Annotated in this window: 46 protein-coding genes and 1 pseudogene; 25 read left to right on the forward strand and 22 right to left on the reverse strand. The window is 39.1% G+C overall.

Features of this window, described 5'->3' with window-relative positions; translation table 11 throughout:
• Positions 1-103 precede the first annotated feature (103 nt).
• The 8 genes from sbnA (at position 104) to GJV03_RS14515 (ending at position 11,953) form a co-directional block, all read left to right on the forward strand.
• The gene (gene sbnA / locus GJV03_RS14480) at positions 104-1,108 is read left to right on the forward strand and encodes a 2,3-diaminopropionate biosynthesis protein SbnA (protein ID WP_056513005.1); all 1,005 of its coding nucleotides are present in this window, start codon (positions 104-106) and stop codon (positions 1,106-1,108) included.
• A gap of 22 nt (positions 1,109-1,130) precedes the next feature.
• Positions 1,131-2,144 (forward strand): 2,3-diaminopropionate biosynthesis protein SbnB, encoded by a 1,014-nt coding sequence (sbnB, locus tag GJV03_RS14485; RefSeq protein WP_004820581.1) that lies wholly within the window; start codon positions 1,131-1,133, stop codon positions 2,142-2,144.
• A 71-nt stretch (positions 2,145-2,215) separates the two neighbouring features.
• Positions 2,216-3,856, forward strand: a complete 1,641-nt coding sequence (locus tag GJV03_RS14490) for an IucA/IucC family protein (protein ID WP_154130396.1) — start codon at positions 2,216-2,218, stop codon at positions 3,854-3,856.
• A gap of 3 nt (positions 3,857-3,859) precedes the next feature.
• Complete coding sequence (locus GJV03_RS14495) at positions 3,860-5,065, forward strand: MFS transporter (protein ID WP_154130367.1); 1,206 nt, start codon at positions 3,860-3,862, stop codon at positions 5,063-5,065.
• The gene (locus GJV03_RS14500) at positions 5,062-8,589 is read left to right on the forward strand and encodes an IucA/IucC family protein (protein WP_154130368.1); all 3,528 of its coding nucleotides are present in this window, start codon (positions 5,062-5,064) and stop codon (positions 8,587-8,589) included. The genes GJV03_RS14495 and GJV03_RS14500 overlap by 4 nt, the downstream gene beginning before the upstream one ends.
• Positions 8,582-9,370, forward strand: coding sequence for an aldolase/citrate lyase family protein (locus GJV03_RS14505; RefSeq protein ID WP_154130369.1), 789 nt, complete (start codon positions 8,582-8,584; stop codon positions 9,368-9,370). Before GJV03_RS14500 ends, GJV03_RS14505 begins: the two co-directional genes overlap by 8 nt.
• A gap of 147 nt (positions 9,371-9,517) precedes the next feature.
• Positions 9,518-11,746, forward strand: coding sequence for a TonB-dependent receptor (locus tag GJV03_RS14510; RefSeq protein WP_154130370.1), 2,229 nt, complete (start codon positions 9,518-9,520; stop codon positions 11,744-11,746).
• A gap of 36 nt (positions 11,747-11,782) precedes the next feature.
• Positions 11,783-11,953: a hypothetical protein gene (locus GJV03_RS14515; RefSeq protein WP_154130371.1), complete on the forward strand. Its 171-nt coding sequence runs from the start codon at positions 11,783-11,785 to the stop codon at positions 11,951-11,953.
• Positions 11,954-12,184: 231 nt separating this feature from the next.
• Here GJV03_RS14515 and GJV03_RS14520 read toward each other — a convergent pair whose 3' ends face one another.
• The 4 genes from GJV03_RS14520 to GJV03_RS14535 form a co-directional block, all read right to left on the reverse strand.
• Positions 12,185-13,363, reverse strand: a complete 1,179-nt coding sequence (locus tag GJV03_RS14520) for a thiolase family protein (protein ID WP_154130372.1) — start codon at positions 13,361-13,363, stop codon at positions 12,185-12,187.
• A gap of 151 nt (positions 13,364-13,514) precedes the next feature.
• Positions 13,515-14,162, reverse strand: coding sequence for a 3-oxoacid CoA-transferase subunit B (locus GJV03_RS14525; protein WP_154130373.1), 648 nt, complete (start codon positions 14,160-14,162; stop codon positions 13,515-13,517).
• Positions 14,163-14,164: 2 nt separating this feature from the next.
• Entirely contained in the window at positions 14,165-14,866 is a 702-nt protein-coding gene (locus GJV03_RS14530) for a CoA transferase subunit A (protein ID WP_004721433.1), read from the reverse strand.
• 148 nt (positions 14,867-15,014) lie between these two features.
• Positions 15,015-15,896 (reverse strand): LysR family transcriptional regulator, encoded by an 882-nt coding sequence (locus GJV03_RS14535; RefSeq protein ID WP_004721435.1) that lies wholly within the window; start codon positions 15,894-15,896, stop codon positions 15,015-15,017.
• A 654-nt stretch (positions 15,897-16,550) separates the two neighbouring features.
• Here GJV03_RS14535 and GJV03_RS14540 point away from each other — a divergent pair.
• The 3 genes from GJV03_RS14540 to GJV03_RS14550 all read left to right on the forward strand — a co-directional run bounded on the left by GJV03_RS14540 (position 16,551) and on the right by GJV03_RS14550 (position 19,956).
• Positions 16,551-17,975 (forward strand): GntP family permease, encoded by a 1,425-nt coding sequence (locus GJV03_RS14540; RefSeq protein WP_004721436.1) that lies wholly within the window; start codon positions 16,551-16,553, stop codon positions 17,973-17,975.
• Between the two features lie 33 nt (positions 17,976-18,008).
• Complete coding sequence (locus GJV03_RS14545; RefSeq protein ID WP_154130374.1) at positions 18,009-18,794, forward strand: 3-hydroxybutyrate dehydrogenase; 786 nt, start codon at positions 18,009-18,011, stop codon at positions 18,792-18,794.
• Positions 18,795-18,999: 205 nt separating this feature from the next.
• Positions 19,000-19,956: a 3-hydroxyacyl-CoA dehydrogenase NAD-binding domain-containing protein gene (locus GJV03_RS14550; RefSeq protein WP_154130375.1), complete on the forward strand. Its 957-nt coding sequence runs from the start codon at positions 19,000-19,002 to the stop codon at positions 19,954-19,956.
• Positions 19,957-20,780: 824 nt separating this feature from the next.
• Here the strand turns inward: GJV03_RS14550 and paaG are convergent.
• On the reverse strand, positions 20,781-21,569 hold the full coding sequence (gene paaG, locus GJV03_RS14555) for a 2-(1,2-epoxy-1,2-dihydrophenyl)acetyl-CoA isomerase PaaG (RefSeq protein ID WP_154130376.1): 789 nt from the start codon (positions 21,567-21,569) through the stop codon (positions 20,781-20,783).
• A 40-nt stretch (positions 21,570-21,609) separates the two neighbouring features.
• A complete protein-coding gene (locus tag GJV03_RS14560; protein WP_154130377.1) occupies positions 21,610-23,412 on the reverse strand; it encodes an acyl-CoA dehydrogenase C-terminal domain-containing protein in 1,803 nt (600 codons plus the stop codon).
• 329 nt (positions 23,413-23,741) lie between these two features.
• On the opposite strand from GJV03_RS14560, the gene GJV03_RS14565 reads away from it, so the two are divergent.
• The gene (locus GJV03_RS14565; RefSeq protein WP_004721448.1) at positions 23,742-24,176 is read left to right on the forward strand and encodes a PaaI family thioesterase; all 435 of its coding nucleotides are present in this window, start codon (positions 23,742-23,744) and stop codon (positions 24,174-24,176) included.
• A 25-nt stretch (positions 24,177-24,201) separates the two neighbouring features.
• Here the strand turns inward: GJV03_RS14565 and GJV03_RS14570 are convergent, their stop codons facing one another.
• Genes GJV03_RS14570 through GJV03_RS14595 form a run of 6 tightly spaced genes read right to left on the reverse strand, consistent with a single transcriptional unit; the run spans position 24,202 to position 30,663 of the window.
• Entirely contained in the window at positions 24,202-25,410 is a 1,209-nt protein-coding gene (locus tag GJV03_RS14570) for an MFS transporter (protein ID WP_154130378.1), read from the reverse strand.
• An 18-nt stretch (positions 25,411-25,428) separates the two neighbouring features.
• Positions 25,429-26,745 carry an outer membrane trimeric porin-like protein DcaP gene (gene dcaP / locus GJV03_RS14575; RefSeq protein WP_004721452.1) on the reverse strand — a complete coding sequence of 439 codons (1,317 nt, stop codon included), beginning with the start codon at positions 26,743-26,745 and terminating at the stop codon, positions 25,429-25,431.
• A 41-nt stretch (positions 26,746-26,786) separates the two neighbouring features.
• A complete protein-coding gene (locus tag GJV03_RS14580) occupies positions 26,787-27,440 on the reverse strand; it encodes a 3-oxoacid CoA-transferase subunit B (protein WP_034614881.1) in 654 nt (217 codons plus the stop codon).
• Positions 27,440-28,108: a 3-oxoacid CoA-transferase subunit A gene (locus GJV03_RS14585; RefSeq protein WP_154130379.1), complete on the reverse strand. Its 669-nt coding sequence runs from the start codon at positions 28,106-28,108 to the stop codon at positions 27,440-27,442. The genes GJV03_RS14580 and GJV03_RS14585 overlap by 1 nt, the downstream gene beginning before the upstream one ends.
• Positions 28,109-28,155: 47 nt before the next feature.
• Positions 28,156-29,451: an MFS transporter gene (locus tag GJV03_RS14590; RefSeq protein WP_016539715.1), complete on the reverse strand. Its 1,296-nt coding sequence runs from the start codon at positions 29,449-29,451 to the stop codon at positions 28,156-28,158.
• Positions 29,452-29,508: 57 nt separating this feature from the next.
• Positions 29,509-30,663, reverse strand: a complete 1,155-nt coding sequence (locus GJV03_RS14595) for an acyl-CoA dehydrogenase family protein (RefSeq protein WP_154130380.1) — start codon at positions 30,661-30,663, stop codon at positions 29,509-29,511.
• A 312-nt stretch (positions 30,664-30,975) separates the two neighbouring features.
• Here GJV03_RS14595 and GJV03_RS14600 point away from each other — a divergent pair, with 312 nt between their 5' ends.
• The 6 genes from GJV03_RS14600 to GJV03_RS14625 all read left to right on the forward strand — a co-directional run bounded on the left by GJV03_RS14600 (position 30,976) and on the right by GJV03_RS14625 (position 37,617).
• Complete coding sequence (locus tag GJV03_RS14600) at positions 30,976-31,764, forward strand: enoyl-CoA hydratase (RefSeq protein WP_154130381.1); 789 nt, start codon at positions 30,976-30,978, stop codon at positions 31,762-31,764.
• 29 nt (positions 31,765-31,793) lie between these two features.
• Positions 31,794-32,555: an SDR family oxidoreductase gene (locus GJV03_RS14605; RefSeq protein WP_154130382.1), complete on the forward strand. Its 762-nt coding sequence runs from the start codon at positions 31,794-31,796 to the stop codon at positions 32,553-32,555.
• A gap of 89 nt (positions 32,556-32,644) precedes the next feature.
• Positions 32,645-34,168 (forward strand): 3-hydroxyacyl-CoA dehydrogenase, encoded by a 1,524-nt coding sequence (locus GJV03_RS14610; RefSeq protein WP_154130383.1) that lies wholly within the window; start codon positions 32,645-32,647, stop codon positions 34,166-34,168.
• Between the two features lie 14 nt (positions 34,169-34,182).
• Positions 34,183-35,388: a 3-oxoadipyl-CoA thiolase gene (locus GJV03_RS14615; protein WP_154130384.1), complete on the forward strand. Its 1,206-nt coding sequence runs from the start codon at positions 34,183-34,185 to the stop codon at positions 35,386-35,388.
• A gap of 121 nt (positions 35,389-35,509) precedes the next feature.
• Complete coding sequence (locus GJV03_RS14620) at positions 35,510-36,352, forward strand: IclR family transcriptional regulator (RefSeq protein WP_004721464.1); 843 nt, start codon at positions 35,510-35,512, stop codon at positions 36,350-36,352.
• 89 nt (positions 36,353-36,441) lie between these two features.
• Complete coding sequence (locus GJV03_RS14625) at positions 36,442-37,617, forward strand: MFS transporter (protein WP_151957089.1); 1,176 nt, start codon at positions 36,442-36,444, stop codon at positions 37,615-37,617.
• A gap of 63 nt (positions 37,618-37,680) precedes the next feature.
• Here the strand turns inward: GJV03_RS14625 and GJV03_RS14630 are convergent, their stop codons facing one another.
• Positions 37,681-38,652: a nitronate monooxygenase family protein gene (locus GJV03_RS14630; protein WP_004721466.1), complete on the reverse strand. Its 972-nt coding sequence runs from the start codon at positions 38,650-38,652 to the stop codon at positions 37,681-37,683.
• Positions 38,653-38,702: 50 nt separating this feature from the next.
• Here GJV03_RS14630 and GJV03_RS21775 point away from each other — a divergent pair.
• Positions 38,703-38,843: pseudogene (locus GJV03_RS21775) on the forward strand (enoyl-CoA hydratase); the annotation flags it as partial.
• 82 nt (positions 38,844-38,925) lie between these two features.
• Here the strand turns inward: GJV03_RS21775 and GJV03_RS14635 are convergent.
• Positions 38,926-39,771, reverse strand: a complete 846-nt coding sequence (locus tag GJV03_RS14635; protein ID WP_004721467.1) for an IclR family transcriptional regulator — start codon at positions 39,769-39,771, stop codon at positions 38,926-38,928.
• A gap of 190 nt (positions 39,772-39,961) precedes the next feature.
• Positions 39,962-41,179 carry a CaiB/BaiF CoA-transferase family protein gene (locus tag GJV03_RS14640; protein WP_154130385.1) on the reverse strand — a complete coding sequence of 406 codons (1,218 nt, stop codon included), beginning with the start codon at positions 41,177-41,179 and terminating at the stop codon, positions 39,962-39,964.
• Positions 41,180-41,508: 329 nt separating this feature from the next.
• Between GJV03_RS14640 and GJV03_RS14645 the strand changes: the two genes are divergently transcribed.
• From GJV03_RS14645 to GJV03_RS14660, 4 genes are all read left to right on the forward strand, one after another.
• The gene (locus tag GJV03_RS14645) at positions 41,509-42,660 is read left to right on the forward strand and encodes an acyl-CoA dehydrogenase family protein (RefSeq protein ID WP_004721470.1); all 1,152 of its coding nucleotides are present in this window, start codon (positions 41,509-41,511) and stop codon (positions 42,658-42,660) included.
• A 61-nt stretch (positions 42,661-42,721) separates the two neighbouring features.
• On the forward strand, positions 42,722-43,972 hold the full coding sequence (locus tag GJV03_RS14650; RefSeq protein ID WP_154130386.1) for an MFS transporter: 1,251 nt from the start codon (positions 42,722-42,724) through the stop codon (positions 43,970-43,972).
• A gap of 173 nt (positions 43,973-44,145) precedes the next feature.
• Positions 44,146-45,858 carry an electron transfer flavoprotein-ubiquinone oxidoreductase gene (locus GJV03_RS14655; protein ID WP_154130387.1) on the forward strand — a complete coding sequence of 571 codons (1,713 nt, stop codon included), beginning with the start codon at positions 44,146-44,148 and terminating at the stop codon, positions 45,856-45,858.
• A 264-nt stretch (positions 45,859-46,122) separates the two neighbouring features.
• Positions 46,123-46,713, forward strand: a complete 591-nt coding sequence (locus GJV03_RS14660; RefSeq protein WP_252720716.1) for a tetratricopeptide repeat protein — start codon at positions 46,123-46,125, stop codon at positions 46,711-46,713.
• 77 nt (positions 46,714-46,790) lie between these two features.
• Here GJV03_RS14660 and GJV03_RS14665 read toward each other — a convergent pair whose 3' ends face one another.
• The gene (locus GJV03_RS14665) at positions 46,791-47,120 is read right to left on the reverse strand and encodes a hypothetical protein (RefSeq protein WP_004721480.1); all 330 of its coding nucleotides are present in this window, start codon (positions 47,118-47,120) and stop codon (positions 46,791-46,793) included.
• A gap of 729 nt (positions 47,121-47,849) precedes the next feature.
• Here GJV03_RS14665 and GJV03_RS14670 point away from each other — a divergent pair.
• Together GJV03_RS14670 and GJV03_RS14675 are read left to right on the forward strand one after the other, a co-directional pair.
• On the forward strand, positions 47,850-49,529 hold the full coding sequence (locus GJV03_RS14670) for an arylsulfatase (RefSeq protein ID WP_004721482.1): 1,680 nt from the start codon (positions 47,850-47,852) through the stop codon (positions 49,527-49,529).
• Positions 49,526-50,530 (forward strand): SUMF1/EgtB/PvdO family nonheme iron enzyme, encoded by a 1,005-nt coding sequence (locus tag GJV03_RS14675; protein ID WP_056512937.1) that lies wholly within the window; start codon positions 49,526-49,528, stop codon positions 50,528-50,530. The genes GJV03_RS14670 and GJV03_RS14675 overlap by 4 nt, the downstream gene beginning before the upstream one ends.
• Positions 50,531-50,657: 127 nt before the next feature.
• On the opposite strand, the gene tatC is transcribed toward GJV03_RS14675, so the two are convergent.
• The 6 genes from tatC to GJV03_RS14705 all read right to left on the reverse strand — a co-directional run bounded on the left by tatC (position 50,658) and on the right by GJV03_RS14705 (position 56,521).
• Positions 50,658-51,431 (reverse strand): twin-arginine translocase subunit TatC, encoded by a 774-nt coding sequence (tatC, locus tag GJV03_RS14680; protein ID WP_154130389.1) that lies wholly within the window; start codon positions 51,429-51,431, stop codon positions 50,658-50,660.
• The gene (tatB, locus tag GJV03_RS14685) at positions 51,428-51,946 is read right to left on the reverse strand and encodes a Sec-independent protein translocase protein TatB (RefSeq protein ID WP_154130391.1); all 519 of its coding nucleotides are present in this window, start codon (positions 51,944-51,946) and stop codon (positions 51,428-51,430) included. Before tatB ends, tatC begins: the two co-directional genes overlap by 4 nt.
• A gap of 17 nt (positions 51,947-51,963) precedes the next feature.
• Positions 51,964-52,188, reverse strand: coding sequence for a Sec-independent protein translocase subunit TatA (tatA, locus tag GJV03_RS14690; protein ID WP_056512930.1), 225 nt, complete (start codon positions 52,186-52,188; stop codon positions 51,964-51,966).
• A 148-nt stretch (positions 52,189-52,336) separates the two neighbouring features.
• Positions 52,337-54,100, reverse strand: coding sequence for an alkaline phosphatase D family protein (locus GJV03_RS14695; RefSeq protein ID WP_154130392.1), 1,764 nt, complete (start codon positions 54,098-54,100; stop codon positions 52,337-52,339).
• A gap of 106 nt (positions 54,101-54,206) precedes the next feature.
• The gene (locus GJV03_RS14700) at positions 54,207-55,220 is read right to left on the reverse strand and encodes a lipase secretion chaperone (RefSeq protein WP_105714756.1); all 1,014 of its coding nucleotides are present in this window, start codon (positions 55,218-55,220) and stop codon (positions 54,207-54,209) included.
• 77 nt (positions 55,221-55,297) lie between these two features.
• On the reverse strand, positions 55,298-56,521 hold the full coding sequence (locus GJV03_RS14705; RefSeq protein WP_154130394.1) for an alpha/beta fold hydrolase: 1,224 nt from the start codon (positions 56,519-56,521) through the stop codon (positions 55,298-55,300).
• Positions 56,522-56,823: the final 302 nt, after the last annotated feature.

The raw sequence follows: 56,823 nt of genomic DNA on the forward strand, positions 1-56,823 counted from the left end.
TTCAATAAAATTACAAAACACAACAAATTTCACGTAAATTTTAATAATAACAAAACCAATAATGATTATCATTTGCAAAAGATAAAACCAGAGAATTCTAACGATGATCCATAACAATATTCTCGATTGCATAGGTAAAACTCCTTTAATCAGACTCTCAAGGATGTTTACCGATCAATCCATCACCGTTGTCGCAAAAATGGAGTTACTCAATCCTGGTGGAAGTATCAAAGATCGACCTGCATTGTATATGTTACAAGAGGGGCTTAAATCTGGCCTCATTCATAAAGATAGCCACATTGTTGAAAGTTCATCAGGAAATCTAGCAATTGCACTTGCAATGGCATGCAAAATTTACGGCCTGAAATTCACTGCCGTGATTGACCCCAAAATTGCTTCAGCCAATTTACAAATGTTGAAGCTCTATAAAGCCAATATCGAAATGGTCTCTGAAAAAGATCAAAACGGTGGTTATTTAAAAACAAGAATCGATACAGTACAACGACTTTGCCGCCAATTGCCCAATGCTGTTTGGATCAACCAATATGCAAATCCCAACAATTGGAAAAGCCACTATTATGGTGAAGCGGAAGAAATCATAAATCAAATCGATCGCAGTATTGATTACTTGGTTGTTGGTGCAAGTACTTCTGGAACAATCATGGGCGTATCTCGCCGCTTAAAAGAAAAATTCCCGCATTTAAAAGTTATTGCAGTCGATATCGTCGGTTCTGTTCTCTTTGGTGGTCACTCAGGCCCACGTGAAATTCCGGGTATCGGTGCAAGTACCGTTCCAGCCCTACTCTCCCCAGATGAAATAGATGATGTCATCTATGTTGATGATTATGAGTCAGCTTTAGGCTGCCGAGAACTCCTCGAACATGAAGGCATTTTTGCGGGTGGATCTAGCGGCTCATCTATTTCAGCAATAAAAAAACTTATCCCGACCATCCCGTCTGGGTCATGCGTTTTAACCCTTTTAGCAGATAGAGGCGATCGTTATTTAGATTTAGTTTATGACGAAGAATGGTTCGAAATGATCAAGAGAAGACATTTCAATAAAAATCATCTCAATCAAGAAAATTTTAATTTGCAATCCGTTGTTTAACTCCACTTTTTAGGAAATATTTATGAGTAATTTGGCTAGCCTTCGTTACCTTAGTCAATCAGATTTACTCCATCTTGGTGCAAATCACAGTAATTCATTTATCGAAGCAATTACTGAAGGCCTCACACTTCACGCAAATAAACAGTTTGTGCAACCCTTAAAACCCTATTTACGTTGGCAAGGTGCGGACCATATTGCAGACCGAATTATTGCCATGCCGTGTTATTTGGCTGGAAATGATCCTATTGCAGGGATCAAATGGATTGGCTCCCGCCAACATAATCCTAAGAAATTTAATATTCCTCGTGCCAGCGCCTTAATTGTTTTAAATGACGCTGAAACAAATTACCCCGTGGCAATCATGGAAGGCAGTTTAATTAGTGCGATGAGAACAGCGGCAATTACTGGTGTATCAATTCAATATCTCGCCAAAAAAGACTTCTCAGATATCAGCGTGATTGGTTGTGGTCCGATTGCCCAAATGCAAATCAAAACGGTCTTAGAACAATACCCTCAAGTTAAAAAAATACATTTATTTGATCTAAACCCAGAAGCTGCAGAAAAACTTAAAGCTTTATTTATTGGCGAATATCCAAATCTTCAAATCGAAATTCATGAAACTGCCAAGTCGGCGATCCAACAGGCAGATGTATTAATCACTTGCACAGTATCTGACAAACCCTATATCCCATTTGAATGGCTTAAAAAAGGTTGCTTCGTTTCAAATATCTCAATCATGGATATTGAACCAGAAGTTTTCCTCAAAGTTGACAAAGTGATTGTGGACGACTGGGATCAATCCAATAGAGAAAAGAAAGTCATCAATGTGCTGGTTGAAGAAGGTTTATTTAGCCGTGAAAAACTACATGCTGAACTAGGTGACATCATTATTGGGCATAAAAATGGCCGTGAAAATGATGATGAAATCATTTTACTCAACCCAATGGGTATGGCGATTGACGATATTGTTTGTGCGAAATGGTTTTTCAATGCTGCACAAAAACAAAATATTGGCACAGTTTTGCCACTTTTATAATTATAGGAACAATGCACATGTTAGATCGGATTTACACAACACAACTTCAGAAAACTATAGATGCGCTCTATATGGAAAATTATGGTGAGTTCAGAAACCATATTGTCTATAAAAAGCCTTATCTTGTAATACATCTGAGTAGTGAGTTGGAACTACATTTCAACTGCTTAAAAGTAAATAGTGTAAATCCTTTCTATATCACAAAAGCAGAAGTTTTACTTCATAACACGTTGAGTCAACAGACCACTGAGATCGCGATTGCTGACGTTTTTAATTATTTAACTCAATCCTCATGGTGGCCATCAATCAACCACCAAAAGGCCATTACGTATTGGCATGATAATTTAGTTACTGCTGAAAAAATTCCTCAAATCTTACAATCCGCACTTTCTTTTTCTTCGCCACTCATAATGAGTGAACAACTTTCGCTTGTCGCTGACCGTGCATTTCATCCATTTGCACATGCGAAAGGTGAACTCAGTCCACTCATTACTCAAAAAGAAATTGAAGTGTATTGGTGGGCATTTAAAAAAGCAGATGTCATAAATAATATGGAATCCATTCCACATGATGAACTGGCTCTCCCTGTTGAGGAAAAAAATCTTATTATTGAAAAAATGCAGGCTCTCTCAAATGAATACCTTGCAATACCTGTACTTAAAACACAGCATGACTATTTAAGATTTCAAGAAAATAAATATCTAGGGATTGACCTCGGCCTCGTCACTACAATTGGTTGCCCAACATCCTCGCTACGAACTTTAATCAATCACTTAAATTCAAATCAGCACTTAAAGCTCTCGACCAATGCCAAAACTTTGGGGGCTATTCGCTCTATGCCTGCTCGATATTTAGCCAACGGTCATGCGGCATATGATTTTCTCAATGATGTCATCGACAAAACACCATCATTAAAACATCAGCTCTTTTTAAGCAATGAAACCCATTGGTGGGTCTTAGGAAAACAAGAACCGCTGGTACAAAATTTAGGTGTTATCGGCTGTCAAGTGAGGCATTTACCTCATTTTTGCCAAGAAAAAAATATAGCACCAATTAGCATGTCTGCTTTAAGTTGTCCTTATATTGATCCATGGGAAGCTTTAGGTATAACAGGTGACAAATGGAACTTACTTAAAGATTTGAGTACCCATTTTATTCACACTTTTCTCACACTGTGGTCTTTTGGTGTTATGCCTGAGTGTCATGGTCAAAACACCCTTGTATGTTACCAAGACAATCAATTTAAATGCTTTATTCTGCGTGACCATGACACCTTAAGAATATGCACCCCTGCGATTCAGGACAGTGGTTTTGTTCCGCCAGTCTATAAAATTGATACCAGTACGCCAAACAATCTTATCTTTAATAAAAATGAGGATTTATTTAATTATTTTATAACCCTCGGGATACAAATCAACCTATACCCTATCGCATTAGCAACATTGAAATATACCGATCATACTGAAATTGACTTCTGGGAAATGATCCAAGCGATTATTGTCAACTTTATAGAAACTGCCGCGCTTTCTGAACAATCGAAAAACTGTATTCAAAAATATGTTTTTGAAAGTAGCCATTGGCCATTCAAACAATTACTCAACCCGTTATTAGCCCAACAAGGTGATTCAACAGGGATGCCAAGTAAAATTGGTATGACGTCAAATCCCTACCATGCTTTATTCCAATCTTGCTATGAGACCATGGATATCTAAATCATGCGTTCCTCTCGCCTAGATCATTTGATTATTTTACTGTGTCAATTTTTTTCGACTTTTGGCTTGATGGTCTTAATACCGATCATGCCGCTATATATGGAAAAATTGACGGCGCAAATGGCAACACCCGCCATTTGGGCAGGTATAGCGCTGTCTGCACCAGCTCTAGGGAGTCTATTTACAGCCCCCCTTATTGGTCATCTATCAGATACATTTGGGCATAAAAAAGCACTGTTACTTTCTTTGGCTGGTTTCTGCATTTCTATACTTTTAATGGCGGGAGCACAGCATCTATTTGTGTTTATTTTTGCCCGTATTTTATTAGGATTTTGCGGTCTATCCGTGATTCTTTATACCTATACCTCTTACTTGTCTAGCGAGCGACAAAGAGGTCTTGCTTTTGGACAGCTCCAAAGCAGTGTCGCACTGGCCTGTCTATGTGGTCCGGTACTCGGTGGCATATTTATGGACCATTGGAAAGTTGAAACCTTACTCAATGCCACAGCATATATTGTCATCGTTTTAATCTTAGTTGCTGCCATTTTATTGAGCAAACCTGTACAGACATCTGTCACTGAACCCGATAAAAAACCATCAACACTGCAATCATTTGATCGAACAATTTTTTCTTGGCTCAGTGCGGGAACCTTTGTCCAAGCTGGCGGGTTCGGTTTAGTGTCCTGTTTTATCTTATATATTAGTGAAATCAGTCGAAATATAACTACCCCCTTATCTATTGCGAGTTTAACAGGAACAATCCACGCTCTTTCATGGGGCGCTGCATTTTTTGCTGCAACCTATTGGGGGAAACGTAACGATGCGAGAGGTGATTCATTTCATAATTTTGTCAGTGCAACGCTGATCTGTGGAATCACGGTTCTGGCTTTGACATGGACCACTAATATTTGGTTAGTGCTGCTCTTAAGACTCATACAAGGTTTCTGTTTCGCTGCACTTATTCCCTCTATTTTTCATACGATTTCGTTAAAAACAGATGCAAGAAATCAAGGAAAAGTGATTGGTATTTCAAATAGCGCCTTTGTTCTCGGTCAACTGTTTGGGCCGATTGCGGTCACCCTCACATACTCATTTTTCAATATCACTGCCGCGTTAATTTGCACTGCATTATTTTTTATTGGTGCTGGATTAATCGTGACTTTAAACAAATTTTTAACCAATACAATTTTAGAAGAGGTACAAGAATGAACCCGATCATTACCACCGATGCATGGTCTTACAAGCTTTTTGAACAATACTTGAATACTTTTTTTCGTGAACTTCAAGTTCAACTCGAACAGCATATTCTCTCAGAACAGGATTCACCTTTAACAATACATGACGCAAATAATTCATCCTATTTTTCATACCCATTTACTGCATCTAACTCAATCATCTATGGTGCGATACAGCATTTCTCAAGCACTGGTTATCATCGTTACCAGCGCTCTTTTTGTGTCTTCAATACTGAGGATAAGACTGTCACAAGTCTGACTGATCCTAAAGTGTTGGTTAAAATGATAACCGATGAGTTAAAGTTAAATCAGCGATTTAAAGATAAAAAGCAAAATCAAAATCTCTATGCAGAAATCGCAAACAGTATCGAAAATACCAAATTCTTTTTAGAAAACAGCGTAGATCAAATAAAGCCTAAACTGGCCTCTAGTTTTCAATCTGCTGAACAAGGCATGTTATATGGACATCCATTTCATGTGACCTCAAAAGCCAATCTAGGCTTTTCTAAAGAGGATATGAAAAAGTATAGCCCAGAGCTAGGTGCGACGTTTCAGTTACACTACTTCGCAGTGCATTCATCCTTAATCCAAAAACTTGTCAGCGATAATAATATTGATCAACTGATTGAAGAAGACGTTTTGAAGCATGCACAACACCGCCTCAAAGATGACTTCGAAAATTATGAACTTTTGCCTACACATCCGTGGCAAGCAAACTTTTTACTCCTACACCCTTCCTTAAAACGCTATTTAGAAAATCATGAGGTTCGATATTTAGGTGCTTTAGGACAAACCGTTTGGCCTACATCTTCAGTACGAACCGTTTGGTTACCGCAATCTAATATTTTTTTAAAACTCTCCATTGATGTGCGTATTACTAGTTTTATTCGTAACAACCCTATGGATGAAATGGAAAGAGCGATTGATGCCAGTAAAATCATTCTTAAGCATCAGATCAACCAACACTATAAAAATATGCTCATTCTTCCAGAGCTTACAGCCAAAACTGTCAAAATCCCTGAGTTAGAAAGTTCTTTTGGCATTATATATCGCGCAGGATTAGCTACGGAAACGCTTGAAAATACTCGGATGCTAGGTGGTTTAGTCGAAGAAAATGAGCATCATCAGATCCCCTTAATGGCGTTTATTGATCAGGCCGCACAAGCCCAAGGACTTCCAAATAGTCACTCAAAAGCCTTTCTTGCTGATTGGTGGAAACAATATATTCAAGTTTCCTTGGTTCCACTGATTGAATTGTTTGCAAATAAAGGGATTAGTGTTGAAGCCCATATGCAAAACAGTTTGATGGAATTTAAACAAGGCTTCCCTGCTCGACTGATTATTCGTGATATGGAAGGGATTAGTGTGGTTTCTGAGATGCTCAATGATCATTCCTCAGTCTCTGAAGATAGCACTGTTTGGTTTTCTCAAAAGGATGCATGGATTTTTCTGCAATATTATTTAGTCATTAATCATATTGCGCATCTAATTAGTGCGATATCAAGAGTAAGCATTATTGAAGAAAGTGAACTTTGGCAAACCACCAGACAAACCCTGATCGATGAAAACTTCTCAGATAAAGCACAGCACTACTGCAACCTTTTGCTTAACTCTCTCACTTTACCTATTAAGGCAAATATGATGAACACCTTATATCACAGTGGTTGTAACCCGATTTGGATTGATATTGAAAATCCGATTTATAAATACAGAGGCGCTCAAACACTAACCCCACTTCAAGCTACGCAACAAGTTGATTATAAAGTCCAAGCGGAAAGACGTGTCATCGGGCAATTATTAGAAGCCTTAATCTTTGAAAATGCCTTTAATTACGAAAAATCAAATGGGCAAATTAAATTCTTTATTTCAGATGATCTTTTTTATAGCTGCGACGCTAAACAACATTTTAGTTTTAACCGAATTAAATTAAATCCATCGAGTTTAGTCCGTTATGATGCCGTTCAAAAGTCATCAAGCAGTCCAAATTTAAAAGCATTATTGGCTGATTTAAAACATATTATTGATGCTGATCCAATCAAATGGCAAAACTTTAATGATGAGCTCAATCTTACCTATGTCAAACATGCACAAACACTGGGTCTATCACCCAACCAACCATTAAGAACACTGTCATATATTGAGCAAGAAGCCCGTATAAACAATGCACATCTCTATCATCCAAGTTTTAAATCTAGAATAGGCTTTGATCTTAAGGAAAATCAAAAATACTCACCTGAATTATCCCAAGGATTCTCTGTTCAATGGGCTGCTACTCATAAAAGCTTATGCAAATTGGTTTTGAGTGAAACGATCAACTTAAATCAACTGTATAAACAGCATTTTTCAGACAAAGACCTTCACGCAATCCGTGAGGAATTGGCAGCGTATCAAGTTGATTTCAATGATTATATTCTTAGCCCCATTCATCCTTGGCAATGGGATAAAATTATTGAATTGTATTATCAAGATGCAATCAGCAACCAACTGATCATTCCATTGAAAATCGCTGGACCTACTTATTTACCGCAACAATCAATCCGAACATTATCAAACATCACGGATATTTCAGCATTATCACTGAAATTAGCAATGAATTTAGTTAACACGTCGACCTCTCGTGTTTTAGCACCACATACTGTGCAAAATGCTGCAAAAATGAGTGACTGGCTGTATAAAATCGTTGAGCAAGACCATATTTTAGAAAAACAACGTAAACCCGTTATTTTAAGAGAAATTGCTGGACTTTCTATCAATCAGCCGATCGCCTTAGCTGTTCAATATGGCGCACTGGCCTGTATTTGGCGTGAAAGTATTTATCATTATCTCAATGAAGGCGAATCAGCAACACCAGTTACAGGTCTAATGCAACTTGATACTGACCAAAAACCGCTGATAGACCACTGGATCAAACAATACGGGATCGAGTTTTGGTTAGAGAAGTTATTAAAAAATGCCTATCTGCCAATTATGCATATTTTATGGTGTCACGGCTTAGCATTGGAATCACATGCACAAAACATGGTGTTAATTCACAAAGATGGTCTACCTGTTAAAGCGGCTTTAAAAGATTTCCATGATGGTATTCGCTTTAGTCGTCATTTATTAAGAAATCCAGAGCTATTACCCGATTTACAAGACGCACCTAAAGAACATGCCAAAATTAACCCAAATTCTTTTTTAGAAACGCACGCAGCAAATGAGTTAAGAGATTTCACCCAAGACGCACTTTGGTTTGTCAATCTGGCGGAATTGGCCATATTTCTAAACACACATTATGATTTTGATGAAATCAAATTTTGGACAATGTTAAGATCAATCATCAATCAACATAAAGAAAAGCATCCAGAATTTGCACAAAGATATGAATTGTTTAACTTTACAGATGACACCATCGATATTGAACAACTTGCAAGTCGTCGCTTCCTACCAGAAATCCGATTAAGAGTACAAACCACCCCAAATCCGTTGAGTTTAATTAAGGAAATTGAATATGAATAAAACTTCAGTTACCTTTAAAAAACGCATGGAAAATGGTGAGTCACTTTATGGCATATTCTGTTCTATTGCCTCGCCAATTCATGTGGAGCAATTGGGGCTGGCTGGCTATGACTTTATTATTATTGACTTGGAACATACTTTATTTAGTACATCCCAAGTTGAAAGCATGATTTTAGCCGCTAGAACCATACAGCTTGATGTATTGGTTCGAGTCCCCTTAACCGCCAATCACTTGATCTTACCTTTACTCGATGCTGGCGTGACTGGAATTGTAATACCACGTATAGAAAATGCACAACAAGCCCAAGAAGCTGTGAATCATTGCCACTACATGCCCCTAGGACAAAGGGGCTTAAATTCAACTCGGTTAAATCGCTATGGCATGCAGAGCTTAACTGATTTTGTGCAACACGCACACAAAGAAACAGTTGTCGTCGCAATGATTGAAAGTTTAGCTGGTGTAGCAAATATCGATGAAATTTTAGCTATTGATGGGATCGATATTATTCTTGAAGGTGCGGCAGATCTTTCTCAGTCTATGGGCGTTCCTTGGGAAACGCGCCATCCGCAAGTTCAAGCAAAGATCCAAGAGATATATAGCAAAACTCAACTACAGGGTAAATATTTCTGCGCAATTCCGCGCCAGCCTGAAGATATTGCGTTGTGGAAACACCAGTCTGTAAAACTTTTTGTGCTCGGTGATGATCGCAGTATTACCCGTCGAGCACATCAGCTTCATATTGATTCATATAAAGAAATTGTATATACCTCTAAACCTTGAGTGGTGTATCAGCTATTCCATTCAATTAAATTTAAGCTGAATATAAATGTTTTATTGTTTGTTTATTTGTTACTGTGAATTACAATCATTCTCAATTATACTTTCGTCAATTTAAAGCAATCTCAGGGTGAGATAAAAGGAAGCAAGATGAAAAGCAACAAAATTTTTAATAAGAAGTCTGATGTAAAAAAAATCATTCCACTTATATCAATTGGTGGGTTCATCTTTTTATCACAATCCTCTTTTGCTATTTCACCCACAGAGGCTACAGATACAGAAAACAAAGCTGCGGTGCTTCCAACAATTACTGTCAGCGCATCACGCTCAGATGAATTCTCCTCTTCTGCAAAACAAGTGACCAAATTAGATGAAAAACAAATTGAATTTCTAAAAAATGCGTCTTCTGGAAATATTGCCACTGTTTTAGCCAAAGTTGTGCCTGGTTTATCAGACTCAAGTCGTACAATTACTGATTATGGGCAAACTTTACGCGGACGTAATGCCTTGATCTTGGTTGACGGCGTACCTATGAATTTGACACGTGATACATCAAGAGGTCTTTCATCAATCGACCCTCAAAGTATTACAGGGATAGAAGTCATTCGTGGCAGTAATGCGATTTATGGAAGTGGTGCTGCTGGCGGAACGATTTCAATCACCACCAAAGCTGCAGGCGGTGAACCGACTGCAAAAACTGTGATTGGGCTACAAAGCGCTTTGACCAACTTTCGTACAGATGCTCTAAGTGGAGATATTCATCAATATTTTTCTGGAAGCTTAAATAACTTTGACTATGCATTTGATTTTGGCTATCAACGTATTGGTAGTCCATACGATGCCAGAGGCGATCGTGTTGCACCAGAACCAAGTCAAGGGGATCTGTTTGATGCGGATGCATATAGCGTAGGCGGTAAACTTGGCTATCACATTGACGACAACCAATATCTTCAATTTGCAGCAAATTACTATAATGCTGAACAAGATTCTGACTATGCCTCTGACCCAAGTGTAGCAAAACTTCCTGCAGGTAGCGTACCTGCGAAAGCAATCAAAGGGCTTAAATTAAAAGACCAGAATAAAAATGAAAATCAAATCTACAATTTGACCTATAACAATAAAGATTTATTTGGCAGCAAAGTTGACGCGCAAATCTATTACCGAGACTTTTTTACTCGCTTCTCACCATTTGATGCGCGTAAAGTCAGTACACGTGGTGGGCAAGTTGATCAGGTTTATCAAAATAATAATGTACTTGGCAGTCGCCTAACCGTAAACACCCCACTAGAATTTTTAGGTGATACTTCAATTGTTTGGGGTGGCGATTTTAGCCGTGAAAAAAGTGAAATGCCTCTAGATACGTTTGATCCTACAATTTATGACCAATCTGGTGGTTTAGAATTTGTTAAAAATGGAAAACTAATCTATTTACCTGAATTAACCACCCAAAGTATCGGCGGTTTTGCGCAATTAAAACATAATTTTAATGAACAATGGTCTGCTGAAGTTGGTACGCGTTATGAAGACAGTTATGCAAAAATTGATAGCTTTGTTCCATTATCACAATTAGGTAAACCACAGCCTTATACCGTTAAGGGTGGTAAAGTGACGGCGGATGCATGGTTATATAATGCCAATATCACCTTTAAGCCAACAGATCAGCACTCAATTTACGCATCTTTTAATCAAGGTTTTCAATTGCCCGATGTAGGGGTTGTAATCCGTAATGCAACAGAAGGATTTAACTTAGCATCATCATTCCTTGAACCCGTTAAGGTGGATAATTACGAGCTCGGTTGGAATGGTCATTTTAATAATTTTAGCTCAAGCTTAGCGGTGTTTCAGTCAACGTCAGATCTGGGTGGTGTTCAATCCTTTAACAATGGCTTGATACTGACACGTACCAAAGAAAAAGTGACTGGTGTAGAAGCGACTCTTGATTATCTTGATGATGCAAAAGTATGGGGAACTGGAGGAAGTGTTACATGGATGAAAGGCCGTGAAACCCCACAGAACACCAATAAAGAACAAGACATGACGGGTTACCGTATTCCACCATTAAAAGTAACAGGATACATTTCTTATAGCCCAACAGACACATGGACAAATCGTTTACAAGCGACATATTTTGCTTCAGAAGATTATCGTTTAAACGGTGTCAACAGTTTTGGTCGTTATGATGTGAAGTCATATACCACTGCAGATTTAATCAGTAGTTTTGCCCTAAACAAAAAAGATACGGTTACGATTGGCTTAGAAAATATGTTTAACCGTAAATATTATCCATTATATAGCCAACTTCTCCGTACCAGTAATAACACCAGCCATCTGCTGGCGTCAGGTGCAACATTGAAAGTGACTTATAGTCATAAATGGTAAGATTTAATGATAAAGCCTTGTGCTTTTGAATCATAAATGGTTGTCCTACCGTGGGGTGACATGGATGTCGCCCCTTGTGTGTGGGAATACGGGGGTACAGGACGTCCCCCCGCCCAACATGAGCAAAAACAAAGCACTGCTATGTTTGCAGCGCAAGGTTTGGCATCCACTACGAAAAGTCAGGCATCGCCTACACAAAGGTATTGAAACTTTGAATGTAAGGTGGGGCATTTCAAACTTTTTATAATCAAACAATTTATCTCGTCATATAATTGATTTAATTAAAAATATTAATTTCTTGGGTTTGATTTTTTGACAAGTTGACTATACATAAACTCACATGACAAAGAACAGCAAAAAGCCGGCAGTATTGAAACGACCGGCTTTTTTAATTTTGAATCACAAACTATTTAACTATTTATCACGATAAACAATAAATTACGCGCTTAATTCAACTGCAAGTGCTGTTGCTTCACCACCACCAATACAAAGTGTTGCGATCCCTTTGGTTTTACCTAAGCGTTTTAAAGCATGGATCAAGGTCACAATGATTCGTGAACCTGATGAACCCAGTGGATGCCCGAGTGCGCAAGCACCGCCATTAATATTGACTTTTTCAGGATCAAGTTTAAATGCATCAATTGCAGCCATAGTGACCATGGCAAAAGCTTCGTTAATTTCCCAAAGATCAACATCGTCTACGGACCAACCAACATTTTTCAGTAGTTTTTCAATCGCTCCCACAGGTGCAATGGTAAACTCTTCAGGATGCTGGGAATTGGTTGTATAGCCTTTGATTTCAGCCAATACAGTTAAACCACGCTTTTGCGCTTCTGACGCCGACGTGATCAGTAGTGCAGATGCACCATCACTGATTGAACTAGAGTTTGCAGCAGTGATCGTACCGTCTTTAGCAAATGCAGGTTTTAAGCTTGGGATTTTATCAATCTTGGCATTTTCAGGATTTTCGTCCACATCTACAGTGATCTCACCCTGACGTAACGCCACTTTAACAGGCGTGATTTCGTCTTTAAAATAACCTTCTGCAATTGCTTTTTTTGCACGCGTCAGTGAGCGAATTGCAAACTCATCCATTTGCTCACGGCTATAGCCCTTTTTATCCGCCATTTCCTGTGCAAAACTTCCCATTGCACGCCCTGTACCCGCATCTTCCAAACCATCAAGAAACATATGATCAATCACTTGACCATGCCCCATCCGATAACCTGAACGTGCTTTAGGTAATAAATACGGTGCATTGGTCATAGACTCCATACCACCGACGACAATAATTTTGGCACTTCCTGCTTTAATGGCATCGCTGGCTTGCATTGCAGCTTTCATCCCAGAACCACAGACTTTATTGATTGTGGTTGCGCCAACATGATCTGGTAAACCCGCTTTTCGCATCGCTTGACGTGCTGGACCTTGTTTTAAACCCGCAGGTAATACACAGCCCATAATTACTTCATCAATATCAGCAACAGGCACATTGGCTTGTTCAACAACTTTTTCAATGACGACTGCACCCAAATCCGGTGCAGATAAGCTTGCAAAACTGCCTTGAAAACTTCCCATTGCAGTACGACGAGCAGCGACGATGACAATCTTTTCCATTCGAGTTCACCTTGTATTTTAAATGCGTATACTTTTGAAGCGGGTATTTTTGAAAATAGCATATCCATTGATAACATGTCTAAGCCGCCAAAGCGACTTAGCATTTAAACTTGGCTGGTTAAATTATAATTTTAAGCTTGCTTTGTCACAATCAAGCCACAGCGAGATTTGAGGTGATCAGCTCTACCCCTGTTGCCGCCTGAATTTGTTCTAGGCTCACATCTTTAGCCAATTCAATCAACTCAACACCTTGGGGAGTGATATCCATCACCCCTAGATCCGTAATTATACGGTTTACGACCAGTCTTCCAGTAAGCGGTAATGAGCATTCAGCGACAATTTTAGGACTACCATCTTTAGCACAGTGTTCCATCAACACCACGACTTTTTGAACACCTGCAACCAAATCCATTGCACCGCCCATGCCTTTTACTTTTTTCCCAGGGATCATCCAGTTGGCTAAATCTCCCTTTTCGGAAACCTCCATTGATCCTAAAATGGCAATATTGACCTTACCACCACGAATCATGGCAAAAGATTCAGCACTAGAGAAAAACGCAGCGCCCTTACGTGCAGTTACGGTTTGTTTACCCGCATTAATTAAATCTGCATCGACAGTATCTTGTGTTGGAAATTCATCAATTCCCAATAAGCCATTTTCAGATTGAAGCCAGACATTGATATTGTCAGGAATATAGTTTGCAACCAAGGTAGGTAAGCCAATGCCTAGATTGACATAAAAGCCATCTTCAAGCTCTTGCGCTGCACGTTCAGCCATTTCATTACGCGTCCAAGCCATGATTAAATCTCCGTCTTCAATGTCAATTGTTCAATTCGTTTTTCAGGCTGCGCATTTAAAACAATACGACTTACATAAATTCCCGGTAAATGAATTGAATCTGGATCTAACTCACCAATTTCAACAATTTCTTCAACTTCGACAATGGTCAATTTGCCAGCCATTGCACACTCAGGGTTAAAGTTTCGTGCAGTCTTACGAAAAATTAAGTTGCCGGCTTTATCTGCCTTATAGGCTTTTACCAAAGCAATATCTGCAACCAATGCTTGTTCGAGTATGTAATCTTTACCATCAAATTCGCGAACTTCTTTGCCTTCGGCAATCAATGTCCCTACACCTGTTTGGGTAAAGAACGCTGGAATGCCTGCACCACCTGCGCGCAATTTTTCAGCCAAGGTACCTTGAGGTGTCAACTCAACTTCAAGTTCACCATTTAAATATTGACGTTCAAATTCTTTGTTTTCACCGACATAGGATGAAATCATTTTTTTAATTTGTTTGGTTTGTAAAAGCTTGCCTAGACCAAAATCATCCACACCTGCATTGTTAGAAATACAAGTTAGACCCGTTACACCAATTTCTTTTAAGGCATCAATCAATGCTTCTGGAATACCACATAATCCAAAACCACCCACTGCAAAAGTCTGGTTGTTTGCAACCACATCAGCCAAAGCTTCATGTGCATTCGCGACAACTTTGTTCATCGTTTTAACTCTATGTCCTTTAGAATTATTATTATTAACATCGAGCAAATTATTTTAGAAATTGATTCTTTCAAATGTCTAATGAGTAAAACTCATTAATCTGATTTGATCCTGAAATAGTGGACTTTATGATGGGCTAACATTCTTTTTAAAACTGATGTGCCAATATCGTTTCAATAAATTGCGAAGAAATATTAGAAAGTTCAAAATCTTTTTTATAAATGATCCCAACCGAAAGATTGACATTGCCCTCTTCAATTTCAACCAAAACATTATTTTCTTTATCGATATAATTTTGAAAATGACGTGGAATCGCACTGACCCCCATACCAAAAGCCACAAAATGCGACAATGAACTAATCTGATGACACTCAAGTTTTAAATCTAAGATCATATTATTTTGTGAACATTTCTCTTCCACCACGTGTCGAATGATCGAAGGTTTCTGTAAAGTGATAAAAGGATAAGCATACAGCTCACGCCATGTCACACTTTTACGCTGCGCCAACTCATGATCCTTGGGAAGTAGTGCTAAAAAATCTTCATTGAAAAATGGCTTAAAAATTAATTGATCATTGTGTTGCGGTTCAAAACAAATCCCAATTTCAAAAATGCCCTCTTGGACTTTTTCAATAATTTTTTCATTGGGAATATCATGGATTGAAAAATTGATATTGGGGTGATTCTTATTAAATTCATGCAGTACAGCAGGTAAAACGGCATGTGTTGCGAAAGGCATCGAGGCAATATTCAATGTGCCACGATGTAATTTAAAACGCTGTTTGACATCTCTTTCCATGTCTTCCCAGTTTGCCAAAAGTTTTTTAGCAAATGGAATCAACGAATTTCCCTCAGCAGTAAGATCCACACGGCGGGTATTGCGCTTAAACAGCTTGCCACCCAACTCATCCTCTAAACTTTTGATACTTAAGCTTAAAGCAGATTGACTTAGGCAAAGTTCATTGGCGGCATTGGCATAATTCAATGTCCGAGCAAGAACTAAAAAAGCTTTTAACTGTTTGAGTGTCATACGGCAACCTAACTGATTTATAGCTCTATAATACGCTAAACCAAGCGAGTTTTGATCCTAAAATGAGTCATTTGAGCTATCGATTTGCTTATAGAATAAGATATTAATCCATGCTAGCTGATCTCACTTTTGCTCAGATTGATGCCTTAATGAAAGTTTTTAATTTGTGTGATCTGTAAAAAATATGTCTATGCATTTAAATCAAGGCAAAATCGATATACGACGTATTTCAAGCAACATACTTGTCAATAAAGCCACTGCTGTAAATAAAAATTAAAACGCTCAACACACACTCATTAATCAGCATTACCAATTTGGCTTTTTTCTTTTGCTTATCTATGACCTATTGCGCAAAAACCTCATGAAACTTGTTTCTATTCATTAGTTTTCCATATTGACTCATAAATATTTTCAAACAATGCCTCGAATAATTTGGATTATAGTTTTATCCATCATTTGGAAATGGATATTCCAATTTATAAGTCTGGACGATTTATAAAAGCTAAATTTATTGATCAATATTAATTTCTCTAGATATCCATTTTTATTGGTTTCACTCACTAATGCATTTTTATGATTGAGATAGCCTTGTCGTGATTTGAAATAAAAACAAGGTGGGTTTTGACATATATTCTTTAAGGACGGAGTAAAAATATGTGGGAACTGGGTATAATTTTACTTTCTCTTGGCTTGTTGATGTACACAGCCTACAGAGGATTTTCTGTAATTCTCATGGCACCGATTTGTGCCTTATTGGCCGTCTTGCTGATTAACCCTGCCAACGTTTTACCATTTTATTCTGGTGTGTTTATGCCAAAAATGGTGGGCTTTATTAAAGATTATTTCTTGGTGTTTTTGCTGGGTGCGATTTTTGGTAAAGTTGTTGAAATGTCTGGTATTGCTGAATCCATTGCCAAAACGATTGTTAAATTAATTGGCTCTAAAAATGCAATGCTTACCGTTGTTCTGCTAGGGGCAATTTTAACCTATAGCGGCGTCAGTTTATTTGTCGTGGTTTTTGCAGTCTATCCTTTTGCAAACCAATTATTTAGACAAGCAAATATCCCTAAACGTTTGATTCCTGGCACGATTGCACTGGGTGCTTTCTCCTTTACCATGGATGCCTTACCGGGTACGCCTCAGATTCAAAACGTTATTCCAACTACATTTTTTGGAACCAATATTTATGCAGCGCCATTTTTAGGGATTATCGGTGCAATCTTTGTTTTAGGTGTTGGTTTAACTTATCTGGAATGGCGTCGTCGTGTTGCTGCTCGCAATGGAGATGGCTTTGCATCTGGTATTACTTTAACAGAAGCTGAACTTCAACAATTCGAAAATCAATCTCAGCAACAAGATAATGGTTCTGGTCTACGTCAATTCATGGCATTTGTTCCCTTAATTTTAGTTGCAGTGATGAATAAATATTTATCTACAGCAATTAAAACATGGTATCCAAATGGCTTTGATTTTAATGCGCTTGGACTAGCAAATTACACTGTCGATGTCGCAAAAACGTCAGCGATTTGGGCAGTTGGTTTGGCCTTAATTGTTGGGATTATCACTGCGATTATGTTCGATTATCGTCGTGTTTCAACCAGCTTTAAAGAAGGTGTAAACGCAAGTATAGGTGGTTCTTTACTCGCTGTGATGAACACTGCATCTGAGTATGGTTTTGGTGCAATCATTGCCGCTTTACCGGGTTTTGCTGTAATCAGTCATGCTTTGGGGCATACATTTACCAATCCATTGGTCAATGGTGCAGTCACCACAACCGTTTTGGCAGGGATTACAGGTTCAGCATCTGGCGGTATGAGTATTGCCCTCAGTGCCATGGCTGACCAATACAATACAGCTATTGCTGCAATGGGCATTCCTGCTGAAGTCATGCATCGTATTGTTGCAATGGCATCTGGCGGTATGGATACCTTACCGCATAACGGTGCCGTAATTACCCTACTTGCTGTCACTGGACTTACACATAAACAATCTTATAAAGACATTTTTGCCATTACCATCATTAAAACAGTTGCAGTATTTGTCGCAATTGCAGCATTTACATGGTTTGGTATCGTCTAAGTTTATCTTCAAAATGAACACAGGGAGTCAATAATGAGTCAACTTCTCAAAGATAAAGTTGCATTTATCACAGGTTCAGCAAGTGGTATTGGTCTTGAAATTGCCAAAAAATTTGCCCTTGAAGGTGCAAAAGTGGTGATTTCGGATATGAATGCGGACAAATGTAATGAAGCAGTTTTAGCCTTAAAAACTGATGGATTTGAAGCCTTATCTGCACCTTGTGATGTTTCAGATGAAGAGGCTTATGCTGCTGCTATTGGTCTAGCACATAGCACCTTTGGTCGTTTGGATATTTTGATCAATAATGCTGGTTTTCAGCATGTTGCTGCCATCGAAGAGTTTCCAACTGCCATTTATGAAAAACTACTGAATGTCATGCTGGTCGGTTCTTTTATTGGAATTAAACATGCATTTCCAATCATGAAGGCACAAAACTATGGTCGTATTATCAATATGGCTTCGATCAATGGTTTAATCGGCTTTGCTGGAAAAGCGGGTTATAACAGTGCCAAACATGGGGTGATTGGTTTAACTAAAGTTGCAGCGTTAGAATCTACTCGTGATGGAATCACGGTCAATGCGTTATGTCCTGGTTATGTCGACACACCTTTGGTACGTGGTCAAATTAAAGATTTAGCCAAAACTCGCAATGTCAGCGAAACAAGTGCACTTGAAGATGTCATTTTAGCCATGGTGCCACAAAAGCGCTTACTCAATGTTGAAGAAATTGCAGATTATGCCGTTTTCTTGGCGAGTGAAAAAGCAGCGGGCGTGACGGGTCAAGCAGTGGTTATGGATGGTGGTTATACCGCTCAATAATACAGTTGATGATTGCAATGATCATGAATTTATCTCTATGTAAATCATCTAACCAGATGTAATACATATTCATTTGTAGGGGAAATTCTCCCCTACTGTTTTTAGTGTTTCTATCTTTGGTTTTTATCAAAGTGAAAGGCTCACTTTGTCATGTGTCATAACGAGACAATCCAACGTTCTCAGCTTATTCAAGGAAAATGAATATATGAAACCCATAAATAAAGTTGCCATTATCGGTACTGGTGTTATTGGTGCAAGTTGGGCAGCATTCTATTTAAGTAAAGGATTTCAGGTGAGTGCTTTTGATCCCGCAGCTGATGCAGAATTAAATTTAAAAAATAGAGTTCAAACCTATTTACTTGATTTGTTTGAATTGGTTGAAGAGCAAACCACCTCTTCTGATCATTATGTTTCAGACACTTTAAAAAATCTTACTTTTTATCAAAATCTAGCAGATGCGGTAAAAGATGCCGATTTTATTCAAGAAAATGGTCCTGAGCGGATTGATCTAAAAAAAGACTTATATGCACAGCTTACTCAAAATTGCCCCAAAGATAGCATTATCGCCTCAAGTTCATCTGGCTTAAAAATCTCAGATATTCAACATGATTGTCTATATCCTGAAAGAATCGTACTGGGTCATCCTTTTAATCCGCCACACTTATTACCCTTGGTTGAGATTATTGGTGGAGAAAAAACCCAAGCCAACTATATCCATGATGCTTTTGAATTTTATAGATTATTGGGGAAAAAACCGATTTTAATTCAGAAAGAAGTCAAAGGTCATGTCGCCAATCGTTTGCAGTCTGCAATTTGGAGAGAAGCGTTTTATCTGGTTTCTGAAGGTGTATGTAGCGCAGAAGATATTGATATCGCCATCACCAATGGCCCCGGATTACGTTGGGCAATATTTGGTCCTTATTTAAATATGCAGTTGGCCAATCAACATGGATTTAAAGCTGCTATGCATCATTTAGGTGAACCGATGTCTGAATGGTGGGCTGATATGCACCCTTATACCTTGTCTGAAGAAAAAATTGAGATGCTGAATGAAGAAACTCAGCAGTTTGTTAAAAAACTAGGCGATAAGAATCTTCAATTACTTCGTGATCAGGCATTACTTCGATCTTTAAAGATGCGTAAAGAATTAGATTTACCTTAAATGGGATTTTACAAAAGTGAGCTTCATTGATTCTCCAGAATTTTCATCTGGAGAATTTAGTCTTCAAAAATTTAGCCAAGGGAATCAGGATCATTGACCTTCCCGCTCCAAAATTGAATCAACATTTCAAAGCACCCCAAGCAACAATTTCAGACTGGACGTTGTTGCTCATTTTTGAACTATATCAAAAATGCCCATTAGCTTTTAGATTGTTCGAAAATTCGAATAGACATGCCAAGTTTCATATCATTATTGTTCTACTAAAAACAGTTATCCTTGTCTTATTCGCTACTTTAATCATTAAGTCGCCCAAATAAGGGAAGTATTATGCTCAACAATAAAATAAAGTTAAAACAAATGTGGTAAAGCAACTTCGATATGATGAATGAAAATATAAATAATCTCTAATTCAAATGGTGACCCAATATGCGAACTTTCTATACGATTCTCATCGGTATAATGCTACTCCTTGCAATTCTTTTTATAAGTCGAATATTACGTGGTCGCTTTAGTCCAACATTATTTTTTATTCTGTTCATCTTGATTTGGTTTGTAGCAATGAGCTGGAATATGTATATGGGCATACAAGCAGGATATGCGGTTAAAGAAGAATTCTTAATATTTTTACTTAATTTTGGTATTCCTTCTCTTCTCGCAACTTACTTCATATATAAAAAATAAAAGCTCTATTTAGCTTACTAAGGTTAAAAACCATCATGTAAACAACGATCAAAACTAGTGATTAATTATTGTAAAGCACTCTCTAAAGAGAGTGCTTTTTGAGTTAATTTTTACTGGTTAAACATGATTAGGCATAGATTTAATCAATTAAAATTAGCTTTCCTTTTTTCGATAAAAGCCGCAACACCCTCTTTATAATTGTCTGATTGTCCAGCAATACGCTGTAACTCTCGTTCCAACTGTAACTGTTCAGCCAAAGTATTTTGCGAGGCAGTATTTAAGGCCTTTTTAATTAGCGAAATCGAACTGCTTGGTTGCTCTGCCAAACGTTCTGCCAATTCAATCACGCCCTGATCAAAAGCATCATCTTCATAGACCTCCCAAATTAGCCCCCAACTCAAGGCTTTCTGAGCAGATAGCTTATCCCCGAACATGGTCAAACCTTTGGCTCGGGCAAGCCCCACCAGATGTGGCAAATTCCACGTCCCACCTGCATCTGGGATTAAACCGACTTTGCAAAAAGACTGTATAAAAGCAGCAGATTGTTTGGCCACAACAATATCGCAAGCCAAAGCCAAATTCGCACCAGCACCAGCCGCTACGCCATTGACCGCAGCCACAACAGGTTTAGCCATATTGGAAATTTTAACGACTAACGGATTATAAAATTTTTCTAAGGCAGCACCTGCATCATAATCAGCTGCGCTTATCACCTCTTTGTTTCTGGCTCTTAAATCCTGACCCGCACAGAAGCCCTTGCCTGAACCAGAGATTACAATGGCTTTAATCTCAGTAGAAACCGCCCACAGGTCTAAAATTGCAGCAATTTCACGATGCATTTGCTCATTAAAACTATTGAGCACCTCGGGACGGTTTAAGGTTAAATAGCCCACCCGATTTTCCTGCCGAATCAAAATATGTTGAAAATCCATTTATTTTTACTCATTTAAATAAAAAACAGCCTGACCCTGCTTAAAAAGCAAAGTCATCTTGTTCTAATTCCATTACCGCTTCAGCACCTGATGCAATAGCAGCCGCATGACTTTGGGTACGGTGTAATAATTTTTGAAAGAAAAATTTCGCTGTGGTTAATTTAGCCTGATAAAATTTTTCGTCCTGCGTTGCTTGGCTTAACTTTTCATCTGCTACTTGCGCCATACGTGCCCAAAGATAAGCAAACACGACATAGCTAGAGAAATACAGATAATCAACTGAAACAGCGCCAATTTCTTCTGGGTTTTGCTGTGCTTTTTTGGCAACACTGTCTGTGATTGATAACCACTGTTGCTTGAGTTCCGTCAGTTTTTCCAGATAAGCTGCCAATACGGTATTTGATTGATTGGCTGTAATAAACTGTTCTATTAAATCAGTCATATTTTTTAATAGTTTGCCATCCGACTTGAGCACCTTACGTGCCAGCAAATCTAAAGACTGAATCTCTGTGGTTCCCTCATACAAGGTTGAGATACGGGCATCACGAACAATTTGCTCCATGCCATGTTCAACAATAAATCCATGCCCACCAAAAATTTGTACGCCGTGTTTTGCAGCTTCATTGCCTGATTCAGTTAAAAAAGCTTTGGCAATCGGGGTTAAAAATGCCAACAATTCATCTGAGATTTTCTGTTGTTCAGGATCATTGGATGTTTCAACAATATCAACATGCTGAGCCAGAAAATACGCCAATGCGCGACCACCTTCAGAAAAGGCTTTTTGCGTCATTAACATCGAACGCACAGCTGGATGCACAATAATCGGATCAGCATTTTTATCTGGATATTTTGCGCCTGATAAAGCACGCATCGCCAAACGTTCTTTGGCATAACTCAATGCACCTTGAAATGAAATCTCCGAAGCCGCCAACCCTTGTACAGCTGTTCCAATACGTGCTGTGTTCATAAAGGTAAACATACAATTTAACCCACGGTTTTCAGGACCAATTAAATAGCCTTTGGCCCCATCAAAATTTAAAACACAGGTTGCATTGCCATGAATCCCCATCTTGTGTTCAATCGCACTACAGATAACCTTATTGCGATCTTGGCAATCACCTGCATCATCGAGGTTAAATTTAGGCACGATAAACAGTGAAATCCCTTTGGTCCCCGCTGGTGCTTGTGGTAATCGGGCTAAAACAATATGAATAATATTTTCTGACAGATCATGTTCACCAGCAGAAATGAAGATTTTTTCGCCAGTTATTGCATAACTTCCATCTGGGTTTGGTTCGGCCTTGGTGCGGATCAAACCTAAATCTGAACCGGCATGTGACTCAGTTAGACACATTGTCCCTGTCCACACGCCACTAATCAGTTTGCTTAAAAATTGTTGCTTCTGTTCTGCTGTGCCATGATGTTCAATGGTGCGCATTGCACCATGCGATAAGCCTGGATACATTGCCCAAGCCCAGTTAGAACCACACAGCATTTCTGAGATTGCAATACGCAATAATGTGGGTAGACCTTGACCGCCATATTCAGGATCCGCCGTCAGTGAGGTAAAACCCAATTCAGTATATTTATGATAAGCCTGTTTAAATCCCGCTGGGGTTGTAACAACACCCTGATTTAAATGACAACCTTCCTGATCACCATTTTGATTGATGGATGCAAGCTCATTTTCACAAAAGTCTGCTGCGGCATCTAAATATTGATTGATCAATTCACGACTGACCGTTTCCTGATATTTGGGTAGTTTTTGGTAGTTTTCTTCTGTTTGCAGCATTTCATGCAATACAAATTGCATATCACGCAGTGGTGCTTTGTATAAAGGCATAGTGTTTCCCTTTCAGTTCTTCTGCCGATGATGCAGATAGAGATGATTTCCCTTGGATGACAATTTTATTTTACGATTGCTTAAAAATATCAAATAAATTTCTTATTGCAAAATTTATTTTCATTTTCATTAGATAAATTTATTCAAAAATACCACCAAAAATATGACAAACCGACACAACAAGCTGTATTTGAACAATAATATTTAAATAAATAAAAATTCAAGTATAATATTTGATTAAAAAATAATTTTGTATAGCAAAATATTATTTCGTAAAATTAAATTTTATAGTATGGTAATTAGATCGCTTAACACTCCAAGGATGATTTATGGATAACCCTCAATACACAGGTCTTGAATTCTTAACTGCTTTAAAAAATGGTGAAATTTCAGCGTCGCCCATGGCGCAAACCATTCCTATGCAGTTAATCGAAGTTTCTAAAGGCAAAGCGACGTATAAGGTTACGCCAAGTCAAGCGCATCGAAATATACAAGGAACAATCCATGGCGGTTTTTGTGCGACTGCTTTAGATACTGCAACGGGAAGTGCAGCACATACCTTGCTGGAACATGGCATGGGTTATGGCACGATTGATCTCAATGTGAAAATGATTCGCCCAATGCAGATCGATACCGCCTACTACGCACAAGCTGAACTGATTAATGCTGGACGTAATATCATTACCACAGAAGGTAAAATTGTGGATGAAAATGGCAAAATTTATGCTTTTGCGACGGCAACACTGATGATCATACGAAAATAATAAAAAGACTAAGCCCTTTTACGGCTTAGTCTTTTATCACTGTTTTCTTCATGACATAAAAATCTATTCGGTCAATTATAAAACTTAGAATTGCCATGGCTAAACCCACAGCCACACAGACACTCCATCCCCAATGTTTCCACGTGTAGACCGCAACCAAAGAACCCAACGCAGCACCACCAAAATACAATGTCATATAAATAGAATTAATTCGAGAACGTGCTTGTGCTGAAATTCGATAGACCAGATTTTGGTTAAGTACATGAAAGGCCGATAAACCAAAATAAGCCAAAATCACACCTCCTGCATAAGCCAGCAAAGACTGTTGGGCAAAAAACAGTGGAATCCATGCCAGTACCAATAACCACATACAAATCAGTGCAACTTCATTTTCCAATCCTTTGGCAATTTGTTTTCCCGCCCAAGGGGTTGCAAACACACCCGCCAAACCAACTATGCCAAATAAGCCAATTTGGAAATCATTAAAATGATAAGGCGCATTGGCAAGAATAAAAGTCATGGTGGTAAAGATCAACGCCAATATACCGAAGCCGATCCCACCTGCCAGACCGCGGCGAATTAAATGTGGCTGATCAACGGCCAATGTAAACAATGAACGATAAATTTGCAGCACTGTTAATTGATGAGATTTTCGAGCAACGGGTAATTTAAGCCACATCACTACTGCAAAAGCTAAAATCACAATACCACTGAGTAAATACACCGCATGCCATGACCAAACGGTCGAAAGTAAGCCTGCGATTGATCTGGCCAAGAGAATGCCTAAAAACAAGCCACTCATCAGTGTTCCGACAATTTGCGGGCTTTTTTGAGGGCTCGCCAAACCAGCAGCAAATGGCACCAAGACTTGTGTCGTAATCGAAAAGAAGGTGGCTAAAAAGGTAAAACCATACAATACGGGCAAACTTTGACTTAAAGAAAGTCCGATCTGGGCGAAACCTGTGCAGCACATCAACAAACAAATATAGCTACGCTTTTCAAAAAAATCACCGAGCGGCACCAAGATAAACAGACCAACGGCATAAGAGAGTTGGCCGATCACAATTGTTAAAGCGACTTGCTCTGCATTGACCTGTAAGGCTTCTGCAATAGAATAAATCAAAGGCTGGTTATAATAGTTCGAACCTGCACAAATTCCACATGCCATTGCCATGATGAAAATAAAACTTTTTGACAAGATATGCGTTGTGTCAGGTTGAACTATTTTTTCCATTCCGCAGCTCACCTTATTTTAGAATTTGTACATCGACACAAAGTTAATGCGGGAAACATCTGCTGTTCTTCCATCAAACACTTCACGCTTACCTTGATGATATTCCATACCAATATCAATTTGCTCAGCAGGTGAATAAAACAGATTAGCTGCATAATCCGTTAAACGCTTATTTGCGTCAGGATTGAGTTTTGCATAGGCTGAATCATCATCAAAATCAAAAATCGATGCAGATAAATTTGCACGCCATTGCGGATTAAATTTATATGAATAGCCAATATTTAAGCTATTGAGTTTATTCATCTCTAAATCTGTTTTTTGCGCATTTAAAGAAAAATCACCTGCCGCATTTAAACTGGTTGCATTTGTCAGGCCAGTTTGTGTGGTATATGGCATGAATTTTTGATCACCCACGATATATTGATAATTCGCCTGTACAGATTGCGCTGGGCTTAGTTGGTATTTTAAACCAGCACCCGCGCCCCAACTGACTTTTTTAACCGTATCTTTCGCAACATCTACTGATTTTTCATTGACAAAACCTTGAGCCAAAGCCGTTAAGGCACCTTCTTTTACCGTATATCGACCTGTCAATGTCGGGAATGCTGAAACCCGAGATCCGGTGTATTCCAATGCGACTTTTAAATCACTCTTGCCATTTATCTTCCAGTCATAGCGCACTTGAGGTGTACGGGTATAAGAGGTTCCCATAAACTGAGTATAATCGACGGACTCTGTACGTGTTTCCATATTGGACATCAAAGACCATGTTTGACCGAAAGTCCAATCTTTATAAGTAAAGAAAGCATGACGAATACGGAATTTACCATCGCCTGTACCCATGTTGGCACTGTCAAAGAAATCGGCTTCAATATTTCCTGTTACAGCCTTATCTGGACTGTTGAAATACACCCCGATTCGACTGGCATTGATCATGGCATCTGAGCGGGCATGATCGGAACGCTTGTCACTTTCAAACGGAGTACGGTTTAAGCTATTGGTGGTTCTTCCTCCCGAATCTGGTGAGGACTTAAAATCAACTGCAGCATCAAGTCGAGCAATTCCATAGACTTTAACATTGTCGGTCCAAGTCACCCACGAAGGTGCTATTGGTTTCGCGGTTTCAAGTGCTTTATTTTTTTCTACATTTTCTTCAATTTTTGCTTGTTTGACCTGCAAATTATTTTGTGACAGCTTTTGAGCTTCGAGTTCTGCTTTGAGTTTTTGCAGCTCTGTCTCTAACAAATTAATCCGTTGTTCTGCTGTCACTGGTGAATTTGCAAAAATAGTCCCTGAAGCCACAGCGCAAGCTGTAGCTAAAATTAATTTTTTCATCTTTTAATCCTTAAAGAAGCTTTTTTTCCTACGCTTATAAACTAAGCGTCTCGTGCATCTATCAACGGACAGCCCGTTACTGCCTGTAATTCATCAAAACTCAGTCCCGAAACCATTTCAGTGACATAGGCTTTGTGATCTTTTAATTCAATAATGCATAAATCGGTATAAATACGATCTACACACTGTTCCCCTGTAATGGGATAACTCAATGCATCGACAATTTTAGCTTCGCCCTTTTTGGTGACATGCTCCATATAGACATAAATTGACTTGGCTCCCACCGCTAAATCCATTGCACCACCTACAGCGGGAACATCATCAGCTTTGCCAGTATGCCAATTGGCTAAATCGCCATTCACTGCAACCTGAAAAGCACCAATCACGCAGATATCCAGATGCCCACCACGCATAATGTCAAATGAATCTCCATGATGCATAAAGCAACCACCATCCAATAAAGTCACTAACTCCTTTCCAGCATTGACCAAGTCCTCATCTTCTTCACCTGCTTTGGGTGGTGGGCCAAAGGCCAAAACCCCATTTTCTGAGTGCAGAAAGATTTCTTTGTCTTGAGGTAAATACTTCGCAACGTTGGTGGGTAAACCAATACCTAAATTGACATAAGCTCCTTCGGGAATATCCTGAGCAATCAACTGAGCGATATCTTCACGAGAACGTTTTTGAACTGACATTAGATATCTCCTACTTTGACAACATGCTGTACAAAAATCCCAGGTGTGATAATGCACTCAGGATCAAGGCTTCCTAGATCTACCGTATGATTCACTTGAACAATGGTTGTTTTTGCCGCTTTTGCCATAATCGGGCCAAAGTTCCGTGCTGCCTTACGATAGGTCAAATTCCCCCAACGATCGGCTTGATCGGCATAAATCAACGCAAAGTCAGCTTCAAGCGGATACTCAAGTACATAGTTTCGACCATTAATGGTTCTGGTTTCTTTGCCTTCTGCGACTTTTGTGCCATAGCCTGTCGGTGTAAATATTGCACCTAGACCTGCACCTGCCGCTTGAATACGACAGGCTAAGTTGCCCTGTGGAACCAGTTCTAATTCAATCTTTCCTGCACGATATAAGTCTTGAAATACGCTCGAACCCGCTGACTTTGGAAATGAACTGATCATTTTTCTGACACAACCTGCAATGATCAGCTTGGTCAAACCTCGATCACCAGAGGCAGCATTGTTATTGACAATGGTCAGCTCTTTTTTACCTAAATCGATCAAGGCTTCAATCAGTTCCGCAGGCTGACCTGTCACACCAAAACCACTGGTCATGATGGTTGCACCATCAGGAATTGCCTTTAAAATCGGTTCAATGTCACTGGTGATTTTATTTATCATTTCGCTTGTCCCTTTTCATCCTTAAATTGACGTGACAGGTCAAATTGTCACTCTGCCTTTTGCGGGTTAAATAGTCGGTCTTTAATAAATAACAATGGAATTACACCGCATATAAAGTACGCCCCAGCCATCACCAACAGTCCTAAACCAATCGAACCATGTTGTGATAAATAACCGATGGTTAATGGAGAGAAAATTGAAAGCACTTTACCAATGTTATACGCACCGCCAACCGCCGAGCCTCGAATTGAGGTTGGAAAACTTTCAGTCATATATGTAGCATTGATTGCATACGGTATGCCGTATAGAAAACCAAAGAACAGCATGAGCCATAAAATATTGGCAGGCGTGTTAAGGTAAACAATCACGGGAATAAATAGAGCTGTGCCAATTGTGCCGAATGCAAATACAGCGCGGCGACCCAATTTATCCGCAATAATCCCAGCAATAATTTTGGCAAACATCATGATTAAGAAAGTGCCGACCATATACATCGCCATTTCTTTAAACTTGATTCCTAGATCAGATTCCAAATAAGCCGGCAGCCAGTTACTCACCCCGTAATAACCAAATTGCAAAGCACCAGTACTCAAAATCCACAGCACAAACATGGTGCCATGTTTCTTATCTTTCAAAATTTCCCAATACGGATTCTGACGTTTAACAGGCTGTGCATTTTGTGGCGTTGCAATGACTTTTAATTGACGTGCTTTTTTCCATGACTCAGGCTCAGGTACGATAAAATGCATCAGTACTGATAAAATAATCGGGGTAATTGCAAGCCAATACAGGAAACGCCAGCCATGTTCAGGAATAATATGACCTGCCAACAAAGTCGCAAGTAAAGACCCCAAGGTATAGCCCGTCATCAGTGTTGCCAACACTGTAGAACGATGTTTGGTCGGTACCATTTCAGACATTAAAATATTACAGGCAATATAAAGTGCGCCTAAGCCCATTGCACCGACTGTTCTTAAAATCGCAAATTGCATATATGAATGCGTAAAACCCAATGCACAGGTCAGAACAGAAGAAAAAGCAATAAAGAATACGATCACGCGTACTCGGCCAAAGCGATCACAAGCCCATCCACCGACTAACCCCCCCACAGCGGAACCTAACAAAGTCAAACTGCCCAATGTCCCTGCTTGTACACCACTCAAATGAAACTCGGCCTTTAAACTGGTCAAACTTAATGCTAAAAAGCCTAAATCTGCGCCATCACAAAGCAAAGTAAAAAATGCAAAGATAAAGGCCGTAATCCAAATCTTTTTGGGTGTCTGAATCACCTCTCCAGCACCATTATTACCGCTATTATTTTGTGTAACTGTTTCCGTTGTCATGTCCATATCCTCAGAAGGAATATGAGGCATCCCCTGCCTCATGGCATCTAATTGTTATTAGGCTGTAGCGTCCCTAATCATGTTTTTTGCGATAATCAATTGTTGAACTTGCGTGGTTCCTTCATATAAACGGAACAAACGCACATCACGATAAAAACGTTCAATGGCATATTCACTGATATAACCAGCACCACCGTGAATTTGTACGCAGCGATCTGCGACCCGACCACACATTTCAGTGGCAAACATTTTTGAACAAGATGCTTCTGTACTAATGTTTTCACCATTATCACGGCGTCGCGCAGCATCGAGCACCATACATTTTGCCGCGTAAATCTCAGCTTTTGAGTCTGCAAGCATGGCTTGGATCAATTGAAAATTAGCAATCGGCTGACCAAATTGTTTACGCTCAATGGCATAGTGAAGTGCGTCATTTAACATCCGTTCAGCCACACCGACGCTATATGCACCAATATGTAAACGACCTTTATCTAAAACCTTCATGGCTGTTTTAAAACCTATACCTTCAATTCCGCCAATCAGTGCTGATGCTGGAACGCGGCAGTTTTCAAAAATCACATCACAAGTATGAGAACCTTTTTGTCCCATCTTTTGATCGATTTTTCCCAAACTAATCCCAGGCGTATTGGCTTCAACTAAAAATGCAGAAATACCACTTGCGCCTTTAATATCAGGGTTGGTCCGCGCCATCACGGTAAAAGTAGCAGCATGTGGTGCATTGGTAATAAAGCGTTTGGTACCATTTAAAACGTAAAAATCACCATCCTTGACCGCACTGGTTTTTAAAGAGGCGGCATCTGAACCTGCCTCAGGTTCGGTTAAGCAAAATGAACCAATAATTTCACCGCTGGAATAACGAGGAAGATATTTTTGTTTTTGTTCTTCTGTGCCATCAATCAAAATCGCACTTGAACCAATACCATTGTTGGTACCAATCAGTGAACGGAATGCTGGTGAAGTTTGTCCAAGTTCAAATGCAACATTCACCTCCTCTTCCATGGTAATTCCCAATCCACCATATTCTTCTGGAATGGTTAACCCAAACAAACCTAATTCACGCATTTGTTGCACGATATCCTCAGGAATTTTGTCCTGCTCGGCAACCTCATGTTCACGTGGAATCAATTCATTTTTTACAAAGTCACGAATTGTTGTGAGCAACTGTTGCAACATTCCTTCATCACGGATCATCTATGATCTCCCTTCTTTTGTAGCTTCATTGCATCCATCAGCTATTCCAGCTGGGTAATGGATACCCTGTTTTAAATCTTGTTTACTGCGAATATGTTTCATAGTACGAGATTAAAAACACAAATTTCAAGCTTTTTTGAAAATTAATTTCATTAAGCGAAATTTTATAATCTACCAATATTAAATATCAATCACTTAGAAAAATATGCTGACGATAAAGTGCCAAGAGGAATAAAAAATACTTGAAATAAATTTCAAAACACGCATTATTAAAGAAACATAGTTTTGATCTGCGAAACAAGGAATCAAAAAATGAGTGAAATAACAGGGAACAGTTTCATTGAAGTTGACTATTCTGTTCAGAAAGTAGCGATCGTGAAGATTAATCGTCCAGAGGCTAAAAATGCCTTAAATACACAGGTACGTCAGCAACTGGCTCAAGTGTTTACTGAGTTAAGTTTTAATGACCAGATCAATGCCATTGTGCTTACAGGTGGTGAAGAAGTTTTTGCCGCAGGGGCAGACTTAAAAGAAATGGCAAGCGCAACCTCTACAGAAATGTTGCTACGTCATACAGAACGTTATTGGAATGCAATTGCGCAATGCCCTAAACCCGTAATTGCTGCTGTAAATGGTTATGCACTGGGTGGCGGTTGTGAACTTGCCATGCATAGCGACATTATTATTGCGGGTAAAGGGGCAACTTTTGGTCAACCTGAAATTAAAGTCGGTTTAATGCCTGGCGCTGGTGGAACCCAACGTCTCTTCCGTGCAGTGGGTAAATTCCACGCGATGCGTATGATCATGACGGGTGTAATGGTCAAAGCAGAAGAAGCATATAGCATTGGACTGGTTTCCCAAGTTACTGAAGATGACCAGACCATCCCAACTGCTATTCAAATGGCGCAAAATCTGGCAAAAATGCCACCAATTGCCTTACAACAAATCAAAGAAGTTGCATTAATGAGCGAAGATGTTCCATTAAATGCAGGTTTGGCATTGGAGCGTAAATCATTTCAATTGTTGTTTTCGACCGAAGATAAAAATGAAGGCATTCAAGCATTTATTGAAAAGCGTAAACCATCATATCAAGGCAAATAAGTTTAATCGATAACAACAATGGAATAGAAATGGCTAGAAAAGTATTGATTAGTGCAGGCGGTTCAGGAATTGGACGATGTATTGCAGAAGCATTCTTAGCACATCACGATGAAGTTTTCGTTTGTGATATCAATGCAGAAAGCTTAGCGCAATTCCAAAAGTCCTATCCTGCACTACATATTTATGCATGTGATTTATCTAACCATGATGAAATCAAATCTATGTTTAGTGATGCCATCAGCAAACTCGGGCATATTGATGTTCTGGTCAATAATACAGGGATTTCTGGTCCAACCATCGCAGCAGAAGAACTGAGTTTTGCTGACTGGAGTGCAGTATTAAACCTTAATTTAAATAGTACCTTTGCCATCACCCAACTTGCCATCCCCTTTTTAAAACAGTCGGAAGCAGGTGTCATTATCAATATGTCATCGATCGCTGGACGTTTGGGCTATCCATATCGTTTGGCTTACGCGACCTCTAAATGGGGATTAATTGGTTTTACCAAAACATTGTCGATGGAACTTGGTGCAGACAATATTCGAGTCAATGCCATACTTCCAGGTGCAGTGGATGGGGAACGTGTTCAACGGGTGTTACAAGCGCGTGCAGATGTCGCTCAAACTTCTTTGGATGCCGTTACGCAAAATGCACTTAAAAATCAATCGCTCAAATATTTTGTCAATCCAAAGCATATTGCCGATTTGTGTATATTTTTAGCCTCGGAAAGCGGTTGCTCTATTTCTGGACAAATTTTACCAATTGATGGTGATAAACAATGTCTGAGTTAACCCACCAGACTGTACTGGTTTCTTTCGTTTCTATTTTTTTCCGTCTCTAATTTTTCGTTTAATCTGGATCAGTTATCAGGATGATCGACATGACTTATGATATTCAAAGCATGGCTGTAATTGGTGTTGGTATTATGGGCAGCGGTATTGCTCAAATTGCCGCACAATCAGGTCATACCACCTATTTATATGATACCAAAGAAGGTGCTGCGCTACAGGCCAAAGAAAAGCTGGCAGCAACTTTTCAAAAGCTGGTCGATAAAAATAAAATCAGCGCTGAACAGGCGGAAAATGCCAACAAACATTTGATCGTTGCAGCGCAACTTGAAGATTTAAAAGCCTGCGACTTGATTGTGGAAGCGATTATTGAGCGTTTAGATATTAAACAAGCGTTGATGCAACAACTTGAAGAGATCGTTTCAGACACCACTATTTTAGCCTCAAATACTTCATCGCTTTCAATCACAGCCATTGCAGCAAACTGTAAAAAACCACAACGTGTAGTCGGTTTCCATTTCTTTAATCCGGTACCCCTGATGAAAGTTGTGGAAGTAATCCAAGGATTAAAAACGGATCCACGCATTGTAGATGCATTAAATGAGTTGTCACGTGCATTTGGTCATCGACCTGTTGTTGCCAAAGATACCCCAGGATTTATTATTAATCATGCGGGGCGCGCCTATGGCACCGAAGCGTTAAAAATCTTAAATGAAAACGTCTGTGACATCAGTGAAATTGACCGCATTTTAAGAGATGGTGTTGGTTTTAGAATGGGACCATTCGAACTCATGGATTTAACAGGACTGGATGTATCACATCCTGTAATGGAGTCGATTTATCATCAATACTATGAAGAAGCCCGTTACAAGCCCAATCCATTGACCAAACAAATGCTTGTAGCCAAACAACTTGGGCGTAAAGTTAATCAAGGCTTTTACCACTATGAAACAGGCACAAAAACAGGTGAAAAACCCGCACAGTTTGTTGAGCGTTTAACAGACTATCCAAAAGTTTGGATTGCAGCTGATTTTGCTGAAGATAAACAACAACTGGAAGATTATTTAATCCAGCAAAATATTGTCTTAGATACAGGTTTAGAACCATTACCTGAGAGTTTATGTTTACTCGCTTGCTACGGTGAAGATACCACCCAAGCAGCGACACGTTTAAAAGTCAATCCACAACAAGCTGTTGGCATAGATATGCTATATGGCATAAGCAAACATAGAACGTTAATGCCGTCACTGGCGACAAGCACTGAGTATCGTCAAGCAGCCCACTCTATGTTTAATTTAGATGGTGCTATGGTCAGCATGATCGCTGAAAGTATTGGCTTCGTGGCACAACGTGTTTTAGCCATGGTGATTAATTTAGGTTGTGATATTGCACAACAAAATATTGCCAGTGTCGATGATATCAATGCCGCAGTCCGTTTAGGTTTAGGCTATCCATTTGGCCCTATTGAATGGGGTGATCATATCGGTAGCCAAAAAATCTTACTCATTCTCAATCGTATCTCAACACTGACCTATGACCCACGCTATCGCCCTAGCCCATGGTTACAACGTCGTGTCGCATTAAATTTACCGCTTACTTTTAATTCTGGATTTTGAAAAGGAACTTCTCAATGTTAAATGCCTATATTTATGATGGTTTACGTAGCCCGATTGGTCGTCATGCAGGTGAGCTTGCTTCAGTACGTCCAGATGATTTAGCTGCGGCAGTTTTACAAAAGCTTCTTGAAAAAACTGGGGTTCCGGGTGCAGCGATTGAAGATGTTATTTTAGGCGATACCAACCAAGGTGGTGAAGATAGCCGTAACGTTGCCAGAAATGCCCTATTAATCGCGGGCTTACCTGTGACTGTTCCTGGCCAAACTGTAAACCGTTTATGTGCAAGTGGTTTGGGTGCTGTAATTGATTCTGCACGCGCCATCACCTGTGGCGAAGGCGACTTATATATTGCAGGTGGTGTAGAAAGCATGTCACGTGCCCCATTTGTGATGGGTAAAGCTGAATCTGCCTATAGTCGTGATGCCAAAATTTACGACACCACAATTGGCTCACGCTTTCCAAACAAAAAGCTGATTGCGCAATACGGTGGTCATTCAATGCCTGAAACTGGTGACAATGTCGCGCTTGAGTTTGGCATCACCCGTGAACAAGCAGATTTATTTGCTGCCCAATCACAAGCAAAGTACCAAACAGCCAAACAAGACGGCTTTTTTACTGATGAAATTACCCCAATTGAAGTCTTTCAAGGCAAAAAGTTACCGCCAAAGCTGGTTTCTGAAGATGAGCACCCTCGCCCAAGCTCAACGGTTGAAGCATTAACCAAATTAAAACCATTATTTGAAGGTGGTGTCGTCACTGCTGGAAATGCATCGGGTATTAACGATGGTGCTGCTGCATTACTCATCGGTTCCGAAGCAGCGGGCCAAAAATATGGCTTAAAGCCAATGGCAAAAATCTTGTCAGCAGCAGCAGCAGGTATTGAACCTCGTATTATGGGTGCTGGCCCAATCGAAGCAATCAAAAAAGCCGTTGCACGTGCAGGGCTAACTTTAGATGATATGGATATCATTGAAATCAATGAAGCTTTTGCTTCACAAGTATTATCTTGCTTAAAAGGTTTAGATGTTGATTTTAATGATCCGCGTGTCAACCCAAATGGTGGTGCAATTGCCATTGGCCACCCACTTGGGGCTTCTGGTGCACGTCTTGCACTGACAGTTTCGCGTGAGCTGATCCGCCGCAATAAGAAATATGCTGTCGTTAGCTTATGTATCGGCGTAGGACAAGGCTTAGCTATGGTGATTGAAAACGTGTCATAGCATTGACTGTTTAATCACTAACCGAGTATCCATTCATCACAACAGCGCAGTGATGAATGGATTTATTTTGCAGAGCGAAATATAATAGCCAAACTGTTGCTTTATTATATTTGAGTATTGAATGTCTCAGAATTCAGAAACTGAACAACCTATAAATTTTGATGAGATACGTCTTGATCCTATTTCACATATTCATCGGGAAAATAACCCCCAATTTATCGCTTCTTTAGCACGTGGTTTAGAGCTATTACGTTGTTTTTCTGCCAATAATCAAGTCTTGGGTAACCAAGAACTGGCAAAAATGACGGGTTTACCAAAACCAACCATTGCGCGGATAACCAATACCTTAGTGTCATTAGGCTATTTAAAACAACTACCTAATTCCACCAAATATACCTTGGATATCGGTGTTTTATCTTTAGGCTATGCAGCCTTGTCCAATATTTCTATCCGTAATATTGCACATCGCTATATGGAAGAAATGAGCCAATATGTGCAAGCACCTGTTGCGATGGCAACCCGTGACCGTTTAAACATGGTCTATATCGATGTGGTTCAGATCGAAACCGCTTTAAATATGCGCCGTCCCATCGGCTCAACCCTACCCATTCACAGCAGTTCCATGGGTCGAGCTTGCTTGGCGGCTACACCTGAACGTGAGCGTAATTTTTTACTGGATGCGCTTAAACAAAAAAATGCTGAAAACTGGCCTGCAATTAAACGTTCTTTAGAACGAGCTTTCCGAGATTATCAAGATTACGGATATTGCCTTTCTTTAGGTGAATGGCATAAAGAAGTAAACTCTGTTGCTGTACCTTTAGTCAGCTCCAAACATGGTCTTTATGTGTTTAACTGCGGTGCACCAAGTTTTCATTTAAACCCTGAAAAACTTGAAGGTGAAATTGGACCCCGTTTAATCCATATGGTGCACAACATTCAAGATGCTTTGAGTGAAACGCCTTAACAACCATTTTTAAAATCAGATGCTTAAAATCAGCAGATACATGGTTGTGTGGATTAAAAGTTCCGATTTCATAATGACAAACCATAGGCATGATGAAAAACACTCTCTATACCCCAACCATTATTTTAATGGCAGTTGCAGCAGGCATCTGTACTGGTGGGAATTATTTTAGCCAACCACTGATTCATTCCATTAGTCTAAGTTTAAATTTAGCAGATACCACCACAGCATGGGTGCCTACTTTAGCGCAAATCACCTATGCAGCAGGTCTGCTGTTTTTAATGCCTTTAGGGGATATTCTCGAAAAGCGTAAGTTGTTGTTTATATTTATGCTGCTTGCCTCAATTGGGCTAATTATTAGTGGTTTTTCCCACAATATTTATCTGTTAATGTTCGGTACCATCATTACAGGGTTATTTTCTAGTTCAGCCCAACTGTTGTTACCACTGGCTGCCAGTCTGGTTCCAATTCAACATAGTGGTCGTGTTGTTGGTTTTTTACTGAGTGGGTTAATGATGGGTGTCTTATTGGCACGCTCATTATCAGGGATGATGTCGACGCTTTTTGCTTGGAATGTTATTTATCTGCTCAGCGGTTTTTTATTATTGCTCATTGCGATTATTTTGTACCGTAATATTGGCTTATTTCCTCCAACCAAATCTGAAAATTATCTCAAAACAATTCACTCACTGCCGCAAATCTTTATTCAAAATTGTCGCCTAAGAATCAGAACCTATATTGGTGGATTAACCTTTGCCTGTGTAAGCTTAACCTTTACCACCATGTCTTTACTCTTAGCTCCTGCGCCTTATTTTTTCAGTGATTTTACGATTGGCTTATTTGGGTTTGTCGGTGTTTTAGGGACATTCGTTGCCAATTTTTCAGGTAAATTTATTGATCAAGGCTATATTCATAAAATTTCGATATGTTGTGGTATCGGTCTGATTTTAAGTTGGCTATTGTTTTTGTTGCTTTCTTATAATTTTATCTTTTATATCATTGCCTTACTTATCCTTTATGCTTCGCTCTCGGCTGTTCATGTCACCAATCAGAGTATTGTCTTTAAGCTTAACCAACAATTGCGTTCACGTTTCAATGCCATCTATATGACAGGTTATTTCGCTGGCGGTGCTTTAGGGACCACGAGTGGAAGCTATGCATGGAAACATTTTGGCTGGACAGGTGTATGTATCTTGGGCTTAGTTTTTGCCCTGCTGTGTCTATATTATTGTCTTGCAGATGCTAAAAATCAGCACAATTCATAGTGTTGTGCTGATCTTTAAAAGCAGTCTTTCATCATCGAGATAAAGCTGAACTCAAATAGATGTTTATAAAAGCCCGAATAAACGTCCACGAATAATGTCTTCTGCATCTTTTACAATACGGTTGACCAGTTCATCACATGTCGGAATGTCATGGATCAGACTAGCAACCAAACCACATGACCACGCCCCAGCATTGACATCACCATCGATCATCACTTTAGGATAAACACCTGCAACTTCTTCAATGATATCTTCAAATTTAATCTGGTCACCAAGTGCTTTTTCTTTGGCTACAATTTTTTCTACAGCTGCATTATTCATAACGCGCTCAGTATTACGCAAAGCGCGCATAATTAAACGAGTATCTCTTTCTGTAGCATTCAAGATCGCCTGTTTCACATTTGCATGTACTGGCGCTTCTTGAGTTGCAATAAAACGTGTTCCCATATTAATACCATCCGCCCCCATGGCTAAAGCGGCAGCAAGTGAGCGTCCATCAGCCATACCACCTGATGCAACAAATGGAATTTCTAAGGTATCGGCAGCTAAAGGCAATAAAATCATATTCGGTACATCATCTTCACCGGGGTGCCCACCACACTCAAAACCATCGACAGAAACAGCATCACATCCAATTTTTTGAGCTTTTAGACTATGCCGAACCGAAGTACATTTATGAATCACTTTAATTCCAGCGGCCTTTAAATAAGGCATGACCTGTTCAGGATTACGACCCGCTGTTTCTACAACCTTTACCCCACCTTTAATAATTGCCTCGACAAAACCCGGATAATCAGGTGTATTGACTGTGGGTAAGAAAGTTAGATTGACACCAAAAGGCTTATCGGTCATTTCTCGACATCGGGCAATTTCTTTTGCTAGATTTTCAGGTGTTCGCTGGGTTAAACCGGTAATAATGCCTAACCCACCCGCATTTGAAACTGCAGCAGCCAGCTCGGCAAAACCGACATAATGCATACCGCCTTGAATAATCGGATGTTCAATTTCAAATAATTCTGTAATTTTGGTTTTCATATTCTTTCCACTCACTATTTTATATTTAGAGGCTCATTTCTTAGCATCCTATGCTTGTCGATAATTTATTAAATCTGATCGATCATGAGTCCACTGTATTCTCACTTTGTTTGCAAGGTGACGAATTTAAACAAGCACTGAGTGCATTGATGAAAAAAACAGCACCTATTTTTCGTAAGCAAACTATTTAACATGCATCTTATTAACATGCATCTTATTAAAAAGGCCAACAATGTAGATCGTTGCTGGCCTTTCAGTTTTAAAGCAATAAAATTAGCTAATTTCAGTACGAATATTATTCACCATGTGGAGAAGACGCGGTGCAATATCCTCTTCAAGTTTTTCACGGTTCATAATAAAGCTTGGTCCGCCGCAGTTAAATACCAGTAGACCATGTTGTTCATGAATCAAAGGGACTGCCACTGAATTGACATCTTTATGCCATTCACCAATTGAAAAACAATAACCAAAATCTTGATAATCTTTAAATGCCTTATCTAAATCACGGTTAATCTTGATCCAATCGTCTTTATGTTTGCTACGGATTGCATCAAGTAAAAACTCTCTTTCATCTTCAGGCATTGCAGCCAGACATGCACGTCCCATTGAACTTAAATGAATCGGTAAATAAGTACCGACTTGACGACGCATGGTCATATTGCCCTTGCCTTGTACCACATCCAAATAAATCATATTTAGACGATCACGCGTTGCCATTGCCACAGCAGCACCCGCATAATCCGCTAAGTTTTTCATATAGGGATGTGCAATATTACGGATAGACACATTAGAAAGCATGGAGTAACCAAACGCCAAAACCCCAACTGAAAGTTGAAATTTGCTTGAATTTGGGACCTGCTTGATATAGCCCAAACGTGACAATGTGTGCGTTAAACGGGTAATGGTCGGTTTAGGCAAACCCGTCATTTGTGATAACTCTTGATTACCCAAATGCTGATGTTTTGGGGTAAAGCAACGTAAGAGTTCTAAACCACGTCCTAAAGCTGTAATAAATTGACGATCATTTTCATCTTGCATATCTTCAATCGGATGCAATAACTCATGCCTCAAAGGCGCTAATAATTTTTCTGTTTGTTCTGCATCTACGGCATCATTCATGGTTATACCAATTCACATATTTGTTTCGCACTGCGAAAATTATAATCTATTTTTTCTATAAATAGCAAAAAGCAATCATCTGATTCACTTTGAAAATAAAACGATGCATCCATCTCGATGTGAAAAGTCTAAATTTGCTTATTTTATTGAAAAAAATGGCTTTAGACTGCTCACATCATCTATTTAAAAACTATCCTATCACGCCTTTGGCTTTTAACTCATCAAGTTTTGCTGGAGAGATAATACGACCTAAGATTGTTTGAGTATGTTCGCCTAATAAAGGAGGCGCATTTCTATACTCTACAGGTGTACGTGAAAGCTTAATCGGGGAACCGACCACAGTAAGTTTTTCACGTTGAGGATGTTGCATTTCTACCAGCATCTCTCGCGCAATTACTTGAGGTTCATTAAAAGCTTGCTCTAGATTATTAATCACACCAACAGGCACTTTAGCAGCATAAATTGCACTCACCCACTCATCGGCAGTCTTGCTTAAAAAATGCTTTGATAAAATTTCTATTACTTCATCACGATGCTTAACACGATCTGCATTACGGGTAAATCGAACATCATTGGGTAACTCTGGCAAACCAATACTTCTGCACAGTTGAATAAACTGGGTGTCATTACCACAAGCAATGATAAACTCTCGATCTGCGGCTTTAAATAATTGATAAGGCACAATATTGGCATGTGCATTGCCATAACGTACAGGCACTTTTCCAGATGAAAGATAATTCATTCCTTGATTTGCCATTGTGGCAATTTGCACATCAAGTAAAGCCATATCTATATGTTGCCCTAAACCCGTCATATGACGATTGAGCAAAGCCGCTTGTATGGCAATGGTTGAATATAATCCCGTTGATAAGTCTGAAAATGCGACACCTACTTTTTGCGAACCACCACCGGGTAAATCATCTTTTTCACCCGTGATGGACATCAGTCCACCCATTCCTTGAATGATAAAATCATAGCCAGGTTCTTCTGCTCTCGGTCCATTTTGACCAAAACCCGTAATCGAGCAATAAACCAGTTTAGGATTAATTTCTGATAAAGAAGCATAATCCAAGCCATATTTTTTCAAAGAACCAGCTTTGTAGTTTTCAATGACCACATCGGTATCTTGAATAAGTGCTTTGATGAGCGCCTGCCCTTCAGGATTTGCAATATCAATTGCAACAGAAAGTTTATTACGATTGGTCGACTGATAATAAGCGGCTTCTCGTGTCTCTTGTCCGGCGTCATCTTTCATCCAAGGTGGTCCCCAAGAACGCGTATCATCACCTAGTTTCGGTCTTTCAACCTTAATCACTTCTGCGCCTAAATCGGCAAGAATCTGTCCACACCACGGTCCAGCCAGTACTCGACTTAAGTCAAGTACACGAATTCCATTTAAAGCACCCATGTTTATTCCACTAACCTTTGATTAATTTCCTACAGGAAAATTTATTTAACATAAATTTCGCATAGCGATATATATTTTTAATATACACAGAAAACTTTAAAAATAAAACTTAATTTTTTCATCAAAAGTGATGATTTTTATTCAACAAATATAGATTAATTAAATCAAATAATTAGCCAACTGAAAAACAAGCACAATATACCGCATTGCGAAATTAATTTTCAAAATATATTGTTTTCTACTGATCCTTTGATTACTATCGCATCAATATGCAGGGTTTTAGCAACATCAGCTCGATGTTTTCAACATGTTGTACAAAGGACAAGACTATGATTCGAGATCAGGAAACACTCAAACAATTAGTAGATATGATTCGACAGTTTGTAGATGGTGTCCTTATTCCTCATGAGAATGAAGTCGCGGAAACAGATCAAATCCCTCAAGCCATCATTGAGCAAATGAAAGCTTTGGGTTTGTTTGGGCTGACGATTCCAGAAGAATACGAAGGTCTTGGCTTGACCATGGAAGAAGAGGTGTCCATCGCTTTTGAACTTGGACGTACTTCGCCTGCCTTTCGTTCACTGATCGGCACCAATAATGGAATCGGTTCGAGTGGCCTGATTATTGATGGTACCGAAACTCAAAAATCATTTTTCTTGCCCCGTTTAGCACGTGGTGAAGTGATCAGTTCTTTTTGCTTAACTGAACCAGATGCAGGCTCAGATGCTGCCTCTTTAAAAACCAGTGCTGTAAAAGAAGGTCAGTTTTATATTTTAAATGGCACCAAACGCTTTATTACCAATGCACCTCATGCAGGGGTATTTACGGTGATGGCACGAACCAATCCAGACATTAAAGGTGCTGGTGGAATTTCTGCTTTTATCGTAGATCGCAAAACCGCAGGAATCTCTCTAGGTAAAACAGATAAAAAAATGGGGCAAAAAGGTGCCCATACCTGTGATGTGATTTTTGAAAACTGTCGGGTTCCTGCTTCAGCACTGATTGGCGGTGTCGAAGGTGTAGGATTTAAAACCGCAATGAAAGTCTTGGATAAAGGTCGTTTACATATAGCCGCAATCAGTGTCGGTGCTGCCATACGTATGTTAGACGATACCTTAAAATTCGCCCTTGAGCGTAAGCAATTTGGACAAGCGATTGCTGAATTTCAACTGATTCAAGCCATGCTTGCTGACTCCAAAGCAGAAATTTATGCAGCGCAATGTATGGTTTTAGATGCAGCAAGACAACGTGATGCTGGGCACAACGTTAGTACAGAAGCATCATGCGCAAAAATGTTTGCCACTGAAATGTGTGGTCGCGTAGCCGATCGTTGCGTACAGATTCATGGTGGCTCTGGCTATATCAGTGAATATGCAATTGAGCGTTTTTACCGAGATGTGCGTTTATTCCGTCTCTATGAAGGCACCACCCAAATTCAACAAATGATTATTGCTCGAAATATGATTCGCGCTGCGTCTTAATTAATTTTTAGGCACTTTAAAACGATTTGAAGTGCTGTAAATCAAATGTAGGTAATGGATTATGGCGACAAACTACAATACACATCTCTCTTCAATACAACCTCACACTTGGAAAATTGCATTTGTTTTTGCATTTTTAGCCTTGTTGGTGGATGGTGCCGATCTGATGCTGCTGTCTTATAGTCTCAACAGTATTAAGGCAGATTTTGGTTTAAGTTCCGTGCAGGCAGGTATGCTGGGTAGTTTTACCTTGGCGGGTATGGCTGTCGGTGGAATATTTGGGGGATGGGCATGTGACAAATTTGGTCGAGTACGGATCGTGGTTATTTCTATTCTCACCTTCTCACTACTTACATGTGGACTAGGCTTTACCCAAAGCTTTCTTGAATTTGGACTATTACGCTTTTTTGCTTCTCTCGGACTAGGCTCGCTTTATATTGCCTGCAATACCTTGATGGCGGAATATGTACCCACACGTTACCGTACAACGGTATTGGGTACCTTACAAGCAGGTTGGACAGTTGGCTATATTGTTGCAACGCTACTCGCTGGATGGATTATTCCAGATCATGGCTGGCGTATGCTGTTTTATGTTGCCATTGTACCTGTATTAATTGCTGTTTTAATGCATCTTTTGGTGCCTGAACCACTCGCATGGCAACAGTCTCGTTTACAACAACCAACACGCGATAAAAATTCTGAGGAAAATTCGGCATTTAAACTGATTTTTAAAGATAAACGAAATCGTAATATGTTTATCTTGTGGGCGCTCACAGCAGGCTTCTTGCAATTTGGTTATTATGGGGTAAATAACTGGATGCCTTCATATCTAGAAAGTGAATTAGGCATGAAGTTTAAGGAAATGACCGCATATATGGTCGGTACCTATACCGCTATGATCCTCGGTAAAGTCCTTGCGGGGATGATGGCTGATAAGCTTGGTCGTCGCTTTACTTATGCCTTTGGTGCGATTGGGACTGCTATTTTTCTACCACTGATTGTTTTTTATAACTCACCCAGCAACATTTTATATTTATTGATCGCTTTCGGATTTTTATACGGTATTCCTTATGGTGTAAATGCCACCTATATGACGGAAAGTTTCCCAACAGCGATTCGTGGTACAGCGATTGGTGGTGCCTATAACGTGGGGCGTCTTGGTGCAGCACTTGCGCCTGCAACGATTGGCTACTTGGCATCGGGTGGTTCTATTGGTTTAGGTTTTGTGGTGATGGGAGCTGCTTATTTAATTTGCGGCGTTATTCCTGCCCTCTTCATCAAGGAAAAACTCTACGATCCGCAAAAATCGTAAAAGTAACCTTGTAAAATCAGTTATCCCATTTTAAAGCCAGCTAAATCTAGCTGGCTTTTTTGTGGGTATCATTTTGAATTTGCTCATCAAGCAGCCCTTTTTTGATGCTTTTTTATTTGATATTTTTAGCCCAATAAATTAAAATACCGCTAAGCGAAATAGGATTTCTTTTTATGAAAGATTTACAACGAGAGTCAATGGAGTTTGACGTAGTGATCGTAGGCGCAGGCCCTGCGGGTCTTTCTGCTGCGATTAAAATTCGTCAATTAGCGCTTGAAAACAATCTTCCAGACCTTTCCGTCTGTGTGGTTGAAAAAGGCTCTGAAGTTGGTGCGCATATCCTTTCTGGTGCTGTACTTGAACCGCGTGCAATCAATGAACTTTTTCCTGACTGGAAAGAACAAGGTGCACCTTTAAATGTACCTGTGACAGAGGACAAAACTTATTTCCTCATGTCTGCTGAAAAGTCACAAGAAGCACCGCATTGGATGGTTCCTAAAACCATGCACAATGATGGTAACTATGTTATTTCATTGGGTAATGTGGTTCGTTGGTTAGGTCAAAAAGCGGAAGAGTTAGAAGTTTCTATCTTCCCTGGCTTTGCTGCCTCAGAAATCCTTTATCATGAAGATGGTTCTGTAAAAGGCATCCAAACTGGTGATATGGGTATTGGTAAAGATGGTGAACCTACTCATAACTTTACTCCTGGCTATGAACTTCATGCAAAATACACAATTTTTGCAGAAGGTTGCCGTGGACATCTCGGTAAACGTCTGATTGCAAAATACAGCTTAGATCAAGATGCTGATCCGCAACATTACGGTATCGGGATCAAAGAACTTTGGGAAATCGACCCTGCAAAACATAAACCAGGTTTAGTGATGCATGGTTCAGGCTGGCCTTTGGCAGAAACGGGTTCTTCGGGCGGCTGGTGGTTATATCACGCTGAAAATAACCAAGTGACCTTGGGTATGATTGTCGATTTATCTTATGAAAATCCACACATGTATCCTTTTGCTGAAATGCAACGTTGGAAAACACATCCACTGATCAAGCAATATCTTGAAGGTGGTAAGCGTATTTCTTATGGCGCACGTGCAGTTGTTAAAGGCGGTCTAAACTCTCTACCTAAACTGACTTTCCCTGGCGGTTGCTTAATTGGTGATGATGCTGGTTTCTTAAACTTTGCTAAAATCAAAGGCTCTCATACTGCGATGAAATCGGGCATGTTGTGCGGTGAAGCTGTATTTGAAGCAATCCAAGTAGGTCATGAGAAAGGTGGTGATTTAGCGGTTGCGCGTGTCGCTGAAGGCGAAGATTTCTTTGCTAAAGAATTGACTGCCTATACTGACAATTTCAACAACAGTTGGTTAAAAGAAGAGTTACATCGTTCACGTAACTTTGGTCCAGCGATGCATAAATTTGGTTTATGGATGGGTGGTGCATTTAACTTTATCGATCAAAATATCTTTAAAGTGCCATTTACACTACATGACCTTGCACCTGACTTCAGTGCATTAAAAACTGTAGATACTGCGACATTTAAACCTAACTATCCAAAGCCAGACGGTAAATTAACCTTTGATCGTTTATCTTCTGTATTTGTATCGAATACCGTACATGAAGAGAATCAACCAGCTCACTTAAAGCTGACCGATGCTTCGATTCCAATCAATGTCAACTTACCAAAATGGGATGAGCCAGCTCAACGTTACTGCCCTGCTGGTGTTTACGAGATTATGGAAAATGATGATGGTTCTAAGCGCTTCCAGATTAATGCTGCAAACTGTGTTCACTGTAAGACTTGTGATATCAAAGATCCATCTCAGAATATCACATGGGTAACACCGGAAGGTGGTGGTGGGCCTAACTATCCAAATATGTAAGCTGGATACTTAGGACGATGCTTTAATGCTGCTCACCACTAAACATGCGAGTGTTTAGATAATTTTGTGTAGTATTAACAGCGTCTTTTACCCCAATTTGTCGAGTGATATAAGCTCTTCATTTTCATTATTTAGGTAAGTTTAGTTCCCTAGGGAGCTAAACTTGAAAGACAAAATAGAATAAGTCTTGGCTCAAATTAAGTTGACTATAACTTAATTTTGCACTTTAATTTTATTGATTAAAAGATACAAATGATTGAAAAAATGAAGAAATTTAAAATTAAAAAGCTGATGTACCCTCTGATTATAGTTACATTTTTTCCCACTACACTTGTATTTGCAGAAAGTTTTGAAGCGCTACTCGAAAAAGCCAACAATGGGGACGTAAAAGCGCAATACCAAGTGGGTTATCTTTATAGCAGTGGCAATCAGGGTGTGTCCTTTGATGAAGAAAAAGGTGTTTTTTGGTTTAAAAGAGCCGCAGAAGCGGGTGATTCAGAATCTCAACTCAGTTTAGCAATGAGTTATTTATGGGGCTCAGGTGTCGGTAAAAATACCCGTAAAGGTATTGAATGGCTGACCAAATCTGCAAATCAGAACAATGCGATGGCACAATACAATTTAGCTGAAGAATATTCAGATGGGAAAAATATCAAGAAAGATCTAGATCTTGCAAATTATTGGTATCTTAAGTCGGCTGAAAATGGTGATGTGACAGCACAATTTAAATTGGGATCTCTATACTTAGATGGAAATTTAGGTCTACCTCAAGATATCAATAAAGCAAAAGAATGGCTGAAAAAAGCCGCAGATCAAGGCTATGAATTAGCACAACGGCAATTGACTGTACTATGATTGAAGACAATAAAACCACCAACTTACCAATTTATAGAATTGATTTTTAATGATTATTTATTTTTACTGATACTTTTTTAAATCAGCGGTTTTACAACATTTAAAACCTCATGGCTTTTAACAATTAAACAAATACATTGATCAAAAATGGCTTTTGAATTTTGTATAAATTCATCTTCCATCGCATCTAAATGTAAGTGGCTTTCTTTTTGGACTTTTTTGTACAAGGCAAATAAATCATGCTTATACTGAGACTTACAACTGAGATTGAAGTCCTTGAGTTCTTGCTCAAGTTCTAAACGCATATTTTCAATAAAATGCTGACGTGAAGCTTTATTATTCTGAATATAAAATAAGCGTGTTTGTTCATAAGTTCCTTTATGAAATATCATTTCATAAATTTTCATCGTAATACTTACCTATAGATTTGTATTTTCACTCTTAAAAGTAGAATTCATACAAATGTGTTATTTTATAAAATTTATCTATGTTCCCATTGAGATAATGTATTTTCAGTCTTTTATAAACATCTTTATCTGTTGTTTTTTATTAATCCTTAAAAACTCCTATTTCCCTTGGGGAAGGGAAATAGGATCAAGGCATCAAGAATCTTTAAAAAAGATCTCCCTCTAATTCTGTAGAATTTATCACAATAATCTTCAATTAATCAATACACCATCAACATAAAAACAGACAGTTCTGTATATTTTTGTTTAAAAAACATTCATTCGTAATCAAAGTGACTTGTTTATTTACATCGGCGTTTAAAGTTTAATCAGATTAAATTGTAGAACTGGATAAATTCAAATTGTTGCTATGCTAAAACCAATGATATTACAAAGGTGTATTTGAATATCATGTATTAAACTATCACGAATATAAAACTTTCCTAATATGCCTAAAGCATATCCAAGGCCTTGCTATAAGCTGATGGTGCTCATTTTTTTAAGCCTAGAAGTATTTTGGTTTTATTAAACAGCTCAACATACTTACTTTTAAATGATTTCAACATCTATTCGGAAGCATATTGAGGGCTTTTCTTTTTTTCAGATTAACAATCAAATTTTAATTATTTTTACCATAAAAATTAACGCTCTAAACTCAGCCTAATTTTTTAAAAAACCAAGTCGACACGTATGTCTCATAAAAATCTGCTTACAACACTTTCTATTGCATTAATCAGTCTTTCTATTTCAGCATGTAATAATGATTCAGACCATTCAAATACTGTGGTGGAAACCAAGAAACAACCGAATATTTTATTTATCATGGCTGATGATTTAGGTTATTCGGATTTAGGGGCATTTGGTGGAGAAATACATACCCCAAATATTGACGCATTGACCAAAGAAGGTCGTATTTTAACGGACTACCATACTGCCCCGACCTGCTCACCGACGCGTTCACAATTGATTTCGGGTACAGACCATCACTTAGCTGGCATTGGGGCTATGGCTGAGCTCACTCCTGCCCACTTAAAAGGCCAGCCGGGTTATGAGGGCTACTTAAATGAGCGCTCACTCTCAATAGCAGAAGTGCTTAAAGATAATGGCTACCGAACCTATATCAGTGGAAAATGGCACCTCGGTTTAACCGCTGAAACTAACGCACATGTAAAAGGCTTCGATCATTCATTTACGCTATTGCAAGGTCTAGATTTACACTTTAAACAAGCGCCTAGTGCATATAAACGTAATGCCACCTATACGGAGGATGGTAAAGTTGTTCCAATTTCAGCATTACCCGATGATTTTTTCTCAACCAATTACTTCACCGATAAGCTAATTAGTTATTTAGAGTCAGGTAAAAATTCAGGAAAACCATTCTTTGCCTATGCTGCTTACACCGCGCCTCATTGGCCATTACAAGCCCCAGCTGAATATCGTGACCGTTATCGTGGCGTTTACGATGCTGGTTATGATGTGATCCGTAATGGTCGTATTGCCCGCCAAAAACAACTTGGTCTAATTCCAGCTAACTTTACTGCAGCCGAACCGATTGCGACAAAAAATGCACCACAAAAATATGGCAAATGGAATGAACTTTCCGCAGAGCAAAAAGTCTTAGAAGCACGCAGAATGGAAATCTATGCGGGTATGGTCGAAAACCTTGATGCCAATATTGGACGCGTGATTGAGTATTTAAAACGCAATAACTTATACGACAATACTTTAATTTTCTTTGTTTCAGATAATGGAGCTGAAGGCTTTATTCGTGGTAGTTATGGGGCTGAATCAGGTTTTGATAATCGGGTGAACAATGTCGGTACATCCAGTTCTTATCACTATGTCGGTCCGCGTTGGGCTGAAGTCAGTGCTGCACCTTTCCATTTATGGAAAGATACTGCGGGTGAAGGTGCAACCACAGCACCAGCCATTGTTAAACTTCCTCATCAAAATAAAGCGCAAGCAACCTATCATGGTTTTGCTTCAGTGCTCGATGTTTTCCCAACTGTTTTAGATTATGCCAATATTGCTGTCCCACAAAGTCAATATAAAGGTCGTCAGATTAATACCCCAAGCGGTTACTCGTGGAAATCGGTGCTTGAAAATAAAGCACAGGCGATTCGTCCTGTAAACTTTAGTTTTGCAGATGAATTGCATGGCAGTAAATATGCGCGTCAAGGCGAATGGAAAATTGCTTTACAAGGTAAAGCAGAGCTAGGAACGGGAGCTTGGGAATTATATAACTTAAAAAATGACCGTGGTGAAACCCAAAACCTTGCACAAAATAACCCAGTAAAACTACAAGAACTACTTGATGTGTATAACAAATATACCCAACAAAATGGGGTGAAGGAATACAACATTCAATGAAGTTTAGCCCTCTTTTAATTTCACTATGTAGCCTGTTCCTTGTAACAGGCTGCAATAAAGCTACGCCCGACTCGCACCATTCTCCCAAACAAACCAGCAAAGCTTCTATACCACTTGGTTCATTGCAGCAATGCGAACACTATTCAGGTTTACCCAATGCATGGCAAAAAAAGCCAACAGCAGGTATGGTTTGGATTGCCAAAGGATCATTTCAGCTCGGCTCCGATAAAGCCTATCCCGATGAACTCAATTTTGGGCAAAAACAACGTCAAGTTGAGGGTTTCTGGATCGATCAAACCGAAGTGACTGTGGCGCAGTTTAGTAGTTTTGTAAAAGCAACCGGCTATGTAACCGACGCAGAGCAACAGAAACAGGCAGCTGTATTTTCACCAGATGCCAATAAGCCTAATCAGTGGTGGCAACTCAAGTCTGATTACACTTGGAAAACGCCTAATGGCGCTTCGGGTCAAGCTCCACGCCCTGCTGAACCTGTTCGCTATGTGACCAAAAATGATGCTGAACATTACGCAGTTTGGTTAGGACGAGATTTACCTACCGAACAAGAATGGGAATATGCTGCAAAGGCGGGCTCAAAAACCGATACGCCACTGCATCAAGCGCCTCAGGATGCCCATCAACATCCACAAGCCAATTATTGGCAAGGTGAATTTCCAATGCATAATTCTGTTGAAGACCATTTTGCAGGTGTGGCACCTGTCGGCTGCTACCCTGCCAATGCGTTCCAATTGTTCGATATGATTGGGAATGTCTGGGAGTGGACCTCTTCTGTATATCAAGGCGCGCATGATCAACATATGGGAAATTATACTGATCTGCGTCAGCAAAGCATCGCAGCAACCCAATATGTGATTAAAGGTGGTTCTTTCTTATGTGCTTCGAGTTATTGCTCTCGTTATCGAAATAGTAGTCGATATCCGCAAGAGTTTGATTTGGCTGCAACGCATGTGGGGTTTAGAACAGTATTACGAACTCACCCATGAGACAAGGATAGGTTAAAATCTAGAGATCTGGCGAATTTATACACTTAAATATAAATTCGTCTGCTTTAAAAAAGAAGGGTTGAATAGAACAAAGCAACACTTAACCACTTTCGCTACAAATCAGCACTTATACACGTTTACGTTTTTCAATCATCTTGCCAAATACCAATCCCAATTCAAACAACATCCACATTGGAATTGCCAACATGATCATCGAAATAGCATCTGGTGGCGTGACAAACATCGCAATAAAAAAACAGCCCACAATAATAAAGCGTCTTTTTTCCACCAGCGTTTGCGTGCTGACCAAACCGATTAAAATCAATACCAGTGTAATAATTGGAATTTCAAAAGTGACCCCAAACACCAAAAAGAGTTTTAAACAGAAACTTAAGTAACTATTAATGTCTGTCATTGGCGCAACGGTATCAGGTGAAACACTGATAAAAAAATGCAGAATCGAAGGTAAGGCAATAAAATAGGCAAAGGCAATCCCTGAATAAAACAAGCAAATACTGCTCAATAACAATGGGAATGCCAGACTCTTTTCTTTTTCATACAACGCAGGTTTAATGAATGCCCAAATCTGATAAATAATAAAAGGCACCGCCAGCATCAGCGCAATAAAGAAATTCAGTTTAAAAGGTGCCATAAATGTTGCAGTTACATCTGTAGCAATCATGGTCGAACTGGCAGGTAATTGGGCACGTAGTGGTTCAGATAACATTGAATAAGTTCTGTTTGCAAATGGCAACAAACAGAAAAAAAGCACAATTAATACCCCGATAATTTTAAACAGATGCTGACGCAACACCATCAAATGTCGGGTGATTGGCATTGCTTCAAGCTGAGTCGCTTCTTCGGAAACTTGCTCTTGTAGCTGCGGTATCATTGATGTCATACGGCCACCTTCAATTGCGATATTGACTTGGATTGAACAAGATCAATACTGAGTTTTTCATCATTACATTGAACTTGTTTTAACCAGATACTTGGCAAATAGACTGTAGGAATATCACGTGAGACAGGTTGATAAATCTGCTTCACTCTCAGCTGGGCTATTTGCTGTTCTTTTAATTGCGGTTGCTCTAATTGCTGTTTCTCTAATCGTGCTGGCGCTTGCTCTTGCTGTATAGCATCTCCAGGCATAGCCGATAATTGCTGTAGCTCATGCATCTGCGCCTGCATTTTTTGCTCTAATTCTTGAATACGCTGCATCTCATTCTTCATCTGTTCGCGCAATTCAGATAAGCGTAATTCACGGTCAATGTCGTTCTGAACATTGCTGATGAGACGTTTCAATTTACTGTACCATTTCGCAACAAAACGCGCAGCTTCAGGGAGTTTATCTGGTCCTAACACCAACAGTGCAATAATCCCAAAAACCAATAATTCAGAAAATCCGACATCAAGCATGTGTTAGTTCTCCAGTTTTAGTGCTTTACCGTAGAGTTCACATCAGCATTGCTATTTTGATGTTCCTGTGTTCTTGGTTCATTCAGTGCAGCAGTGGTTGTTTCATCATCTTGAATTGATTTTTTAAAATCCTTCACCGCACCGCCGACATCTTTACCTAAATTTTTTAATTTAGATGTGCCAAAAAGTAAGATCACCACAATTGCAAAAATAAGTACGTGCCAAATCGATAATCCAGCCATGGTTTTTTACTCCTGATATTCTTGTGTTATTTCAATCATTATGTGTACAAAGACAGTTTAGCCATGTACTACTGAAGAAATGATGCGATAGCAATAGCTTCTAAATCTTCTTCAGTAGTCAGGCGATATAAAATTAAATAGACTTTTATTAAGCAGTTTTCTTAATCGAACGGGTATTGACCAATTGATTATTCAGCACCACTTGATGCCCACGTTTTGTATCCACAGTATATTGCGGCTCTTTAATGGTATCGACATAGATCCAGTCCGCTTGAACCTGCGTTGCAGTAAAGCTGACATTCAGATAACCACGTTGATTTAGGTTGGTATAATCCAATTCATCAATCAGTGTGGTAAACGCCATTTCAAACTGCTGTAACTGTTCCACTGGAATATTGAGATACTTTTCAATTCCCGGCGATGACACTGAACTTGTCGCCAGCTCAACACCGACAAAATCACCCGCCTGACTATACAACTCTGATGACCATGCATTATGGGTATCACCTGCCAGCACTACGACCTTCTTGTTCAATACTTTTAAGGTGCCATACAGAATTTCACGTTCAGCATAATAACCATCCCAAGCATCTAAATTATAAGGTGCGACAGTGGTTAAACGTGCCTTTTCAATTGCTGTCAATGTTGGATCGCCCTGTAGCACACGCATTTTCAGTTGCACTAACTCCATGATCATCGTATTGATTTGATTTAAAACCTCTTGAGTTGCGTTTCCACTCAGAACTGCACTCAACGGTACCAATAATTCAGCAGGGATTAATATCTTACCCATCAACACTTGCTGACCCAATACATTCCAAGTTGCCTTGGATTGAGCCAACTTTTGCTGTAACCATTCACGTTGGGTATACCCCATCAAGGTTCGATTCTGATTGGTTAAGTCAGTCTGAAAACGTTGAAAATCCATACCAGAAGCGGTGATATAATCGGTATATTCCAGTTGCTTATCTCTGGCAAGGATACGGGTATCTAACATGGTCAATTGCACCAGTGAACCAAAGTCAAACTGGCGATAAATATTGAGATGATCATTTGCGGAAATAGGACGAATCGGCATCCATTCAAAGTATGCTTGTAATGCAGCAAGTTTACGATCGAAGAAAGCCCCTTCATTGGCTTGGTGATTTTCAGCGCCTTCTCGCCATGTATCGTTTGCCAGCTCGTGATCATCCCAAATCACAATAAATGGATGACGGTGATGCAATGTTTGTAAATCTTTGTCTTTACGATATAACGCATAGCGTTTGCGATAATCATCTAACTTGATAATTTCTTGATTATTGTCCGCAGGCAAAGTGCGTCCTAACTTCACAGCATCTTCTGTTGCATAACCACCTTGACCATATTCATAAATATAGTCACCCAAATGAATCACCACATCAACATCTTGCTTGGCCATTTCACGATAAACATAGAAATACCCTGCTGGATAATTCGCGCAAGAACATACCGCAAAACTGACTTTGCTGGGGTTGATTGGTAGCGTCTTGGTTTGTCCAACTGGTGAAACTTTATTGCCAAAGCTAAAACGATAGAAATAGCGTTGATCTGGTTTTAAGTTTGTGGCATCAACTTTCACCGTGAAGTCTTGTGCTTTTGCTGTGGTGACTTTGTCTGTTTTAATGATTTGCTTGAATTGATCATCTAAAGCAATTTCCCAAGTCACTTGCAAACGTGCGCTGCTATCATTGGGCGTTAAGCGTGTCCATAAAATCACGCGATCTTGTAAAGGGTCTCCACTGGCAACCCCATGTTCAAAATTGACTTGTAGTGTTGTTGATTCTCGATCTGAACTGTCATTACATCCCGTAAAACCCGCAGATAAAGACAGTGCACCAAAACCGAATAGGCTTTTTTGAATAAGTTCTCGTCGTGTAATTTTGGCTGTCATACTTTACTCCTTAAACTATGGCTACATTACAAATACTAAATAAGACCTAAATTTATTTATTCTCTACGGTCCCATTAACTAGATTGATTCATTGAATACACTTACATTAATTGAGAATATCTAACGATTTTTCCGTATCATAAATTTTTTCCAAACTGATAATTCTCCGCTTATCATATCTGTCACTAAAAATTTCTTTTCTAAGCGCTTCAATTGATTTTTCCTGATCAAGCATATTCAAATCACGCCGCAAAATTTCACCTCGCTTTTGCATATATATTTCTGCTTGGTTTTTAAATTGCGCTCTTGATTTATCAACAGATTCCATCCGCTCGGTCACTTCAGGACCAAACACTTTTAACCGCTCCTTGCGGATCTCTTCCTGTGAACCTCCTCTATTTTTTATTTCCTGAACTTTACGAGATACATCGTTAAAGTCTTTATTAAACTTTATGGCCTTTCTCGATTTTTCGGGCAGGTTGTTTATCGCTGTATTGAGTTCCTGTTCGATTTCATCATCTGTCATCCCTGTAGAGTCATTTATTTTTAAAACAACCAACTCATAATCTTCAATTTTGTCACTTGCACCAAATAATGCCTTTATCTCAAAGGGGGTAAAAAATCTTTCTCGGATAGATCGAATCGCATCTACAAGTCTTTTCGCATTTTTATAATTCGCTTGATTTTTCGAATGTGCCTTATGCGTTAAAATGACCTGATCGGTATATTTGACATACCTAATCCATAAATCCTTTACGATACTTTGAGCCGGATCAACCAACAGCTTATTGAAAAAATTTAAACCAAAATTGGTAGGATCAGATTCAGTTGGATTATTTTTTAACAGCTTATCAAAACAATCCTTGGTCATATTGTCTAAAACAAAAGTTTGATTTGTATCAAAACTTAATTCGCAGTAAATATTCCCTCCAAACGCATCAACCGCAATGGGTATAAAACCATTGCTTGGTTTTATACTACCTATATTTAAAGCGGTCGCTTGATCTGGCTTTAAATCCTCCTGATTATTTGTCTTTTTATCTATTGGCTTAAACACAAGCCATAGAAAACAAACAATAACCACTAGAAAAAAAGATGAAACTAAAATACTTTTTTTCATTTAAAATCCCTGATTTTTTGTTTTAAATAAAATCAGGCTATATTTATTCTTTATAGATCAATATAGCCCAAAGTCAATCACATATTATTTTCCTTTAAATAATTTGCATGATCTTTTAAAACATCAATTGGGTTTGGAATTGTTGCCCATTTCGTCGGTGTTTGAATCCAACCCCAATTCCAAGGCCAGCCTGAAACTGAGAATGATTCATCGTATTTACTAAACGTTCCTGACTGTTCTCTATGTTTCCAGTTATAAATTCCTTTTAAGTTTCCTAGACGACTACTACATACCGAGACCGTACCATCATGTGCTTGGTTGGGAAATAAATTTACCACTTCATCAATTTTTCCCGTCCATGATGTCATATAAATAGGATAGGAATTTCCATTGGATCCTTTGATAAAATATCGATCAGGTGTATTGGGTAGATTATAATCGCTTGGGTTAGCTGTCTGTTTTAGACATTGAGCAGAAATGGGAATACCTTCAGGGAATAAAGTATTAAAATCTTGCATACTTTTGGCACTATTGGCTCGGATCCCTTCAAGCAAATTAATATAATTTAGACTGTTACGACGATAATCTTCATCTGGTAATTTTCTAACACCCTCACCGCCCCACACCCAGAACGAGGTGTTGGCATTAAAGGTTTTAATATCATTTTCATCTAATCTGCCATCAATTATAATTTTATGAAGTGCACTTAAAAAATCATGTCTATAAATGATATTTTGCAAAAAATTCAACACAGACTGTAGCGAAGAATAAGGCAACATACTGCTAATATCTAATTTTCCAGTTGCTTCATATTCTTGGATATTTTGATCAGCAAATGGACTTCCCCGATGTGGAGAACCAACAGTCGCGATGGAGGACACCAACTCAGGTTTAACCCCAAGCGCATAACGAGATGTCGGTCCACCTTGACTATGTCCTACTAAATTAAATTTAACGTCATCACGATAGTAAGTCGTTTGAATATACTGTAAATGCTTGATTAATTCTTCACCACGATATTCATTGCTATTTAAAGGACTTATAGAAACTGCTATCGCTGGTGTAGACTGTTCAGCCAATTGAGTTAATGTTGAGCCCCAGTAGTCATAAATAGAAAATTTTCCTAAAAACTTTACATGTTCTGCCCCTGCTAAGCCATGTACAAGCACAATTGGTTGAGGACTATTTTTATTTTCATAGCTGTCTACAATTGGATTTACATTAAAACCCGCAAAAGAATAGCTTGAATAAACTACTGTTGAAATTAAAAATGCCCACTTGGATAAATTAAAATCTTGCATACGTACTCCAATTTATAAAAATTTTCTTGTCATGGTCTATATCGTCGTCTCAAACTAAAATACATACCAAGATTCACAAATCCTTCGTGCTGTCTTATCGATTGGTATTGATTTAAATCATTTCTTAAAGTTATAAAAGTTGTGGAGTTTTATTGATAAATATTCACAACACAGTGTTAAAGTATAAAATTTAGAAATATGCGTATTGACATTTCACCACGAATTCATTGACAAATTACGACAAATATAAAGACCGATATGTATAAAGTATTTTCTTTTAGGGTTTTAGTAAATTCAATTGA

Origin of the sequence: Acinetobacter sp. RIT698, from assembly GCF_009668065.1 — a bacterium.
In the GTDB taxonomy this organism is placed as follows: domain Bacteria; phylum Pseudomonadota; class Gammaproteobacteria; order Pseudomonadales; family Moraxellaceae; genus Acinetobacter; species Acinetobacter guillouiae.

Bases quoted from the DNA above. Each gene is read 5' to 3' on its own strand.
- GJV03_RS14705 (WP_154130394.1), bottom strand. From the start codon at position 56,521: ATGCAAGATTTTAATTTATCCAAGTGGGCATTTTTAATTTCAACAGTA.
- GJV03_RS14520 (WP_154130372.1), bottom strand. From the start codon at position 13,363: ATGGAAAAGATTGTCATCGTCGCTGCTCGTCGTACTGCAATGGGAAGT.
- paaG (WP_154130376.1), bottom strand. From the start codon at position 21,569: ATGGATTTTCAACATATTTTGATTCGGCAGGAAAATCGGGTGGGCTAT.
- dcaP (WP_004721452.1), bottom strand. From the start codon at position 26,745: ATGAAAAAATTAATTTTAGCTACAGCTTGCGCTGTGGCTTCAGGGACT.
- GJV03_RS14570 (WP_154130378.1), bottom strand. From the start codon at position 25,410: ATGGAAAAAATAGTTCAACCTGACACAACGCATATCTTGTCAAAAAGT.
- GJV03_RS14655 (WP_154130387.1), top strand. From the start codon at position 44,146: ATGAAAGATTTACAACGAGAGTCAATGGAGTTTGACGTAGTGATCGTA.
- GJV03_RS14505 (WP_154130369.1), top strand. From the start codon at position 8,582: ATGAATAAAACTTCAGTTACCTTTAAAAAACGCATGGAAAATGGTGAG.
- tatA (WP_056512930.1), bottom strand. From the start codon at position 52,188: ATGGCTGGATTATCGATTTGGCACGTACTTATTTTTGCAATTGTGGTG.
- GJV03_RS14595 (WP_154130380.1), bottom strand. From the start codon at position 30,663: ATGATCCGTGATGAAGGAATGTTGCAACAGTTGCTCACAACAATTCGT.
- GJV03_RS14515 (WP_154130371.1), top strand. From the start codon at position 11,783: ATGGTTGTCCTACCGTGGGGTGACATGGATGTCGCCCCTTGTGTGTGG.
- GJV03_RS14645 (WP_004721470.1), top strand. From the start codon at position 41,509: ATGATTCGAGATCAGGAAACACTCAAACAATTAGTAGATATGATTCGA.
- GJV03_RS14660 (WP_252720716.1), top strand. From the start codon at position 46,123: ATGAAGAAATTTAAAATTAAAAAGCTGATGTACCCTCTGATTATAGTT.
- GJV03_RS14495 (WP_154130367.1), top strand. From the start codon at position 3,860: ATGCGTTCCTCTCGCCTAGATCATTTGATTATTTTACTGTGTCAATTT.
- GJV03_RS14580 (WP_034614881.1), bottom strand. From the start codon at position 27,440: ATGTCAGTTCAAAAACGTTCTCGTGAAGATATCGCTCAGTTGATTGCT.
- GJV03_RS14630 (WP_004721466.1), bottom strand. From the start codon at position 38,652: ATGAAAACCAAAATTACAGAATTATTTGAAATTGAACATCCGATTATT.
- GJV03_RS14635 (WP_004721467.1), bottom strand. From the start codon at position 39,771: ATGAATGATGCCGTAGATGCAGAACAAACAGAAAAATTATTAGCGCCT.
- GJV03_RS14605 (WP_154130382.1), top strand. From the start codon at position 31,794: ATGGCTAGAAAAGTATTGATTAGTGCAGGCGGTTCAGGAATTGGACGA.
- GJV03_RS14585 (WP_154130379.1), bottom strand. From the start codon at position 28,108: ATGATAAATAAAATCACCAGTGACATTGAACCGATTTTAAAGGCAATT.
- GJV03_RS14545 (WP_154130374.1), top strand. From the start codon at position 18,009: ATGAGTCAACTTCTCAAAGATAAAGTTGCATTTATCACAGGTTCAGCA.
- GJV03_RS14530 (WP_004721433.1), bottom strand. From the start codon at position 14,866: ATGAACAAAGTTGTCGCGAATGCACATGAAGCTTTGGCTGATGTGGTT.
- tatB (WP_154130391.1), bottom strand. From the start codon at position 51,946: ATGCTTGATGTCGGATTTTCTGAATTATTGGTTTTTGGGATTATTGCA.
- GJV03_RS14615 (WP_154130384.1), top strand. From the start codon at position 34,183: ATGTTAAATGCCTATATTTATGATGGTTTACGTAGCCCGATTGGTCGT.
- GJV03_RS14550 (WP_154130375.1), top strand. From the start codon at position 19,000: ATGAAACCCATAAATAAAGTTGCCATTATCGGTACTGGTGTTATTGGT.
- GJV03_RS14500 (WP_154130368.1), top strand. From the start codon at position 5,062: ATGAACCCGATCATTACCACCGATGCATGGTCTTACAAGCTTTTTGAA.
- GJV03_RS14560 (WP_154130377.1), bottom strand. From the start codon at position 23,412: ATGCCTTTATACAAAGCACCACTGCGTGATATGCAATTTGTATTGCAT.
- GJV03_RS14695 (WP_154130392.1), bottom strand. From the start codon at position 54,100: ATGACAGCCAAAATTACACGACGAGAACTTATTCAAAAAAGCCTATTC.
- GJV03_RS14490 (WP_154130396.1), top strand. From the start codon at position 2,216: ATGGAAAATTATGGTGAGTTCAGAAACCATATTGTCTATAAAAAGCCT.
- GJV03_RS14600 (WP_154130381.1), top strand. From the start codon at position 30,976: ATGAGTGAAATAACAGGGAACAGTTTCATTGAAGTTGACTATTCTGTT.
- sbnA (WP_056513005.1), top strand. From the start codon at position 104: ATGATCCATAACAATATTCTCGATTGCATAGGTAAAACTCCTTTAATC.
- GJV03_RS14675 (WP_056512937.1), top strand. From the start codon at position 49,526: ATGAAGTTTAGCCCTCTTTTAATTTCACTATGTAGCCTGTTCCTTGTA.
- tatC (WP_154130389.1), bottom strand. From the start codon at position 51,431: ATGACATCAATGATACCGCAGCTACAAGAGCAAGTTTCCGAAGAAGCG.
- GJV03_RS14665 (WP_004721480.1), bottom strand. From the start codon at position 47,120: ATGAAAATTTATGAAATGATATTTCATAAAGGAACTTATGAACAAACA.
- sbnB (WP_004820581.1), top strand. From the start codon at position 1,131: ATGAGTAATTTGGCTAGCCTTCGTTACCTTAGTCAATCAGATTTACTC.
- GJV03_RS14590 (WP_016539715.1), bottom strand. From the start codon at position 29,451: ATGACAACGGAAACAGTTACACAAAATAATAGCGGTAATAATGGTGCT.
- GJV03_RS14610 (WP_154130383.1), top strand. From the start codon at position 32,645: ATGACTTATGATATTCAAAGCATGGCTGTAATTGGTGTTGGTATTATG.
- GJV03_RS14525 (WP_154130373.1), bottom strand. From the start codon at position 14,162: ATGGCTTGGACGCGTAATGAAATGGCTGAACGTGCAGCGCAAGAGCTT.
- GJV03_RS14670 (WP_004721482.1), top strand. From the start codon at position 47,850: ATGTCTCATAAAAATCTGCTTACAACACTTTCTATTGCATTAATCAGT.
- GJV03_RS14700 (WP_105714756.1), bottom strand. From the start codon at position 55,220: ATGAAAAAAAGTATTTTAGTTTCATCTTTTTTTCTAGTGGTTATTGTT.
- GJV03_RS14650 (WP_154130386.1), top strand. From the start codon at position 42,722: ATGGCGACAAACTACAATACACATCTCTCTTCAATACAACCTCACACT.
- GJV03_RS14510 (WP_154130370.1), top strand. From the start codon at position 9,518: ATGAAAAGCAACAAAATTTTTAATAAGAAGTCTGATGTAAAAAAAATC.
- GJV03_RS14625 (WP_151957089.1), top strand. From the start codon at position 36,442: ATGATGAAAAACACTCTCTATACCCCAACCATTATTTTAATGGCAGTT.
- GJV03_RS14620 (WP_004721464.1), top strand. From the start codon at position 35,510: ATGTCTCAGAATTCAGAAACTGAACAACCTATAAATTTTGATGAGATA.
- GJV03_RS14535 (WP_004721435.1), bottom strand. From the start codon at position 15,896: ATGACACTCAAACAGTTAAAAGCTTTTTTAGTTCTTGCTCGGACATTG.
- GJV03_RS14640 (WP_154130385.1), bottom strand. From the start codon at position 41,179: ATGGGTGCTTTAAATGGAATTCGTGTACTTGACTTAAGTCGAGTACTG.
- GJV03_RS14540 (WP_004721436.1), top strand. From the start codon at position 16,551: ATGTGGGAACTGGGTATAATTTTACTTTCTCTTGGCTTGTTGATGTAC.
- GJV03_RS14565 (WP_004721448.1), top strand. From the start codon at position 23,742: ATGGATAACCCTCAATACACAGGTCTTGAATTCTTAACTGCTTTAAAA.